Annotated in this window: 47 protein-coding genes, 1 tRNA gene and 1 pseudogene (2 of these 49 only partly in view); 27 read left to right on the forward strand and 22 right to left on the reverse strand. The window is 63.7% G+C overall.

What is annotated here, in order from left to right; all coding sequences use genetic code 11:
* Positions 1–503, reverse strand: partial view of an ROK family protein gene (locus CXY74_RS14530; protein WP_370446159.1) — the beginning only. The gene continues 541 nt to the left of window position 1, outside the view; 503 of the gene's 1044 nt are visible here — the first part of the coding sequence; the start codon lies at positions 501–503; its stop codon lies beyond the left edge, outside the window.
* Positions 504–752: 249 nt separating this feature from the next.
* On the opposite strand from CXY74_RS14530, the gene CXY74_RS14535 reads away from it, so the two are divergent.
* The 10 genes from CXY74_RS14535 (at position 753) to CXY74_RS14580 (ending at position 11266) form a co-directional block, all read left to right on the forward strand.
* Positions 753–1589, forward strand: a complete 837-nt coding sequence (locus CXY74_RS14535) for a sugar phosphate isomerase/epimerase (protein ID WP_104201068.1) — start codon at positions 753–755, stop codon at positions 1587–1589.
* A gap of 38 nt (positions 1590–1627) precedes the next feature.
* Positions 1628–2788 (forward strand): substrate-binding domain-containing protein, encoded by a 1161-nt coding sequence (locus tag CXY74_RS14540; protein ID WP_104201069.1) that lies wholly within the window; start codon positions 1628–1630, stop codon positions 2786–2788.
* A 109-nt stretch (positions 2789–2897) separates the two neighbouring features.
* Positions 2898–4088, forward strand: a complete 1191-nt coding sequence (locus CXY74_RS14545) for a Gfo/Idh/MocA family protein (protein ID WP_104201070.1) — start codon at positions 2898–2900, stop codon at positions 4086–4088.
* Entirely contained in the window at positions 4081–5601 is a 1521-nt protein-coding gene (locus tag CXY74_RS14550) for a sugar ABC transporter ATP-binding protein (protein ID WP_199183245.1), read from the forward strand. The genes CXY74_RS14545 and CXY74_RS14550 overlap by 8 nt, the downstream gene beginning before the upstream one ends.
* Positions 5598–6569, forward strand: a complete 972-nt coding sequence (locus CXY74_RS14555; protein WP_104201072.1) for an ABC transporter permease — start codon at positions 5598–5600, stop codon at positions 6567–6569. Before CXY74_RS14550 ends, CXY74_RS14555 begins: the two co-directional genes overlap by 4 nt.
* Complete coding sequence (locus tag CXY74_RS14560; protein WP_104201073.1) at positions 6566–7678, forward strand: Gfo/Idh/MocA family protein; 1113 nt, start codon at positions 6566–6568, stop codon at positions 7676–7678. Before CXY74_RS14555 ends, CXY74_RS14560 begins: the two co-directional genes overlap by 4 nt.
* Complete coding sequence (locus CXY74_RS14565) at positions 7675–8688, forward strand: sugar phosphate isomerase/epimerase (RefSeq protein WP_104201074.1); 1014 nt, start codon at positions 7675–7677, stop codon at positions 8686–8688. The genes CXY74_RS14560 and CXY74_RS14565 overlap by 4 nt, the downstream gene beginning before the upstream one ends.
* A complete protein-coding gene (locus CXY74_RS14570) occupies positions 8685–9041 on the forward strand; it encodes a putative quinol monooxygenase (protein ID WP_104201075.1) in 357 nt (118 codons plus the stop codon). The genes CXY74_RS14565 and CXY74_RS14570 overlap by 4 nt, the downstream gene beginning before the upstream one ends.
* A 151-nt stretch (positions 9042–9192) precedes the next feature.
* Complete coding sequence (locus tag CXY74_RS14575) at positions 9193–10077, forward strand: alpha/beta fold hydrolase (RefSeq protein ID WP_104201076.1); 885 nt, start codon at positions 9193–9195, stop codon at positions 10075–10077.
* A 166-nt stretch (positions 10078–10243) separates the two neighbouring features.
* Positions 10244–11266: an agarase gene (locus CXY74_RS14580; protein ID WP_233193422.1), complete on the forward strand. Its 1023-nt coding sequence runs from the start codon at positions 10244–10246 to the stop codon at positions 11264–11266.
* Between the two features lie 395 nt (positions 11267–11661).
* On the opposite strand, the gene CXY74_RS18450 is transcribed toward CXY74_RS14580, so the two are convergent.
* The 4 genes from CXY74_RS18450 to CXY74_RS14600 all read right to left on the reverse strand — a co-directional run bounded on the left by CXY74_RS18450 (position 11662) and on the right by CXY74_RS14600 (position 16570).
* The gene (locus CXY74_RS18450) at positions 11662–12009 is read right to left on the reverse strand and encodes a helix-turn-helix domain-containing protein (protein WP_199183246.1); all 348 of its coding nucleotides are present in this window, start codon (positions 12007–12009) and stop codon (positions 11662–11664) included.
* A 158-nt stretch (positions 12010–12167) separates the two neighbouring features.
* A tRNA-Met gene (locus CXY74_RS14590) sits at positions 12168–12241 on the reverse strand.
* Positions 12242–12409: 168 nt separating this feature from the next.
* Positions 12410–15334 (reverse strand): UPF0182 family protein, encoded by a 2925-nt coding sequence (locus tag CXY74_RS14595; RefSeq protein WP_233193423.1) that lies wholly within the window; start codon positions 15332–15334, stop codon positions 12410–12412.
* Positions 15335–15466: 132 nt separating this feature from the next.
* Positions 15467–16570 (reverse strand): PDZ domain-containing protein, encoded by a 1104-nt coding sequence (locus CXY74_RS14600; protein ID WP_104201078.1) that lies wholly within the window; start codon positions 16568–16570, stop codon positions 15467–15469.
* 225 nt (positions 16571–16795) lie between these two features.
* Here CXY74_RS14600 and CXY74_RS14605 point away from each other — a divergent pair, with 225 nt between their 5' ends.
* Both CXY74_RS14605 and CXY74_RS14610 read left to right on the forward strand, forming a co-directional pair.
* Positions 16796–18097 (forward strand): zinc-dependent metalloprotease, encoded by a 1302-nt coding sequence (locus CXY74_RS14605; RefSeq protein ID WP_104201173.1) that lies wholly within the window; start codon positions 16796–16798, stop codon positions 18095–18097.
* 130 nt (positions 18098–18227) lie between these two features.
* Entirely contained in the window at positions 18228–18848 is a 621-nt protein-coding gene (locus CXY74_RS14610; RefSeq protein ID WP_104201174.1) for an alcohol dehydrogenase catalytic domain-containing protein, read from the forward strand.
* A gap of 856 nt (positions 18849–19704) precedes the next feature.
* On the opposite strand, the gene CXY74_RS14615 is transcribed toward CXY74_RS14610, so the two are convergent.
* Positions 19705–21414, reverse strand: a complete 1710-nt coding sequence (locus tag CXY74_RS14615; RefSeq protein WP_104201079.1) for an ATP-dependent helicase — start codon at positions 21412–21414, stop codon at positions 19705–19707.
* A gap of 2 nt (positions 21415–21416) precedes the next feature.
* Positions 21417–22400 (reverse strand): NAD(+) diphosphatase, encoded by a 984-nt coding sequence (gene nudC / locus CXY74_RS14620; protein ID WP_104201080.1) that lies wholly within the window; start codon positions 22398–22400, stop codon positions 21417–21419.
* A gap of 84 nt (positions 22401–22484) precedes the next feature.
* Between nudC and CXY74_RS18455 the strand changes: the two genes are divergently transcribed.
* Positions 22485–23645 (forward strand): phosphotransferase, encoded by a 1161-nt coding sequence (locus tag CXY74_RS18455; protein WP_104201081.1) that lies wholly within the window; start codon positions 22485–22487, stop codon positions 23643–23645.
* Between the two features lie 11 nt (positions 23646–23656).
* Here CXY74_RS18455 and CXY74_RS14630 read toward each other — a convergent pair.
* Together CXY74_RS14630 and CXY74_RS14635 are read right to left on the reverse strand one after the other, a co-directional pair.
* A pseudogene (locus tag CXY74_RS14630) lies at positions 23657–26938 on the reverse strand (UvrD-helicase domain-containing protein); the annotation flags it as partial.
* Positions 26935–30111 (reverse strand): ATP-dependent DNA helicase, encoded by a 3177-nt coding sequence (locus CXY74_RS14635; protein WP_104201083.1) that lies wholly within the window; start codon positions 30109–30111, stop codon positions 26935–26937. The gene CXY74_RS14635 and the pseudogene CXY74_RS14630, both read right to left, overlap by 4 nt.
* A gap of 95 nt (positions 30112–30206) precedes the next feature.
* Between CXY74_RS14635 and CXY74_RS14640 the strand changes: the two genes are divergently transcribed.
* On the forward strand, positions 30207–30431 hold the full coding sequence (locus CXY74_RS14640; RefSeq protein ID WP_092108379.1) for a DUF3107 domain-containing protein: 225 nt from the start codon (positions 30207–30209) through the stop codon (positions 30429–30431).
* Positions 30432–30437: 6 nt separating this feature from the next.
* Positions 30438–30746 (forward strand): hypothetical protein, encoded by a 309-nt coding sequence (locus CXY74_RS14645; protein ID WP_104201084.1) that lies wholly within the window; start codon positions 30438–30440, stop codon positions 30744–30746.
* A 127-nt stretch (positions 30747–30873) separates the two neighbouring features.
* On the opposite strand, the gene CXY74_RS14650 is transcribed toward CXY74_RS14645, so the two are convergent.
* Positions 30874–31608, reverse strand: coding sequence for a ferritin-like fold-containing protein (locus CXY74_RS14650; protein WP_104201085.1), 735 nt, complete (start codon positions 31606–31608; stop codon positions 30874–30876).
* Positions 31609–31753: 145 nt separating this feature from the next.
* Between CXY74_RS14650 and CXY74_RS14655 the strand changes: the two genes are divergently transcribed.
* Positions 31754–33361, forward strand: a complete 1608-nt coding sequence (locus CXY74_RS14655) for a DEAD/DEAH box helicase (RefSeq protein WP_104201086.1) — start codon at positions 31754–31756, stop codon at positions 33359–33361.
* 108 nt (positions 33362–33469) lie between these two features.
* On the opposite strand, the gene CXY74_RS14660 is transcribed toward CXY74_RS14655, so the two are convergent.
* Positions 33470–34339 (reverse strand): PHP domain-containing protein, encoded by an 870-nt coding sequence (locus tag CXY74_RS14660; RefSeq protein ID WP_104201087.1) that lies wholly within the window; start codon positions 34337–34339, stop codon positions 33470–33472.
* Between the two features lie 86 nt (positions 34340–34425).
* Between CXY74_RS14660 and CXY74_RS14665 the strand changes: the two genes are divergently transcribed.
* Both CXY74_RS14665 and CXY74_RS14670 read left to right on the forward strand, forming a co-directional pair.
* Positions 34426–35478 (forward strand): endonuclease/exonuclease/phosphatase family protein, encoded by a 1053-nt coding sequence (locus tag CXY74_RS14665; RefSeq protein ID WP_104201088.1) that lies wholly within the window; start codon positions 34426–34428, stop codon positions 35476–35478.
* Positions 35479–35564: 86 nt separating this feature from the next.
* Positions 35565–37109, forward strand: a complete 1545-nt coding sequence (locus CXY74_RS14670; RefSeq protein ID WP_104201089.1) for an aminopeptidase P family protein — start codon at positions 35565–35567, stop codon at positions 37107–37109.
* A gap of 73 nt (positions 37110–37182) precedes the next feature.
* On the opposite strand, the gene CXY74_RS14675 is transcribed toward CXY74_RS14670, so the two are convergent.
* Positions 37183–37758 (reverse strand): general stress protein, encoded by a 576-nt coding sequence (locus tag CXY74_RS14675; RefSeq protein ID WP_104201090.1) that lies wholly within the window; start codon positions 37756–37758, stop codon positions 37183–37185.
* A 135-nt stretch (positions 37759–37893) separates the two neighbouring features.
* Here CXY74_RS14675 and CXY74_RS14680 point away from each other — a divergent pair, with 135 nt between their 5' ends.
* Genes CXY74_RS14680 through CXY74_RS14690 form a run of 3 tightly spaced genes read left to right on the forward strand, consistent with a single transcriptional unit; the run spans position 37894 to position 40935 of the window.
* Positions 37894–39225 (forward strand): magnesium transporter MgtE N-terminal domain-containing protein, encoded by a 1332-nt coding sequence (locus CXY74_RS14680; protein ID WP_104201091.1) that lies wholly within the window; start codon positions 37894–37896, stop codon positions 39223–39225.
* Positions 39212–39787, forward strand: a complete 576-nt coding sequence (locus tag CXY74_RS14685; RefSeq protein ID WP_104197538.1) for a DUF1003 domain-containing protein — start codon at positions 39212–39214, stop codon at positions 39785–39787. The genes CXY74_RS14680 and CXY74_RS14685 overlap by 14 nt, the downstream gene beginning before the upstream one ends.
* A complete protein-coding gene (locus CXY74_RS14690; RefSeq protein ID WP_104201092.1) occupies positions 39784–40935 on the forward strand; it encodes an Mrp/NBP35 family ATP-binding protein in 1152 nt (383 codons plus the stop codon). The genes CXY74_RS14685 and CXY74_RS14690 overlap by 4 nt, the downstream gene beginning before the upstream one ends.
* 3 nt (positions 40936–40938) lie before the next feature.
* Here CXY74_RS14690 and ppk2 read toward each other — a convergent pair whose 3' ends face one another.
* Both ppk2 and CXY74_RS14700 read right to left on the reverse strand, forming a co-directional pair.
* On the reverse strand, positions 40939–41760 hold the full coding sequence (ppk2, locus tag CXY74_RS14695; protein WP_104197536.1) for a polyphosphate kinase 2: 822 nt from the start codon (positions 41758–41760) through the stop codon (positions 40939–40941).
* Between the two features lie 43 nt (positions 41761–41803).
* A complete protein-coding gene (locus tag CXY74_RS14700; protein ID WP_104201093.1) occupies positions 41804–42193 on the reverse strand; it encodes a twin-arginine translocase TatA/TatE family subunit in 390 nt (129 codons plus the stop codon).
* Between the two features lie 86 nt (positions 42194–42279).
* Between CXY74_RS14700 and CXY74_RS14705 the strand changes: the two genes are divergently transcribed.
* Positions 42280–42912, forward strand: a complete 633-nt coding sequence (locus CXY74_RS14705) for an O-methyltransferase (protein ID WP_104192976.1) — start codon at positions 42280–42282, stop codon at positions 42910–42912.
* Between the two features lie 76 nt (positions 42913–42988).
* Here the strand turns inward: CXY74_RS14705 and CXY74_RS14710 are convergent, their stop codons facing one another.
* The 3 genes from CXY74_RS14710 to dapE all read right to left on the reverse strand — a co-directional run bounded on the left by CXY74_RS14710 (position 42989) and on the right by dapE (position 45667).
* On the reverse strand, positions 42989–43165 hold the full coding sequence (locus tag CXY74_RS14710) for a DUF3117 domain-containing protein (protein ID WP_092108645.1): 177 nt from the start codon (positions 43163–43165) through the stop codon (positions 42989–42991).
* A 105-nt stretch (positions 43166–43270) separates the two neighbouring features.
* A complete protein-coding gene (locus tag CXY74_RS14715; protein WP_233193424.1) occupies positions 43271–44518 on the reverse strand; it encodes a hypothetical protein in 1248 nt (415 codons plus the stop codon).
* A gap of 15 nt (positions 44519–44533) precedes the next feature.
* Positions 44534–45667, reverse strand: a complete 1134-nt coding sequence (gene dapE, locus CXY74_RS14720) for a succinyl-diaminopimelate desuccinylase (RefSeq protein ID WP_199183255.1) — start codon at positions 45665–45667, stop codon at positions 44534–44536.
* Between the two features lie 26 nt (positions 45668–45693).
* Between dapE and dapD the strand changes: the two genes are divergently transcribed.
* The 4 genes from dapD (at position 45694) to CXY74_RS14740 (ending at position 51032) form a co-directional block, all read left to right on the forward strand.
* Positions 45694–46677, forward strand: coding sequence for a 2,3,4,5-tetrahydropyridine-2,6-dicarboxylate N-succinyltransferase (gene dapD / locus CXY74_RS14725; RefSeq protein ID WP_104201094.1), 984 nt, complete (start codon positions 45694–45696; stop codon positions 46675–46677).
* Between the two features lie 94 nt (positions 46678–46771).
* Positions 46772–49480 carry a penicillin acylase family protein gene (locus CXY74_RS14730; RefSeq protein WP_104201095.1) on the forward strand — a complete coding sequence of 903 codons (2709 nt, stop codon included), beginning with the start codon at positions 46772–46774 and terminating at the stop codon, positions 49478–49480.
* Between the two features lie 89 nt (positions 49481–49569).
* The gene (locus CXY74_RS14735) at positions 49570–50178 is read left to right on the forward strand and encodes a hypothetical protein (protein ID WP_146070155.1); all 609 of its coding nucleotides are present in this window, start codon (positions 49570–49572) and stop codon (positions 50176–50178) included.
* Positions 50179–50423: 245 nt separating this feature from the next.
* Positions 50424–51032: a hypothetical protein gene (locus tag CXY74_RS14740; protein WP_146070156.1), complete on the forward strand. Its 609-nt coding sequence runs from the start codon at positions 50424–50426 to the stop codon at positions 51030–51032.
* A gap of 204 nt (positions 51033–51236) precedes the next feature.
* Here the strand turns inward: CXY74_RS14740 and CXY74_RS14745 are convergent, their stop codons facing one another.
* From CXY74_RS14745 to CXY74_RS14765, 5 genes are all read right to left on the reverse strand, one after another.
* Complete coding sequence (locus tag CXY74_RS14745; protein WP_370446160.1) at positions 51237–52724, reverse strand: nitronate monooxygenase; 1488 nt, start codon at positions 52722–52724, stop codon at positions 51237–51239.
* A 439-nt stretch (positions 52725–53163) separates the two neighbouring features.
* Positions 53164–54450: a citrate synthase gene (locus CXY74_RS14750; protein WP_104201178.1), complete on the reverse strand. Its 1287-nt coding sequence runs from the start codon at positions 54448–54450 to the stop codon at positions 53164–53166.
* Between the two features lie 232 nt (positions 54451–54682).
* Positions 54683–55783 (reverse strand): succinyldiaminopimelate transaminase, encoded by a 1101-nt coding sequence (gene dapC / locus CXY74_RS14755; RefSeq protein WP_304481671.1) that lies wholly within the window; start codon positions 55781–55783, stop codon positions 54683–54685.
* A 9-nt stretch (positions 55784–55792) separates the two neighbouring features.
* Entirely contained in the window at positions 55793–56116 is a 324-nt protein-coding gene (gene fdxA, locus CXY74_RS14760; RefSeq protein WP_104128115.1) for a ferredoxin, read from the reverse strand.
* Positions 56117–56197: 81 nt separating this feature from the next.
* On the reverse strand, positions 56198–57166 hold the full coding sequence (locus tag CXY74_RS14765) for a PIG-L deacetylase family protein (protein WP_146070157.1): 969 nt from the start codon (positions 57164–57166) through the stop codon (positions 56198–56200).
* A 160-nt stretch (positions 57167–57326) separates the two neighbouring features.
* Here CXY74_RS14765 and efeU point away from each other — a divergent pair, with 160 nt between their 5' ends.
* Positions 57327–57671, forward strand: the beginning of a protein-coding gene (gene efeU, locus CXY74_RS14770; RefSeq protein WP_104201100.1) for an iron uptake transporter permease EfeU. Its footprint extends 525 nt past the window's final position; only the first 345 of its 870 coding nucleotides appear in the window; the start codon lies at positions 57327–57329; its stop codon lies off the right edge, out of view.

Below are 57671 nucleotides of genomic sequence, written 5' to 3' on the forward strand. Positions count from 1 at the left end.
AAGTCATCGACTGCAGGCCACTGGGTGGCTCGCTCACCGAGGGCGAGCAGGTTTACATCGTTGTCGACCAGAACCGTGGCCATCAGACTCCGGCGCACAAAAGCAGGAATGTCGAACCCGTCCCAGCCCGGCATAATCGGGGGACGAATGGGGCGGCCGGTCGAATGCTCTACGGGGCCGGGCACTCCCACACCAATCCCCAACAGATCTCGCGGCTGACGACCGCTGGCGGCGAGTAAGCGCTCTGCCGTGGTGACGGCCCAGGTGAGAATTTCAGTCGGGCCGTTGGCGATATCAAGTACCCGGGTTTCCTGACAGAGCACTTCACCGGACAGATCAAGAACGCCCACGGTGCCGTGGGTGGCGCCCAGGTCGATTCCTATACAGACCCTCGAAACTTGATCAAACATCAGGCGCGCGGCGGGGCGGCCGCCGGACGCCGCTGCAGTTCCAGTCGGGGCCACCAAGCCGATCGCTGTGAGCGCGGCCAGTCTGTTCACCACGCTGGTTCTCGCTAACCCTGTCTCGTCAACAAGCTCGGATCGCGTGCGTGGCCGTCCATCACGGAGCAGCTGAAAGAGGTCGCCGGCACCGGATGAAAACATCTCTCGCATCCCAACTCATGAAGGGCCAATGGATAAAAAGAACACTACCGGATCGAACTCCGGCCTAAAAGATCTCTCTATTGACACTGTAATGTCATAAGTGCTACTTTCAACCCAGTACAGACAAAATACAAGGAGGTATAAGTGATGAAGTTCGCCTACGAGGCCAATGCATGGGGCGGTGTAGTGGGTACGCCCGGTGCAGTGACTGACCTCGGATCGGGTTTCTACGTAACGCCCGGAGACGTGCATCAGACCATCGAGGCGATCGCTGCCGCCGGCTACACCGGAATCGAGTTGTTCGACGGCAACCTCCTCCCCTTCGAAGAATCGATCGGCAACTTCGTATCTGCCGTGCACGCCAACGGCCTTGAGGTCGCTGGCGTCTACACCGGCGGACACTTCATCTACGCCGACGCCCAGGAGGACGAACTCGCTCGCTTTGATCGGTCCATTCGGTTAGCTGCATCGGCGGGTGCGCGCCACTACGTAATCGGCGGCGGCGCAGTGCGTTCCACCGGCCGTCGAGCACAGGACTACGAGACGGCCGGCGCTTTCCTCGACACCGTCGCCGAACGAGCACAGGCAGCTGGCCTCATTCCCAGTTACCACCCGCACCTGGGGAGCATTGCTCAAGCTCCGGATCACATTGACGCCCTTTTCGCCGCCACCTCAATCGGTCTCTGTGCCGACGTCGCACACATCGCCGCAGGCGGTGGCGATCCCGTAGCGGTCATTCGAAAATACGCCGACCGTCTGGCATACGTACACCTGAAAGACCTCAATCACCAGACCAACGCGTTCCTTCCTCTCGGGGCTGGCGACCTGGACCTGAATGCCATCATCTCTGAAGTCGTCGACGCGGGGTATCAGGACTGGATCACCGTCGAACTCGATGGATACGAGGGTGACGAAGATGAGGCCGCCAAGAGAAGTCTCACATTTCTGCAAAATAAAACGTTTACCGACCCAGCACGACCCTAAACACAATCACGATATTTCCGAGCAAAGGAGCATGGAGAATGAAAGTTACGTCAACGCTTGTCGCTGTAGTGGCGGCCGCCGGTCTATTTGCATTGACGGGGTGTACCCCGTCCGCGCAATCCACCGCGTCCGAGGTTTCACCTGAGGTCACCGCTCAGATAGATGCGGCCCTCGCGAACATCACCGGCAAAGTTTTCAGTACCGGTCCCAACGGCGAACAACCCGCCTCCGTCGACACCACGACAGTGACCGACGAACAGGCGACCGAGATCGCGAGCATGGGGCTAACTGCCGCGATCGTGATGCACTACGGCGGAAACGACTGGGCAAACGCCCAAATCGCCGGCCTGAACGCGGAGTTCGACCGCCTCGGCATCGAAGTCATCGCAACCACGGATGCTAACTTCAACCCGGCCACGCAAGTCGCCAACATCGAGACGGTTCTAGCTCAGAACCCCGATATCATCGTTTCCATTCCCACCGATCCTGTGGCAACGGCTAGCGCCTACCGGAAGGCCAGTGATCAGGGCGTCAAACTCGTCTTTATGGACAATGTGCCCCAGGGCTTCGTTGCCGGTCAGGATTACGTTTCGATGGTGTCGGCCGACAACTACGGGAACGGGGTCACCTCGGCCTATCTCCTCGCCCGCTCCCTCGGTGGCCAGGGAACGATCGGCGTGATCTATCACGAAGCCGACTTCTTTGTCACACAGCAGCGCTACGCGGGCTTCACGAAAACGATCGCCGACGAGTTCCCCGATATAAAAATCGTTCAGGAGCAGGGAATCGCCGGGCCTGACTTCGCGGGCGATGCCCAAGGCGTGGCCAACGCCATGCTCACCAAAAACCCAGACCTCGACGGCATCTGGGCTGTTTGGGACGTACCAGCGGAGGGCGTTATGGCCGCGGCCCGGGAGACCGGGCGCACCGATATCAAGATCGCCACTGAAGACCTCGGCACAAACGTTGCCATCGCGCTGGCCAAGAATCAGATGATCGTTGGCCTCGGAGCTCAGCTTCCCTATGACCAAGGCGTCGCCGAAGCCGACCTCGCCGCGCTCAGCATGCTCGGTCTGGAAGTACCGGCATACGTCGCTCTCAGCTCGCTGCCCGTCGACCACAAGAACGTGCTTGAGGCTTGGGAGACCGTGTATCACTCGGCTCCCCCAGCTGCCATCAAGGACGCCTACGTCGACTAATAGCCGATGATCGGCTCGTGGGGCGGCCGGAAACGGTCGCCCCACGAAAACTAGTGAAAATTGATGATCCACAGAATTGTCGAGCCCCGATGGCTCACGAAAGGTAGTCATGCAAGAGATTAATATCGCCATGATCGGTGGCGGATTCATGGGTAAAGCCCATTCCCTGGCCTATGCAGCGATGCCCATGTTCTTCTGGCCGTCTCCAGCGCGACCGATCAAGAAGATCATCGTCGATGTGACCGACGACCTGGCGCGCACTGCCGCCGAGCGATACTCGTGGGACGGTTATTCGTCATCGTGGCGCGACGTAGTCAACGATCCCTCGATCGATGTAATCGATATCGCCACGCCGAATAACCTGCACGCCGAGATCGCAATCGCCGCGGCCGAGGCCGGTAAACATATCATCTGTGAAAAGCCTCTGGCCCCGACCGCCAGCGAAGCCCGCCGCATGTACGAGGCAGCCCAGAAAGCCGGCGTGGTAACGGCAGTTGCCTTTAACTACCGCCGAACCCCGGCTGTAGCGCTCGCTAAGAAGTACATCGACGAGGGCGCTATCGGCACCATCCTGAACTTTCGCGGTACCTATTTGCAGGATTGGAGCGCCGATCCGAACTCGCCGCTCAGCTGGCGTTTCCAGAAAGACATCGCCGGCTCGGGCGCCGTTGGCGACATCGGCTCGCACGTGGTTGACTTGGCCCGCTATCTGGTCGGCGAGATTTCCGAAGTTACCTCGCTGGTCTCGAACTTTATCCCCGACCGTCCGCTCCAGTCCGGTGGTTTTGATGCACTCGGCGGTTCCTCCACGTCTGACGGCCCGCGTGGTGCGGTCGACGTCGACGACGAGGCGATGTCGTTGATCAAGTTCCGAAATGGCGCGGTCGGCTCCCTTGAGGCAACGCGCAATGCCTGGGGCCGCAACAACTACATCACCTTCGAAATCCATGGCACTGAAGGCTCTATTTTCTTCAATTACGAGAACCGTGACGAGCTCCAGGTAGCGTTCAAGAACGACCGCGCCGATCGTCGGGGCTTTCGCACGGTATATACCGGCCCGAACACGCCGTATGGTGAGTCGCTTTGGCCAATCCCGGCGCTGGGTATCGGCTACAGCGAAACGAAGATCATCGAAGCCCACGACTTCCTCAAGGCAGTCGCTGAAGGCGGAACTGTCGAACCCAACTTTGCCGACGGCTACCAAGCAGCGCTCGTTGACGACGCCATTCTTAAATCCGGCCGAACCGGTGAATGGGTGCGGGTTCCGGATGTGACCGACCCGAACGCCACCGATGACTGAGACTGCTGGCGCCCCTCCAGCGGTAAGAATGCGAGGCATCGTCAAGAGCTTCGGCTCCGTCGAGGTCCTGAAATCCGTCGACATGGACATCGTCGCCGGTGAGGTGCACGCTCTCGCCGGAGAGAATGGCGCGGGCAAGTCGACCCTGATGAAGGTCCTGCAAGGCGTTCATCCGATTACCTCTGGCACTATCGAGGTCGCGGGCCAGCCGGTCGTCATTCGAACCACCGCCGACGCCGAACGGGCCGGCATCGGCATGGTCTTTCAGGAGTTCAGTCTCATCCCCTCGATGACGGTGGCGCAGAACATTTTTCTCAATCGGGAGGTTCGCGGTAGGTCTGGACTGGTTGACGACCGCGCTGCGGAGAGGGCGGCGCGCGCGATCTTTGACGGCCTGGGTGTCACGATCGATCCCAGGGCGCGGGTGGAGACGCTCGGCACCGCCTACTGGCAGTTGGTGGAAATCGCTAAAGCTCTGGCCAAGAACGCTAGCGTGCTGGTGATGGACGAGCCCACGGCCAGCCTCGCCAAACACGAGGTCGAGAACCTCTTCGAACTTATTGACAAGCTTAAGAGCCGCGGCATTGCCATCGTCTATATCTCTCATCGAATGGACGAGATCCGTCGGGTCGCCGACCGCATCACGGTTCTGCGAGACGGCCGTGTCGTGCTCGCCGCCGGGGTCGCGCAACTGACCGCGGCTGAGATCATCGAAGCGATCATCGGCCGGAGGCTCGCCTCTGACCTGGTGTATCGCGACCGGCAGCTGGCGGCCGATGCTCCGATTTTGCTGGAAGCGACCAACATTGGGAGCGACCGCGTGCTCAAATCAGTCAGCCTCACGATTCGGGCCGGAGAGATCGTCGGTCTCGCCGGGCTGATGGGCAGCGGACGCACCGAGTTCGCTCGTGTGGTCGCCGGCATGGACCGTCCCACCCAGGGAACGCTGAGCATCGATGGCAAACCCGTTCGCTTTAGTACCCCGATCGCGGCTCAGCGGGCGGGTATCGCGCTCATTCCCGAGGACCGTCGCGATCAGGGGCTAGTGCTTGACCACTCCGTCTCCGACAATCTCGCTCTTCCCGTGCTTGACCGCGTGAAGTCAGGAGCCTTCCTGTCCATCAGTAAGTTGCGCGAGCTGACCAATCAGCTCGTCACCCGCTTCGACGTCAAAGTCGCCGACCCCTTTGCGCCGGTCAGCCGGCTGTCGGGCGGCAACCAGCAAAAGGTCGTCGTGGCGAAATGGATCAACACACGCCCCCGTTTATTGGTGATGGACGAGCCCACCTCCGGTGTCGACATTGGCACGAAGACGGAGATCCTCGACATCGTGCGTGCATTCGCCTCAGAGGGCAATGCTGTGCTGTTCATTTCATCCGAATTACCAGAACTCCTCGCGGTCGCCGACCGCATCATCGTATTCCGCGAAGGACGCTCCGACCGCGAACTTAATCGCGACGACGTCGCAAGTGAAGAACAGCTTCAACTCATAATCCAAGGAGAGGCAGCATGAGCAGCCCCACAACGGCCACTAGGCCATCCCTCATCTCCCCAGCTGTAACTCGATTTGACTGGCGTAGCAACGTCATCTACATCGCCTTCGTGGTCGTGTTCATCCTGTTCGCCATCTTCCTCAGCAGCGACGGATTCCTCTCCGCCAACAACATGCTCAACATCGTGCGGCAGACGGCAACAATTTCGATAATGGCTGTCGCGATGACCTTTGTGATCGCCACGGCCGAAATCGACCTCAGCGTCGGCTCGATCGCCGGCCTCGCCTCCGTCGTAACCGCCATGGCAACGACCCAATGGGGTCTCGTTCCCGGCATAATCGCCGGGTTACTCTCCGGTGCCGCTATCGGTGCCATTAACGGCGGACTCGTAGCCCTATTGAAGGTCCCATCCTTCCTGGTAACGCTGGGTATGCTCGGCCTCGCAGCGGGACTTGCTCAGTGGATCACCTCCTCGGCACCCCAGCCCATCGGCAACACGTTGTATGTGCAGATATTCGGCGGTGGCGACTTCGGGCCAATTCCCGGGCTCCTCGTCTGGACGGTCGTGGCCGTTGCGATCGGATGGATCGCGATGAACCGAACGAGTTTCGGACGCCGTGTGTTGGCGACCGGTGGAAATCCCACCGCGGCCGCCTACACCGGCATTAGTACGGCACGGATTAAATTCACCGTGCTGCTCCTCTCCGGTATCGCCGCCGCTATCGCCGGGATGCTCTACGCGGGTCGGCTTGAGTCAGGCCGGTTCCAGTGGGGACAGGGTGACGAGCTCACAGTCATCGCCGCGGTCATTCTCGGCGGTACAAGTCTCTTCGGAGGCCGAGGGGCGATCATCGGTACGCTCGTCGGCTCCCTGTTCATGGGCCTGATTAACAACGGTCTCATCCTCGCCGGGCTCGACGTCGCCCAGCAGTCGGTCGTGCGTGGCGCAATCATCATCGCAGCGGTCGCTCTGTCGAGGAAGAAGTGACGACCGGACCGCTCCGGAGCGGCATCATAGGTACCGGTTTTATGGGACGTGTGCACACACGCGCTGTGCGTTCAGTAGGCGGCGTCGTCGTCGCCTACGCCGGCCGCGATGCCGGCCGAACACGACTAGCCGCTGATGAAGAGAACGTGCCGTTGGCTCTCACGCCAGAAGAGTTACTCGCCCATCCGGATGTTGATCTGGTACACATTTGCACTCCGAACGCGCAACACGTTTCACTAGCCCTGGCCGCAATCGCCGCGGGCAAGCATGTTGTGTGCGAGAAACCACTAGCCCTCACCGCCGACGACGCCCTCTTACTCCAGCGCGCCGCTGATGATGCCGGAGTCGTAAACGCCGTGCCCTTCGTCTACCGCTTCTATCCGACGGTTCGCGAAGCAAAGGCCCGAATCGCCGATTCGGGTGAACGCATCTGGCTCGCGCACGGTCACTACCTACAGGACTGGCTTTCGGAGCAGTCGAGCTACAACTGGCGGGTGACGGACACGGGATCCCGTGCCTTCGCCGACATTGGTGTGCACTGGTGCGACCTCTTCGAATTCACTACCGGTCATCGCATAGAAAGATTGCTCGCGCAGAGCTCTCGGCTACATGACACTCGTCTCTCGGACGCGGGCGAGGTCCCCGTCTCCACGGAAGACGGTGTGACCATGATGTTCCATACAGATCGCGGTGCAACAGGCTCTGTCGTAATTTCCCAAGCCAGCCCCGGCCGCAAGAACGAGCTGTGGATGTCGCTCGATGGTGAACACCGCTCGTATGCCTTCGACCAAGAAAATCCAAACAGTTTGTGGATCGGGTCAACCGCAGGAATCTCCATCATTCCGAAGGGGCTCGAGACTGTGAACCACGCTGCCGCCGCTCCCTACGTCACCGTACCGTCCGGACATCCGCAGGGCTACCAAGATTGCTTCGGACTATTCATGCGGGATGTGCATTCTGTAATCAAGGGCAAGGTCGTCAATGGCCTTCCCACTTTTGCTGATGGTGTGCGCGCGGCCCAGCTGACCGACGCGGTAATCGAGTCTTCGAAATCGGGTCACTGGGTCGAGGTAGTACCAACTCGTCAGCCGACCTCGAGGGCCGCATGAGCCAGCTGGCGCACCCCGTCACGTTATTCACGGGCCAATGGGCAGACCTCCCCTTCGAGGAGGTCGCGCGGCTCGCTTCTTCGTGGGGCTATGACGGGCTCGAGATCGCCGCGTCGGGCGACCACCTAGACCTAAAGCGCGCCGATGAGGATGCCGCCTACCTCGCGTCCCGCCTTGAAATTCTCGACCGGTACGGCTTGAAGGTCTTTGCCATCTCGAATCATCTCGCCGGGCAGGCGGTCTGCGACGCACCCATCGACTTTAGGCATCAGGCGATCCTGCGCCCGTACGTGTGGGGAGACGGTGAGGCCGAGGGCGTGCGGCAACGGGCGGCCGACGATATGAAACGTGCTGCGCGCGTTGCCCGAAAGCTCGGCGTCGACACCGTTGTGGGATTCACCGGTTCGTCGATTTGGCCGTACGTCGCAATGTTTCCGCCGGTGCCAGCGGCGGTCATTGAAGCCGGTTACGACGACTTCGCCGCACGTTGGAATCCCATCCTCGATATCTTCGACGACGAGGGCGTTCGATTCGCGCACGAGGTGCATCCCGGCGAGATTGCATACGATTATTGGACGAGCGTGCGCACTCTTGAGGCAATCGGTCATCGCACGGCGTTCGGTTTCAACTGGGATCCGAGCCACATGATGTGGCAAAACATCGATCCTGTCGGATTCATCTGGGACTTCCGGGACCGCATTTACCATGTGGACTGCAAGGACACCCGCCTGCGCCCAGCCAACGGCCGGGCGGGCGTTCTAGGTTCCCACCTCGCCTGGGGCGACCCACGACGCGGCTGGGATTTCGTATCGACGGGACACGGCGATGTACCGTGGGAAGACGCATTCCGAGCCCTAGAATCGATCGGCTACGGCGGACCCATCTCGATCGAGTGGGAGGATGCGGGAATGGACCGGCTCCACGGGGCGGCTGAGGCAATCGAGTTCGTTCGTTCTAAGCTGTGGACACGGCCGACCGATTCATTCGACGCGGCGTTCACAAACCAATGACGACGCCAGCGGAGTCGGCGTTCGTGGTCATTGCCCAAATACGGGTGGGTGAAGCGAAGCGCGAAAGCTTTCTCACGCATATCCTGGAGCTTGCCGAGCGATCCCTCGCCGATGAGACAGGCTGTTTACAGTACGACGTGATCGAACTGGATCGCGGGACCCGGCTGTTTGGAGTCTATGAAGTTTACCGTGACGCCGCGGCTTACGACTCACACCAGGCCTCCCGTCACTTCCACGCGTGGAAGGTCGTGGCAGAGGTCGTCATAGAGGAAAAAGGCCTCGAGGTCCACACCGGTCGGCGGGTGCCTCAGTCCCCTGCCGAGCGAACTCGCCCGAGTCACCCACGTGACTGACTCCCGCATTTTCCACATCAGGTCAACTGCGAAGGCGCACGTTCGCCATCGATGTTCGCCAAGCACGGCACCCGATTGCAGCGGTTAATCCGTCGGCATCCTGTCACACGTGCGGGTACTGAAAAAAATACGAGAAAAAGGAGTATTGAACATGGATATCATTCAAGACCACCACGGTGTCCCAGCAACTCACGGACGAGCCCTCGTCAATGGCGTTCGGCTGCACTACGTCGTCGCGGGGCAGGGCGAGCCACTGTTTCTGCTGCACGGTGTACCAAAGACGTCGTACCACTGGCGTCGCGTAATTCCTCTTCTGACGCCCTACTACACCGTCATCGCCCCAGACCTGCGTGGTCTCGGTGACTCGGAACATCCCAAAGACGGTTTCGACATGAAGAACATGGCGGAGGACATCGCGCAGTTGGCTACCCACCTTGGATACGACACGTTCAACCTGGTTGGCGAGGACTGGGGGGCATCAACTGCCTACCAAGTTGCCGCTCAGTACCCCGACCGAGTCAAAAACCTCGTCTACCAGGAGATGATCCTGCCCGGGTTCGGCCTCGAAGACTACTCATTCCTGACCCGCGAGAATGTCAGCACCTATGTCTGGCTGTGGCATATCAATTTCTACAGCGTGCCGGACTTCCCCGAGTTTCTCATTACGGGCAGGGAGCGGGAGTACTTCAACTACTTCATCAAGCACGAGGCACACAACCCCCAGGCGATCACGCCCGATGCGCTTGACGAATATGTACGGTGCTACTCCTCGCCCGGTGGGCTCCGCAGTATGTTAGAAATCTACCGCGCGACACTCGACGACGCGGACCAGAACCACGAATCCGCCAAAACCAAACTTAAGATGCCCGTCCTCGCTGTCGGGAGTGAATATTTCATCGGTGAGGACACCGAACGCCAGATGCGTGCGGTGGCAGAGGACGTGCGGGGGGTCATCCTCCCATGGGGCCACCAACTCGCAGAAGAAGATCCAGAAGCACTGGCTGCTGCTTACCTGGACTTCTTCGGGAGATCCTGATCCCTGCCATATCGCTGAGTAAAAATCGAGCATAGCGTCGGAAAGGACAGATTAGATTATGGCCACACCAGAAAACCCAGGAACTCGTTTCTTCACCGTTGCGCAGAGCGCAACCGGATCATGGAGCTTCATCGATCCCGAGGGAAAGCCGTTCGTGTCCCTGGGCGTGAACCACATCGACGACTCAGATTTGCGATATCCCCACAACGTCGACGTCTGGAATGAAAGATATGGATCTCGGCAGAAATGGGAACAGGGCCTTGTCGCAGACTTGCAGTCGCTGAACTTCAACACCATCGGTTGGACAAGCCAGTACATCAGCGGAGGGTGGGGCGAGGCGCTCGACTGGTTCGGTGACCCCGTCGATCTTGGCCACTCGCATCCGTGGCCCGATCGCGACCTGCTGGAGGCGGGTATGCCCTATGTCGTACAGCTCCGGATGCAGGAAATCGAAGACTGGAATGGCCACCCCGCATACCGCGACGTGTACGGCGAAGACTTCGCCAAGTATGCGGATTGGCTCGCGCGACGAATGACTTCAGATCACAAAGACAGCTCGAACCTGATCGGATACTTTCTCGTCGACATCCCCGGGTGGATCCCCCACGCAGCGGGACGGTTCTGGCCAGGCTTCGACGGCCTATCCCCGGAAGAGCACGACGCCAAGTTGTTTGACGTCGCACAGCAGTACTACAAGACAATCACCGAGGCCATTCGTCGCTACGACCCTAACCACTTGATTTTGGGCGACCGCTACAACGGTAATAAGGGTATCCCCGAAGTCGTGCTCCGCGCGATGAGCGACTATGTTGACGTTCTTTCCGTGCAGTATTTCACCGGCAAATCCCCGGCAGAATACGCGACGATGATCGGCGATCTCCGCCATTGGCAGCACCTCACCGGCAAGCCCGTACTGATCGCCGATATCGGCAATTGGGTACCTACTGCGATGAATCCACACCGTACAAGCGATATGGAAACGCAAGAGGAGCGCGGAGAAGACTATTTGAACGGACTGGCAACGATCATGCAGGAGCCCTGGATTATCGGCTGGCATTGGTGTGGCTACATCGAAAACCTGGGTCGCGGCTGGGGAATCAAGGACCCCCAGGACAATTTCTACACGGATATGACAGACCCTATGCGCACAGCCAACGCCGCCGCGCAGACCACCATCGCCGACCGCTAAATCGAAACTTGGAGCGAAGGATAAGATTGCCACAGATGACTCTGTATACGAAAGGCATAGCCGGTTTGGGCGCGCTGCCAGGTTCGCCCTGGATCAAAGCCCACGGTTAGAAGACATCGACCTCGACACGGTCCGCGCTCTAGCCCTCATGGGCAGCAATCCCCCGCAGCCTGGACCGTGCCGCACCTACCAACTCCCATCGTGGACATTATCGACCTCACCGGGCATGACCTAGCCGCCCTGTCCAAAGCAGACGTCTACACCCTGCCCCAGCGATCCGAAACGACACCGACCGAAGCGCCAGACTGCGTGGCCAAGAGAACCGGCCGCGGACGCCGTCGTAGACGTGGTCATCGGCGATCACGATGAGGATTTTGTGCAGTCCATCACCGACTTCAGCGCCAGCAGTGCGAAGCCGAGGCTGGATCCTGGGCAGACTGTCGTTGAACCGAAGTCTGGAAGTGCGGGTACGGTCGGTTTTTGCAGGCTGTTGATCCCGCTAAATCTGCAAGCGGCGCGGCTTGGTCTTGGAACTCCAGAGTTTCGACCCAGTACTGCACCTCGGAGACTTGGTAGCGCATCTCGCGCCCGACTCGAAAGCCGCACGGGCCGCGACGGGCGTGGAGTAGATCACGCATGGTCTGGACCTTCACGCCGAGGTGAGCGGCGAGTTCGCTGGTCGTCAGGACCGCCTCGAGGCCCGGAATTGCGTGTGATGTCTCGGTCACACCAGACAGGTGCACGAAGCCGTCCGAGCGTTAACGAGGAGGCTCGAGGCGCACCTTCGGTAGAGGCAAAAAAAATCCGGCGTAGCCATGGGCTACGCCGGATTTGCGCCGTGTCAGTCATTTTTCACTCCCTGAAAAGGGACCTGAAACCTGTTCTCACCTGGACTTTTTCGTTGCGGGGGCAGGATTTGAACCTACGACCTCTGGGTTATGAGCCCAGCGAGCTACCGAACTGCTCCACCCCGCGCTACAAGTACAAATTTAGCACACCCAGAAAGCACGCCCGACCACTTTGGGTTGGTATCGCAAAAAACTACTCAAATTTCGCCTTTTCTGGTATCGAATACCATCGGCTCAACGAGCGCAAGCCCCCACCCGAGACGGGTGAGGGCTTGCGGCCGGTCTTGCGGTCGGACTATTCGCCAAGCAGAGCGAGCATGCTCGCGATCGTCTCCGCGAGCTTGGCGTCAGCGGTGCCGTAGTCGGCGAAGTTGCCGGCGGCGAGTGCGGTTGCCTTGTCGGCGAGCGCCGTCTTGGCGACGGCGAGAAGCGACTTGAGTTGGGCATCCGTTGCCGCATCGCCGGTCGACTCGGTCGGCACGTCCGCGCCGCCGGTAGCACCATCGGTCGTGCCACCCGTTGCGCCGTCCGTGGCAGCCGGGTCCGGCACGGCCGTATCACCGGCCGTCGCACCCGAATCGCCGCCGAACAGCACATCGAGAGCACCGTCGAGGGTGTCTTCGAACGCGATCTGGTCACCGAAGGCCACGAGCACCTTCTGCAGCAGCGGGTAGCTGGTCTCACCCGTGGACTGCACATAGACCGGCTGGACGTAGAGCAGTCCGCCACCGACCGGCAGGGTCAGCAGGTTTCCGTTCAGCACGGTCGAGGAACCCTGGCGCAGCAGGTTGAGTTCGGTCGACACGGCCGGATCGGCGTTGAAGACGTTCTGCACCTGGCCGGGGCCTGGGACAGTGCCGTCCTTGGGCAGATTCAGCAGTCTCAGCTGACCGTACCCCTCGGCGCGCACACCGTCTTCCGATCCGGCGTCGGCGTCAACGGCGAGATAGCCGTAGAGCACGTTTCGGCTGGATTCACCCGTTGCTTCCGGCTGAAAGGTCGTGTATAGCGAGAAGGACGGGGCATCCGCTCCCGGTACCTGCATGGTGAGGTAGTACGGCGGCTGCAAGGTGGGGTTCGTCGCCGGAGAGTCCGGGTCGTTCGGTGAGATCCACGCGTCGTCCTTGGAGTAGAACGATCCCGGGTCGGTCACGTGGTACTGCCCGAGGATCGAGCGCTGAACCTTGAACAGGTCGGCCGGGTAGCGAACGTGACTCATCAGGTCGCCGCTCATCTCGCTCATGGGCTTGAGCGTCGACGGGAAGATCTTTTGCCAGGTCTGCAGTAACGGCTCTTTGTCGTCCCAGGCGTAGAGGGTGACCTCGCCGCTGTAGGCGTCGACGGTGGCTTTGACCGAGTTTCGCATGTAATTGATGCTGTCGAGGGCGTACGGCTGCGGTGGTGTCTCGGTGTCGGCGATGGCATCGCTCAAGCTGACCGGAGTGGAGTACGGGTATTTCGCCGACGTCGTGTAGCCGTCGATGATCCACTTCACCCGACCATCGACGACCGAGGGGTAGGCATCGGAGTCGAGCGTGAGGTACGGCGCGACCTTCTGTACGCGGGTGACCGGGTCACGGTCGTAGAGAATCTCCGACTTGTCGTTGACCGAGGCCGCCAAAAAGATCTGCTCGGATTGGAACTTGAGCGCGTAGATGAGCTTCTTGAACGCGTTGTCCAGTTTGGGACCACCGTCTCCGGAGAAGGTCGTGTAGGTCTGGCCAGCACCCTCTTCGCCCGACGGATAGTCGAGTTCGATCGGGTTGGAACCCTCTTCGGCACCGACGATGGAGTACTCCGGCGAGGTCTCACCGAAGTAGATGCGCGGCTCGAAGTCACCGAGCGCACCGCTGGTGGGAATGCCTGATTCAAGGAACACCGGCTGCCCGTCGACCGAACGCTGGTTGCCGTAGGCGGCGACCACACCATAACCGTGGGTATAGACGGTCTTCGAGTTGACCCAGGTGTTACCGGTGTTCAGGCCGTCGATGTTGAGGTCACGCACGGCGACGACGGTGTCCTGAGAGGTACCGTCGATCATGTAGCGGTCAACGTCGAGGTTGCCGGGGAACTGGTAGTACTGGCGGAACTGCTCCAGCTGGGCGAACGAGTCGCTGACCAGCGCCGGGTCGAGAATACGAATGTTGGCGGTGGTTGCGGCGTCCGCGCGCAGGGCGCCGGGCTCGGCGGTAGTCTTCGCGTTGTAGGGAATCTCCTCGATGCCGGCGACGTTGTAGGCATCCCGGGTGAGATCGATGTTGCGCTCGATGTACTGTGCCTCAAGAGACTTAGCGCTCGGCTCCACCTGGAAGCGCTCCACGACCCAGGGGTAGAGCGATCCGATCAGGAGGCTCGACACGATCAGCAGGGCCGTGCCGATGACCGGCAGACGCCAGCGGCCGATGATGGCCGTGAGAATGAAGAGCAGGGCGACCACTGCAGCGATGCCGGCAAGGATGGCGCGGCCGGGGATGGTGGCGTTGACGTCGGTGTAGCCGGCGCCGGTGATGAGTGTGCCCTGGTTGGTCAGGGTGGAGTACTGGTCGAACCAGATACTCACGGCCTGTAGCAGCAGATACAGGGCCGCCGTGACGGCGATCTGTACGCGGGCCGCCTTGGAGATGAGCACCTCACGGCCGGACACCCGGATGGACCCGTACAGGTAGCTGGTAGCGACCGAGACCAGGGCCGAGATGAGCACGACGGCGGATGCGAAGGCGAGCACGGCCTGATACAACGGCAGATCCATCAGGTAGAAGGAAATGTCAAAGCCGAACTGCGGGTCAACGCGCCCAGTCTCGGTGCGGTTGAGCCACATGAGCACGGTCTGCCAGCGGGTGGCGGCGGCCACACCGGCGAACAGGCCTAGGAGCGCAGGGATGCCGAACATCGCGAGGCGACGCAGCGGCTCGATGACCTGCTGGTAGCGGTCAAGCTGCGAGTTGAGCTTCGCATACACCGGGCGCAGGCGGTAGGCCAGCTGAATGCTCACCCAGACGGGCACGGCCATGGCGACGAACCCGATCAGGAACAGCACGGTGCCGGCTATCCACTGGGTGGTCAGCACATTGAGGAATCCGAGTTGGTCGAACCACAAGACATCGGTATATAGTCCGGCGAAAATAAAGAACAGGATCACCAACCCCGCGATAATTGCTGCGGAAATTGCTAGCGGGGCTCGGCCGCGCCCGGGGGCGTTGTCGGCTGCTGATGAACTCACGAATTGGCCTCTTGCGCTCAGTCATTAGGTACAGGGTGATCATTAACCGCGTGATCAGGGTCACGTCTATCTTACTTAAGCACCCCTGAGAGAGTCACCATTGCCGAGCTGTCCTGAGTTTTTCCTGCGACGCTAGCTCGTTGGACAGGTCGGAACCCCGCTCGTGTCGCCGGTCTTGATCGCGTCCAGGGCCGCCAGCGCCTCATCGAGGGTAGCAACGGAGAACACGGTCAGACTGTCGGGGATATTGCCGGTCACCTCGTCGCAGTTACCTGCCGGAGCCAGAAACCAGCTCGCGTCATTCTCGACGGCGCCATACAGCTTCTGCTGGATGCCCCCGATCGGGCCGACCACACCGGACTGGTCAATCGTGCCGGTACCGGCCACATTCTCACCGCCTTGCAGCTCTCCGGGGGTGAGCTTGTCGATGATTCCGAGCGCGAACATCATGCCGGCGCTCGGGCCGCCGACCTTGTCGAGTTGAATCTGCACCTCGAACGGAAAGTCGTAAGCGACTGAGACGTTGACCCCGGCCACGACCGTGCCGGCGCTGTCGATCGGGGTGACCTCGACGGTGCGCGCTACGCCGCCTCGCACGATGTCGAGGCTGGCCGCCGTCTCGGCGCCGTTGGTCTGCAACGCGGCACGCAGCTCCGCGACGTTGACAACCGGCGTCCCGTTCACCGCAGAGATCTGATCCTCAGGTTCGATCACGCCCGCCGCCGGGGAGCCATCGGGCAAGCTGACCACCGTGACTGTCGTTGGGTAGTCGTAGCCGAGATGAGTGAGGGCCGCGGCGATGGCATCCTGTTGGGAATTGATCATGTCGGCGCTGGAGCGCGCATCACGTTGTTCGGTGCTGACATTGGCGGGAAACACCTGGTCGATGGGGAGGACGGCTTCACTCGGGTCAAGCCATGCTCCGGCGACACTGAGCCAGCTCGGGCGGTTCTCCCGGTTGCCGAGCAGGGACACCGTGAGCAGGTCGAGCGTGCCCTTGGTCGGGTAGACCGTCTCACCCGGAATGGTGATGAGGGCGGTCTCGACGTCGTTGGAATCGGTGGCGGAGCCGAGAGTGTTGTAGACCGGTCCGGGCTTTTCGATGACGTAGGGGGCCGGCATGACGCCGAGAATCACTCCGGCGACGAGGGCGATCAACAACGCCGTCCAGCCGATCGAGGGGCGTCGACGCCGTGCACCCTGGGGTGCCGGTGAGTCATCGGTGAAGAGAGCCACCGTGCTCCTTCCGTATTGGTTCCTGCCAGGTTCGGGGTCGTGTTCGCGACGGGCGCACTGCAAGCCCTTCAGCCTAGGATATTTCCCAGCCCCGAGCGGGCTACTCGCACTAGCGTAGAAGTATGCAACTGAGAGGGGCCTGAAGTGGCCGACGACTCCCTACCCCCGAACGACCAGAACCCGGGCGAGCCCGGCGATAAGAACCCCAGTGACGAGTTCCGTGACATGCTGCGCGACATTCTGAGCGGCAAGAGCGGTATCGACCCGGGCCAGCTCGCCAACGCGGCCGGCCTGCCCAATGACCCGGCCAGTGTGGCGGCTCTTATGCAACAGCTCCAGGGCGCTATGAACTCCCAAGGCACCGGTGTGGACTGGCAGATTGCGCTCACCCAGGGCCAGCAACGAGCGGCTAACGGCCAGCTCACGGCGACCGACGAGCAGCAGACCCAGCTGCGCCAGGCTTTTCACATCGCGGCCCTCTGGCTCGACGACGTCATCTCCGTGGCCGAACTGACCGTTGAACCCCGAATGATGACCCGTCGCGAGTGGGTTACTGCGACCATGCCGCTGTGGACCCAGCTGGCCGAACCCGTAGCAACGAGTATCTCCGATTCGCTCACCCGGGTCTTCGCCGAACAGGTGCCCGAAGAGATGCAGGGCATGGTGGCCAACGCGAGCCAGCTCGTACGCAGTATCGGCGGCACCCTCTTTGCAATGCAGCTGGGCCAGGTCGTCGGCCAGCTGGCCAGCGAGGTCGTCAGCGGCGGCGACGTCGGCATTCCGCTGCTCGGCGAGCAGCAGGCTGCCCTACTCCCCCAGAACGTTTCCGATTTCGGCGCCGGCCTCGACGTTCCCACCGACCAAGTGCAGATCTACCTGGCCGTGCGTGAGATTGCCCACGCCCGACTGTTTCGGCACGCCCGCTGGCTGCGCCTGCATCTGACCAGCGCGGTCACGGCGTATGCGCGCGGTATCAGCATCGACTCCAGCCGTCTTGAAGAACTCGCCGGAAGCTTCGACCCCTCCAACCCGGAAGACCTGCGTCAGGCCATGGTGGACGGTTCACTCATCCAACAGAAGTCCGAGTCGCAACTTCTAGCACTGTCGCGCCTCGAAACGATGCTCGCCCTGGTCGAAGGCTGGGTTGATGTCGTCACCGCCCGCGCCACGATCCGGCTGCCCAAAGCCGATGCCATCGCCGAGACTGTCAAACGCCGCCGGGCTTCCGGCGGTCCGGCCGAATCCGCTTTCGCGACCCTCGTCGGTCTCGAACTGCGCCCGCGCCGACTGCGGGAGGCCGCAGCGATGTGGCAAGCCGTGACGGATGCCGTTGGCAACGAAGCGCGCGACGCCCTCTGGTCGCACCCCGACCTGCTGCCCACCGAGCAGGACATCGACGATCCCCAGCAGTTGATCGCCCGCCTGACGAGCGCGGCACGCGGCGAGCCCGAGGTGCTCGACGACGTCGATCAGGCCCTCGAAGATCTGCTGCGCGATGACGGCGCCGAGCGCCCACACGAGGCATAAAGACGCGCAACATTGCCGCAACCTTTGCTGAAATACCGTCGTTTAACGGACGAAATGTCCCAAACGAAGGAGTTTGGCAATGACAGTGACCGAGAGCAGTACGAAGACATCCACCCGGGTGCCGACGAACATGCATGCGGCCGTCGTGCACGAGTTCGGCGAGAACCTCACAATCGATGAGGTTCCCGTACCGACACCCGGCCCGGGCCAGGCCCTGGTCAAGCTGATCCGCAGCGGCGTCTGCCACACCGACCTGCACGCCATGGAAGGCGACTGGCCGGTGAAGCCGAGCCCGCCGTTCATTCCAGGCCACGAGGGTGTCGGCGAGATCGTCGCCCTCGGCGCCGACGCCGATGACCTCGCCATCGGCGACCTCGTCGGAAACGCCTGGCTCTGGAGCACCTGCGGAAGCTGCCAATACTGCCGCACCGGCTGGGAAACCCTGTGCGAAGCGCAACAGAACGGCGGGTACAGCGTTGACGGTTCGTTCGGGCAGTACATGCTCGTCGACTCCCGCTTCGCTGTGCGCATTCCGTACGGAGCCGACCCGATCTTCGACATCGTGCTGAAGGGCCTCACCATCCGCGGCTCCATCGTGGGTACCCGTCAGGACATGGAAGAAGCCCTGCCGTTCTACGCTCGCGGCCAGATTCACCCCACGGTCTCCGAGCGTCGCCTCGACGAAGTCAATGAGGTGCTCGACGAGATGAAGCACGGCAACATTGACGGTCGCGTGGTCATCCGCTACTGATATCCGGTGCGGGTGGCGGTATCGTCGAATCCAATATTCGTGCGTGACCGCCCGCACCCCCTTGATAACCAGCCTGTGGAGAACTCATCCAGCCGGGGCCATGTGCGTCATCATGTCGGCATGGCCCTTCGACTGAATCCTCGATACCCCCTGGTGTGGCGCACACCGAATTGCGTACAACTCGGCATCGACCACGCCGTTGTGCGGATCGATGGGCTCACTACCGCCCACGAGGCCGTGCTGTCAGCCCTCGCCGCCGGGGTGCATCGATCAGGTGCGATGCTACTGGGAACGCTGGCTGGAGCATCCGCTGCCGAGGTGACGCATCTGCTCGAACTGCTCGAGCCGGCGCTGCTGTACATATCAGACGATGCGGAACCTCCGGTCACGCCGCTGCCCCGCACCGTGCTCGTTGATGGTATTGGAACGACCGCTTTTCGCGTGCGCACCCTGTTGGCCAACCTCGGAATCGAGGAGCCGCTACCCGGCACTGAACCAGAACTGGCAGTGTTGGTCGGACAGTACGTCTTCTCACCGGAGCGTCACGGGCGCTGGCTACGCCGCGACATTCCCCACCTGCCGGTGGTGTTCAGCGACAGCGCCGCCCGGGTCGGACCGCTGGTTGAACCGGGCTTTGGGCCCTGCCTGACCTGTCTCGAACTCGCGCACGTCGATGACGATCCCGCCTGGCCGGCCATGGCCTGCCAGCTGGCCCCCCGGCAGGCTCCGAGCGAAACACCCCGGCTGAGCTTTGAGGTCGCCGCCCGGGTAGCCGGGCTCGTACAGGATCGCCTCGAGACCGGACGGTCAGCGGTGTTCGCCCGGTCGTTGCGCATTGACGCCATCTCCGGCACCGTTACGCGGAGCGTGCACCGGCTCCACGAGCGATGCGGCTGTCAAGCTCTTGCAGAAAACGAGATCGTTCCCGAGGCGCACGAGCCTGCACTCCGGAGGACGACCAACTCAGCGCGAGCCGCCTACGGGCCCGCGTGATGCCAACGTAGAGCAGTCGGCGCTCCTCGTCTATCTGCTCGAAGGTACTTGCATAGCTGATCGGGACCAGTCCTTCACTCAAGCCGACCACGAACACGACATCCCACTCGAGACCCTTGGCCGAATGCATGGTGGCGAGTGTCACCGCCGAGACGGTCGGTTCGTGCTGGCCGGCCTGGCGTTCCATCAAGTCGTCGGTGAACTGGCGAAAGGTGGTACCGGCGGCGGCCTGGTCGACCAGACCCATCAGGGCATTGAGCGATTCCCACCGACCTTGAACTGCGCCGCGCGTCTCCGGGGCGGTCTGGCTCCAGCCGAGGGACCGCAGCACGTCGCTGACCGACTTGAACAGCGGTTCTCCGATGATCGAAACGGATGCCGCGCGCAGGCTCATCACGGCCTGCTTCACTTCGGGCAGGTCGAAGAACCGTTTGGCGCCGCGAATCTGGTAGCTCACCCCGACCTCGGTCAGCGCTGTTTCAAGCAGTGCCGCCTGCACGTTGACCCGAAACAATACGGCTATGTCTTCGGGTTTGGTACCGGTGCCGATGAGCTGCAGAATCTGCTCCGCGACACCGCGGGCCTCGGCCATATCCGAGGCGTAGCCGCGCACGTTCGGATCGGAGCCGGTCTCGGATTGTGCGGCGTGCAGGGTCAGTGCGCCGGAACGGCCGCGCATGAGCTGGTTCGCGGTAGCAACGATGGGCGCGGTCGACCGGTAGTTCTGCTCGAGCCGCACCACGGTGGCATCCTCGTAGTGTTTGGGAAAGTCGAGCAGGTAGTCGCTGCGGGCACCGGCGAAGGAGTAGATGGTCTGGCTGGCGTCGCCGACGACGCAGAGATCGCGGCGGTCGCCGAGCCACAGCGCGAGCAGGTCGTGCTGCAGTGGCGAGACGTCCTGATATTCGTCGACGACGAAGAACCGGTACTGCTCACGAACCTGCAGTGCCACCGACGGTTCGGCCTCGATCATGCCGGCCATGGCGAGCAGCACGTCTTCAAAGTCGATCTGCTTGCGTTCGTCTTTGAGCTTCTCGTAGGTCTGTTGCAGGGCGACGACCTGGTCGATGTCGAGCCGTCCTGGCAGGCTGCGGCGGGCGATACCGGCCGCGTATTGCTCGATGCTCAGGCCGCTGGTCTTGCGCCACTCCACCTCGGCCGCAAGGTCGCGCAGGGTGGCCGTATCAATTTTGAGGTGCAGGGCCTCGGCGGCGTGCCCGAGGATGCGACCCTTCCCGTCGAGGATGCGCGGTGCCTGCCCGCCGACCACGTGTGGCCAGAAGTAGTTCAGTTGAGATAACGCCGCAGCGTGGAACGTGCGGGCGGCCACTCCCCCGGCACCGAGCTGCCGCAAGCGCCCGCGCAGTTCCGCTGCCGACCGGCTCGTGAACGTGAGCGCCATGACCCGGTTGGGGGCGTATGCGCCGGTCAACACACCCAGGGCGATTCGATGGGTGATGGCGCGGGTCTTGCCGGTGCCGGCGCCGGCGAGCATGCAGACCGGGCCGATCAGCGCTTCGGCGGCAATGCGCTGTTGTTCATCGAGGCCCTTCAGCAGTGAGTCGGCGGTCACTGTCACGGGCGAATCAGTTCCGTCGAGGCCGGCAACGGGGCGCCGAGCCAGCGTTCGATCATGGCGTGCGCTATTGACGAGGGGCCGGGCAGCAGCATCCACTCGCCTGCATCGACCAGCTCTTGCCGGGTGAACCAGCGCAGCGCCAGAATCTCAGCACCGTCGGGCAGCAGATCACGGGCCCGCTGGCCGTCGGCGAGGCGAGCGGTGAACCCGCACATGACCGAGGCCGGGAACGGCCACGGCTGGGAGCCGATGTAGGCCGGATCGGTCACACGCAGGCCGGACTCTTCGAACATTTCGCGAATCACGGCCGCTTCGAGGCTTTCGCCGGGTTCGACGAATCCGGCAAGCAGCGAGTAGCGGTTGTTCTCCCACATAGCGTTGGAGCCGAGCAGGATGCGGTCGTCGGCGTCGGTGATGAGTACGATCACGGCGGGGTCGGTACGGGGGAACACCTGGCTGTTGTCCACCGGGCAGCGACGCACCCAACCGGCCTCCTCGACCACGGTTGCCGCGCCGCAGCGCGGGCAGTGCGCGTGCGAGGCGTGCCAGTTGAGCACACCGAGGGCCTCGGTGAACAGACCGGCGTCACGGTCATTGAGCACGGTTGCGACCATTCGAAGGTTCACCCACCGGCTCTCGTCGGGCTCCAGTCGGGCCGCAGCGTCGTCGTCGAGTTGCGCGGCGACAATGCGGGTGCCGGTCCGCTCGGGCAGGTCGGTCGGCAGGGACCGGCCGAGGTAGACGCGCAAGCCGGGATTCTCTCGACTCATCGCCACGCTCGTCGGAGGCAGCAGGGCGAGGTGTGCGGCGCTGGTCGAGTCGTTTGGTGCGAGCAGTATCTTGCCGTGCCAAACCGGCAGAACGCGGGTGGCGGCATCAGCCCAGAGCTGGTCGAACAGCGCGGGAATCGTGCGGCTCAGGTGGTCGCGGTCGACCGCATGGCGAGACAGCGGCAACCGCGTCGTGAAAGTGAACGACATGGTCAGCTCCGAGCTCTGCGAGAACGTGGGTGTGGAGGCGTGGCGAACAGCCACGCAACCGGAAGTCGATCTAACCTAGTAAGCATGGCCAGAACTCAACTCACTCTAGCCGCGTTAGCCACCTCCGCAGTTCCGGGGCTCGACGTGGCCTACGCCCGCAAGCACAGTGCCGGCGCGCACGGACTGTTCGACTCAGCGCTCGTTATCGACACAGACGGGCGGGCGCTGATTATTCGCGTTCCCACCAGCCAGTCGGCCGAAACCGAACAGTCCGCCGACCTCGTGGCGCTGCGTGCGCTCACCACCGGCAATCGCAGCCGGCTTCCGTTCGACGTGCCCGAATATGTCGGTCAAACGCCGATTCAGGGAACCCGCGCTGTCGTCTACGAGCTGCTGGCCGGTGACAGTTTCGATGCGGATGCCCTCACCGGACACGAGGGCGTCTCGGGGTCAATCGGCCGGGCCATCGCCGCGATCCACTCACTACCGAGCGCTTTCATCGGCACGGCCGGACTTTCCCAGCAGAGCGCCGAACAGTGCCGCAAAGATGCCATCGACCTAATCGACCGGGCCGCCAATACCGGCTACCTGCCCGCCGCACTGCTGCGCCGCTGGGAACAGGCCACCGACGACGATGCCCTGTGGCAGTTCGCGCCGGCGGTGGTGCACGGGTCGATGTCGTCCGATTCCATTTTGATCACCGACGACGCCGTATCGGGCATTCTCGGCTGGTCTGGCCTGGCCGTCGGAGACCCGGCCCGCGACCTCCACTGGTTGCTCGCCGCGCGCGGAGATGCCGCTGAACTGGCCATCACCACGTACTCGACCGCTCGTCAGGGCAGCGACAGCCATATCACCCAGCGTGCCATGCTCTACGCCGAGCTCGAACTGGCCCGCTGGTTGCTGCACGGCGTCAGCAGCCACGACCAGTCCATCGTCGATGACGCCGTCGCGATGCTCGACGGCCTTGTCGACACGGTGCACAGCCATACCCAGCAACCGCTCTCCCCCAAAACCGGCCCGATCATGACCGTTGGTGACGTGGAGAACATGCTCGACCATATGCCGCGCGCCGCCCGCGACTACGATCAGCATGCGGCCATGCACACCGACAGCTACAACTTCTCGGGTATCAGCATGGACTCGGACTCCGATAACAGGTCCACTGACGACCCTGTGTCCGGCGACTCGCGCACCGGGGTCATCGCCCCCGACCAGGCAGCAAGAAGGTCCGCCTCCGAGTAGAGGCGCTCGGGGGCGATGACAGTGTCGTCGGCGACGAAATAGAACACGGCGTCGACAATGCTCGGATCGATTCCCTTCCACCGGGCGTAGGCCAAACGGTAGAGCGCGAGTTGGGTTTGCTTCAGTTCCAGGTCAGCGGCATTCTTGGGAGCCCGCCCGGTTTTCCAGTCGACGACCTGATACCCCGCTTCGGTGCGATAGACGGCGTCGAGCTTGCAGACGAAAACTTGGCCCGCGAGCACGTGGTGAATTTCAATCTCGACGTCGACCGGCGCCCGGTCGGCCCATTCGGACCGTTCAAAGGTGGCCTGCAGAACCGCAAACTGTTCCTGCTCGGGCACGGCGAGGTCATTCAATGCGCCTGTACCGCCGTCGTCGCCCGCACCGTCGTCGCCCGTACCGTCATCGCCGAAGTCCAGTTCGTTCAGCGCGGCATCGACGCGATCGGTGCCGGTCGCGCCGCCGGCACGCCGCTCCACCCAGGAGTGAAACAGGGTGCCGAGCCGTGTGGCGCGGTAGGGGCGCTGCGGCATGGGGCGGCGCAGTTCGGCAGCGACTCCGGCAGGGTCGTCGACGTAGTCTTTGAACCGAGATGCGGGGATACGGGTGGGAACGGGGGTGACAGCCCCGCCGGCCAACCGCAGGGCCCGTTCTTCAAGCAGCAGGGTGACCGCATGGGACCAGCGGGTGGGAGCATCCGCAGTGCTGCTCAAAACGCGGGTCGCGGCGGCTTCGACGAGAGCGCGGCGGGTGCCAAGCGGGTCGAACGGCCACAGTTCCGTGCCGCTGGAGGCGGAACCAGGTTTGTCGGCCTCGGCGCTCGTATCGGGGATGGCCCGGATGAGCCCGGCTTCGACGAGTTCTACCAGGTAGCGGCTGGGCTTTCGAACCGTCAGTCCCGGGCCCCAGAAGGAGCCGGTCAGCAGGAGATCTTGCTTGGCACGGGTGATGGCCACATAGATGAGCCGGCGTTCTTCGTCGTCGTGCCGCGTCGCCAACTGCTCCTTGTAGGTCTGGAAAGCCAGGTCATAATCGAGCTGGGTGTCGTGACCGGCGACTTCGAGCTCGGGCAGCTCGGAGCGATCGCCCCGAAAGCCGTAGGGCAGCTCGCCGAAGCGCAGCCACCCGCTGGAATCGTGAGCTAACGCGGGCAGGCTTTTCTCGGTGAGGTTGGGAATGGCGACAAAATCCCATTCGAGGCCCTTGGCGCCGTGAATCGTCAGCAACTGCACGGTGCCCTGTTCCGACATTTCAGCGCGCGGGCCGAGGTCGTCTTGCAGCTCTGCCCGCTTCAGCCAGCGCAGAAAACTGGCCAGGGTGCCCTGCTCATCGCTGTCGAGGAATGCGGCCACCGTGTCGTGGAAGGAATACAGGTTGGCGAGTCCGAGGTCGTTGTCCTCGTTCGCGGTCAGTTCGATGTCGAGCCGAAATTCCTGTTCGATCAGCCGCACGAAGTCGAGCAGCGGCAGGCTGGCGCGGGAACGCAGCCACGCCAGTTGCCGGCCGGCCGACTGTACGCGGGCGCGCCCCAGCTCGCTGAACTCCGCGAATTGGCCGTGAGAGTCAGGGGCTGTGGCCAGAAAGTCGAGCGCATCAACCAGGGAGCTGCCCTCATCACCGGCCACGGATGCCCGCAGCTTGCCCCGCAGATCGGCCGAAATGACTTTCTGGGCCCAATCATGCCGGGCCAGCCAGCGTGCCACATTGGCGAGAGCCTGCAGGTCGCGTGCGCCGACGCGGTAGCGAGCGCCGCTGAGGAGGCGCACGAGCTCGCTGCCGGCAGCAGGATCGTGCACCACCCGCAGAACGCTTACGACGTCGGCGACCTCCGGTGTGGAAAGCAATCCGCCAAGGCCCAGCACGTGCGCGCGTACGCCATGGGAGCGCAGCACCTCGGCGAAGTAGTCCATCTCCCGGCGCGCCCGAAAAAGCATGGCACCGGTGTGATCACCAACGAGCCGGGCGGCGAACCAGTCGGCTACCGCATCGGCCTCATCGGCAATGGTCTCCGCCATGAGCGCGTCAATGCCACCGGCCCTAGTGCCGGCTGGCACCTTGAGTGTTTCGACCTGGATTCCGCCGGGTTGGGCGCGCAGCGTCTGACTCAGCGGATCGACGACGGCATTCGCAGCGTCGAGAACGAGGGAGGGGTTCCGCCAGGTGAAGGACAGCGACATGGTCGGCGCTGCGGCGGCCGGACTGGCGTCGCCGGTGTTGAAGTCTCGCTCGAAGCCGAGCAAATTTGCCGAGCTGGCGCCGCGCCATCCGTAAATCGACTGGTGCGGGTCACCGACGGCCATTACCGGGTGGTTGTGAAAGAGCGTATGCAACAGCTCGGTCTGCAGTACGGAGGTGTCCTGGTATTCGTCGAGCAGTACGACACGGTACTGCTCGCGATAACGGTCGACGACCGTATCGACTTTCTGGCAGACCTGAAGCGCGAGGGCCACTTGGTCGGAGAATTCGATGAGGCCGAGGCGGCGCTTCTCACTGCTGTACTGCGCAGCGAGTTCGGCGAGCACCGGCAATGGCGCTACTGCGGCCAAGGCATCGATCACCGAGTCATACGGCTTTTTCTTACGCGGGTTACCGTAGGGCAAATCACCCAGGTAAACGAAACTTTCGGCCAGGCCGGCAAGGTCGTGCGGGGTTCCCGGTGCGCCGTCGTGCCAAGGCGGCGGGTTCTCAGCGACGGCACGACTGAGTTGCAGCACGGCGTCGGTGACCTGGTCGACGCTCTTGCCGTAGGGCACCAGGCGACCGTCGCCGTGATCGATGACCACGCGCCGAGCGAGCAGCCAAGCGCTCGTTTCACTGAGCAGGACAGATTCCGGCTCCCGGCCGAGCAGCAGGGCATTGTCGGTGAACAACCGACTGGCAAAAGAGTTGTACGTGGAGACGCTCGGCGTGTTGAAGAGGTCGGAAGACTCAGCCGCCGACCCGGCGCCTGAGCTGGCGTCTGAGTGGGCGATGATCGGCATCAGTCCGGCGGCATCGAGGTCGGCGATGCGCTTATTGATGCGATCGCTCAGCTCGCCGGCGGCCTTGCGGGTGAAGGTGAGGCCGAGAATCTGGTCGGGGCGGGCGTGGCCGTTGGCCAGTAGCCACAGCACCCGGTTGGCCATCGTCTCGGTCTTGCCACTCCCGGCGCCGGCGACCACCAGGGTCGGCCTGAGCGGCGCCTCGATGACCTCCTGCTGCTCATCGGTGGGCGGAGGAAGCCTGAGCTCCGAGGCAATGTCGAGGGCGGAGACCGTGGTGACTGATGTGGTGACCGTTGTCGTGAGACTCATGAGCTGACCTGCTTGATGATGTGGATGCGGCAGGACCCGTGACTTCGCGGGTCGAGGCAGTGCGCGGTTATTTCGGCGATGAAAGTGCTGCCGCCCATGCCTGCCGCGTCGTCGCTTACCCGGGTGCGAAAAGCATCGAGCTGCTCCGGGGTGAAGGTGGGCTGGGTGGGATTGCGGTAGTTCTGTTTGACCGTGCCGGAGGAGATGATGACCAGGCGGGCACCAGCCAGCGCCATGTCGCCGGAAACGCCGTCGATGACGCCCTCCTGAAACGCCAGCTGGTAGGCGCCGAGCTGGGGATGCTCCGCGACGCCTACATCGCTTGTCGCGTCGCCCTTGCCGGTTTTCAGGTCGACGATCACGGCCCGTCCGTCGGCCTGGCGTTCCACGCGGTCGATGGTGCCCGACAGCACTGCGCCGCTCACGTCCAGTTGAAAAGTCCCCTCGGCGCTCAGCAGCTCACCGCCCCCGTTCTCGAAATCGAGCAGGTACGAGGCGAGCCGGTCGGTGAGCGCTCTGGCGGCGACTTTCTGCACGCGTGACTGCCAGTCGGCGTCGAAGTCGAGTTCGTTCCAGCGGGACTCCACGCCCTGCCAGAGCGCCTCTGGCCGACGGTCGACGCAGTCTTCCATGACCTTGTGAATGATCGTGCCGAGGTTGGCGGCGGTATTCGAGCTGCCGCCGCCGACCTGCCCGATCAGCCAGTGCAACGGACAGGTTTCGAAGGCGGCCATTCGCGACGGCGAGACACGCACCGGATCATCACCGGCCGCGGAGTCGTTGAGCGGGCGTACGGTACTCGGGTCGGCCAGGCCGTACCACTGATCCGGTGCGGCGCCGGGCACGTTTTCACTGGCCAGGCGGGACAAAGTGGCCGCGGCATCCGCTGCGCGAGCGGCCGTCTCGGAGTCGATGCGGGCCGGTAAGCGGATCGCCCGGGTCAGGTCACGACGCATCCGCCCGGCCAGGCCGCGCAACGACAGGGGGTAACGGGCAAAATCGTCAACAGCTCGCTCAGGCTCAGGGTCTGGCAGCAGACGAAGAAAGACCGACGGCTCGTTTTCTTCATTGCTCACGGCGGTGACGAGCAGTTCAGTCGTGGCACGACTGACGGCCTGGGCGAACATGCGCAATTCGTCATGGAGAACCGCGGTGCGCGCGTCGGTACCGGCAGCGTCGTGCCCGGTGCCGTCCTGGCCCGTGGCGACCACGGCCAGGTCGCCAGCGCCGAGCAGGGAGCCACGGATGCGCAGGTCGGGCCAGACATTGGCCTGCACGCCGGCCACCACGACAATGTCGAAATCGCGCCCGATGGTGCCGCTTGGGGTAGACACGGTGACGGCCGCGCCCAAAGCACGCGGCGCGAGGGTATCTTCGGGCACATCGGTGTCGACGAGGTGTTCCAGGAAAAGTACCGGCGGGGCCGACGGGGTGCGTTCGACGTAGCGCTGCGCCGCCGAGAACAAGGCGACGACGGCGTCAAGGTTGTGATTAGCTTCGTCGGCGACGATTCCGGTGCCGGTGGACTGCTCTTTCCACTCGCGATCAAGTCCGCTGCGCTGCCAGAGACCCCAGAGCAGTTCCTCGATGGTGGCACCGGCTTCGTATTCGATTTTCGCGTCGCGCAGGCTCGCTCCGCAGCCGGCGGCGCGGCGAGCGGTGCGGTTATCGATGGTGGCGAGCAGGTCGGGGGTCTGCAGTGCGACGACGAGCAGCTCGTCAGCGCTGCGCGGTGTGGGGGTGTCAGTGGCCAGCTCGTGCTGGCGTAACGCAGCACGAAGCCGGCGCAGGGTGATCGGGTCGAGCCCACCGAGCGGGCCGCGCAGCAACTGGATCGCCGCCTCGGGGTCGAGCGGTTTGCGCCCCAGGGTCACCTCGAGCGCCAAAATGAACGCCCTCACCGCGTATTCGTCACGCAGGGCTGTGCTCGCGGTAGAGATCTGCGTCGGTACCTCGAGTGCGGCGAGCCCCTTGGAAATCGACGGCACGAGCGCTCCGGTGCGCACGATCACGGCCATACGCGACCAGGGAATTGCATCGATCACGTGGCGTTCGCGCAGCAGCCGGGCGATCACCGCGAGCTGATCGGCCGGGCTGGTCGCAACCACGGTCTGCACTGAACGCTCAGTCGCTTCTGTCGAATCGTGACCGGCCGCAGCACGCTGGGTGCCAGCCGCGGCGGCACCGATCCGGCCGGTGACCTGCGCAACGACTCGACGGATGTTCGCGCCGTGCCGATACACCGTCTGCAGCACGATCGGCGCGGCCACACGGCCTTCGGGTACGGCCCGGCCCTCGCTGAGATACGAGCCGAGGCGACCGAGGGCATCCGGATGCGCACCGTGAAACGAGCCGGTGCTGATGTCGGGGTCTCCGACGGCGATGATCGCCACCCCGCGCGTCTGAAACTGGGCCAACAGCGTGATCGTGGCCTGCGTGACTTCCTGGGCATCGTCAAGCACTATCAGGCGCAGGTGGGCGAGGGAGCCGAGCGTTGCAACGCCGGCCGGTCCGGACTGGGCGCCCGCGACGACAGCGGCAGCATAGCGAGCCAGCTCGGTCGAGTCGTATTGGCCGGGGCGGGCCTGGTCTTTGGCCTCTTCATAACCGCGAATGAACTCGGCCGCCGCCACCCACTCCGCACGTCCGAGTGCGAAACCCTCGAGCTGCCCCGGCGAGACACCGTATTCGACCGCGCGCATCATGAGATCGCGAAGTTCGGTGCGAAAGCCCCGCAAGCGGCGCACATCGGGACCGAGGGTAGTCGGCCAGGCCGGGCCGGTCTCATCGTCAATGTGGCCCTGCAACAGCTCGGCAATGATCTGGTCTTGCTCACCACCGGTGAGCAGCGTGGGAGTCGGACCGCCCGCCTGCGCGACGGCCGAACGCACAATCTGGAAGGCCACCGAGTTGGCGCTGCGAGCCAGCGGGCCGTTCGTCGGCACGCCAAGGCGCAGCGCGAGCCGGTCGCGCAGCTCCGTGGCTCCGGCGCGGGTCGGTACCAGTACCAATACCTCGCTCGGAGAATACCCCCGGTTGAGTACCCTGTCGGCGACGAGTTCGACGAGCGTGGTCGTCTTGCCCGAGCCGGGCGCGCCGATCACCGCAGCACTGACCCCGTCGGGGAGGTCGAGAACGGCCGTCTGGGCGGAATCAAGGGTGTGGTTTGTCACATTTCAACGGTAACGGGTTGCGCCGACAGTGAACTCTGTCCGGGCGGTGGCGCGTTCTGTCGTACTCTGGGCGCAAGGCTACGAAAGGCAGTTCTATGGACATTCGCATTGGTATTTTCAACTCCCCCCGGGAGATCGGTTTCGAGACATCGCAGCCAGCGACCGAGATTGAGGAGACCGTTGCGGCGGCTCTTTCCGGTCAGACCGGCTATCTGAAGCTCAGCGACAGCAAGGGTCGCGTCTATATCGTTCCGACCGTCGGCCTGGCCTACGTCGAACTCGGCAGCGAAGAATCGCGTCGCGTCGGTTTCGTCGCCTAAAGCGCCATGGAACTCCTGTTCGTCGCACTGTTCGGAGCTCTCATCGGTCTCGGCGCGCGGTACTTTCTGCCCGGTCGGTCGACGCAGGGTTCGGTGCTGGTTCCAGCGATCGGAACGGCTGCGGCATCTACTGTCTGGGTCGCGCTGACCTGGCTCGGCTGGAACTGGGCCGGTGGCTGGATCTGGTGGATATCCCTTGGCGCCGCCGCCGTGTCATCCGTCGTGTTGAATCTGGTGATCAGTCGGCGACGCATTCACGCCGACCATCGGCTGCTGCAACGCCTCGCCAACACCGGGTCCGCTGCCACCGCGTAATTTTGTCGCGCCTCCTCTGGTCATTTGGCACACCTTGAAGTACGAGGGGACATGATGATTGGTCGTACGGAGGTATCGAAAAAACTGGTTGGCCGCCTACTCAAGCGACTGACCGATACCCCAGGTGTCAGGCCGTCAGGCCGAGGCCGTCCATGCGGCGGGTGTGCGCGGCAATGAGTTCGGTGAAGACCGGTTCGATTCGCGCCTCGGCGCCAGGGCCAGCGGCCGAGTCGGTGCCTGGGTCCGTTGCCGGCATCGCCGAGCGAGCCACAAGCAGGGTATCGCCGACGAGCCGACGGCCCCACATAGCCAGCCGGGAGCCGAGCTCAACGTCGTTTTCAATGGCGGTCTGCAGTTCGTGCACGAGCACGTCGGTGCCGGAATTTTCGCCAAGGAGCTGCGCCACCCTCGGTCCGATATCGCGCGGCAGGCCGTCCGACAGCCGGATGAAGAAGTCCTCGAGGAGGCCGCCCGCGAGATAGCAGCTCAGGAGCAGTTCATGCCAGTCGGCGCCGCTGGTGTTGCGACGAAACTCGTCGAGACTCGCGACAAACGGGGCCATCTCGGTGGCCGGATCGTGCCCGCGGCGTCGAATCTCGGTGACCAGACCGTGATGCTTGCTCAAGGTTCGACCTGCGGCGGCGCTGAGGCCTTCCTTCACGGCAAGATTCGGCGCGGTGGCCACGGCGCGGGCCAGACTCTCGAACTCTCCGAGCTCGCAATAGGCGGCTTGTCCGAGAAAATGCTGCACGCCGGGGGCCAGCGAACTGATGTCCACTTTTTCGGTCGGCTGGAGCGCCCCGCGGGCGGAAAGCCGCGGGGCTTCATTGCGCTGCGGGCGCCGACCGAACCACGTGACCACTGGCTCAGCTTAGGACAGCGCGCCTGTGGCCGCGGTACAGACGGGGCAGTAAGCTGGAATTACGTCGTCGACAAGGATCGACGGCCGCTGCCCGAGACGCAAAAACGGGCGCACTTCGCTTCCAGTTAATGACAGGCAAACATTCGTGACTTTCTCCGAACTTAATATTGACCAGGACATGGTCGACTCCCTTGCCGCCAAGGGCATCCTCGAACCGTTCCCCATCCAGACCCAGACCATTCCGCTCGCGCTTGCCGGCCAGGACATCATCGGCCAGGCCAAGACCGGCACCGGCAAAACCTTCGGCTTCGGCCTTCCGGTCATTCAGCGCCTCGGCCTCGATCCCGAGTCCGGCGTGCAGGCCCTCATCGTCGTTCCGACACGTGAACTATGCGTGCAGGTCTCGGAAGATCTCGAGCTCGCCGCAGCCGGCCGCAACACCAAGATCGTCTCCATTTATGGCGGCAAGGCCTATGAAGGTCAGATCGAACAGCTCAAGGCCGGCGCACAGATCGTGGTCGGAACCCCCGGCCGCCTGCTCGACCTGGCCAGCCAGCGCCTGCTCACTCTCGCCAACGTGCGCGAAATGGTGCTCGACGAAGCCGACAAGATGCTCGACCTCGGTTTTCTCTCCGACATCGAGAAGCTGTTCGCCCAGACCCCGTCGACCCGCCACACCATGCTGTTCTCGGCGACAATGCCCGGTCCGATCGTGGCCCTGGCCCGGCGCTTCATGAACCGCCCGATTCACATTCGCGCGACCGACCCCGATGAGGGCCTGATGCAGACCAACATCGAGCACCTCGTCTACCGTGCGCACAACATGGACAAGGACGAGGTCATCGGCCGCATCCTCATGGCGGAGGGCCGCGGCAAGACCATCATCTTCACCCGCACCAAGCGCGCCGCCGCGAAGCTCGTTGAAGAACTCGGCGACCGCGGCTTCAACGCCACGGCCGTGCACGGCGACCTGAACCAGGAACAGCGCGAACGCGCCATGGCCAGCTTTAAAAGCGGCAAGAAAGAGATCCTGATCGCAACGGATGTCGCTGCTCGCGGCATCGACGTTGAAGACGTCACGCACGTCATCAACCACACCATTCCCGAAGACGAGAAGGCGTACCTGCACCGCGTGGGTCGCACCGGCCGCGCCGGTAAAACCGGTATCGCGGTGACCTTCGTCGACTGGGATGACCTGCACAAGTGGTCCCTCATCAACAAGGCACTGGACTTCGGCCAGCCGGAACCGATGGAAACCTACTCGTCGTCGCCGCACCTCTATACCGACCTCAATATTCCGGCCGGATCCAAAGGACGCCTGCGCGCGACTCCGGTGAAGGACGTCGCTGCTGGCGATGCTCGCACCGGCGGCGCCGGTCGCTCCGGAGGTGCCCGCTCCGGAGCCGGCAGCCGATCAGACACTGGTCGCTCCGGTGCGGTACGCGGCCGCTCTGCAGGCGGTCGCTCTGAAGGGGCTCGCTCCGAAGGTGCTCATAGCGACCGGCGTGGCGATTCACCGCGTGGCTCCGACCGGCCGGCAACGAGCCCGGTACGCGACGGTGGGGACGACACGGGTCGACCGACGCGGTCACGTACCCGCGTAGGTTCCAGTACCAACCCCGACGCCCCGGCCGCAACCCCAGCAGCCGGCACACACGACGGAGGCGGAACCGAGCATCACGACGGCAACAACGCACCGCTGCGCCGCAGCCGCACGCGTCGTCGCTCGCCGCGGACCGGCAGCGCCATCTAGTCCCTGATCAGCTCTGTCAACGCCCGGCATGCGGGCTGCCACCGTTTCGGCCGTGGCAGCTTTCGTGCCGGGCTGTATCGAGCACGGCCACGGCACTCGCTGAGAAGGTCAGCCGTAGACGGGCGCGGAGCCGTGGCCCTCAGCGATGATGCGGTCGAGTACCTCGGGGGCGGTCGTGTTCTCGCCGAACCGATTGGGTTTGCCGGTGCCGTGGTAGTCACTCGAACCGGTGACATACAGCCCGAATTTGGTGGCGAGTTCGTACAGGCGCGCTGTGGGTTCCGGGTTGTTCTCGCGATGCTCGAGTTCGAGGCCGAACAGCCCCGCTCCCACCATCGTCTTCAGCCGAGATTCCGAGACCACGTCGGCGATACCCCGCGTGGCGGGATGGGCGATAACCGGCACTCCCCCAGCGGCACGCACGAGTTCGATCGCGCGTAACGGATCTGGCGCGTAGTGCGGTTGAAAATAGCCGGCCTTCCAATGCAAAATGTCGGCGAAAGCCGCGCTGCGGTTGAGCGCGTGACCGCGCGCGACGAGCGCGTCGGCGATGTGCGGCCGGCCGACAGTAGCACCGGGCGTAGTCTGGGCGAGTACATCGTCCCAGCTGAGGTCGTAGTCCATACCGATGCGGGCCACCATCTGCTCCGCCCGGCTCAGGCGAGCGGCCCGCACCCGCGTCACTTCGGCCAGTAGTGCAGAATCGGCCGGATCGAAAAGATATGCCAAAAGATGAACACTGGCGTACTGCACCCGCGTACTGAATTCCATTCCGGGAATAAGCGTGATCCCCGCGGTGCGCGCGGCAGTGGATGCCGCGGCCCAGCCCGCCGTAGAGTCGTGGTCGGTCAAGGCAACCGTTCCGAGCCCGGCACCGGCCGCCGCACGAACCAGTTCGGCCGGCGTTTCGGTGCCGTCTGACACGCTCGAGTGCGCGTGCAGATCAATCGGACCCTGAAATTGCCGCACGACTGCCATAACCCCATGCTAGTTGGACGCCCCCGCCTCTTCCCCGCGGTGCAACGCTGGGGATTCCCCAGAATTCTGATCTATGGTTCAGAATAATGTTCACGCGACTCCTCCGGGCACTGATTCTCCTTGCCGCCGCCTTTTTTCTGCTGGTCCTGACCTGGCCGCAGGCATTCGGCCTGCACACCGCCTGGGTCGTTGCGCATCTCGTCTCATTTCGTGCGATCGCCGTCATCGGCGCGATCGTTGGCCTCATTGTGCTTGGATTGCTCCGATTCATGCGGCCACTGCGCCCAATCCTCAGCATGGCCATGGTGCTGCTGATGTTATTCGCCGTGGCTAATGCCGGCATTCTTGCATCTCGCGGTTTCACCGCGATTACCGCCCGGGAAAACACGGGTCCAGCCGACGCCAAAACGGATGCCGACACCGTCACGGTGCTCAGTTGGAACACGCTCGGCGATGCTCCCGGCGCTGCGGTCATCGCAGAGCTAGCCCTCGCCCAGAACGCCGACGTCCTGACCCTGCCCGAGACAACGGAGGCGACCGGGGTTCAGATCGCCGAAATGATGCGCGAGGCCGGCCGCCCCATGTGGGTGCACACGCTCTCGTTCGATCTGATCTCCAAGGCTCGGTCAACGACGCTGCTGATCAGCCCCGACCTCGGTGACTATGCCGTGACCAACGCTGCGGGTTCCGGCCCGCCCGGCAACACCAACGTACTGCCCACCGTCGTGGCCGAACCGGTCGACGGGGGCGGGCCGACCATTGTTGCCGTGCACGCCGTCGCTCCGATTCAGTACGAGATGTCGAACTGGCGCAGCGACCTCGACTGGCTCGCCACCCAGTGCCAGGGCGACAACGTGATCCTGGCGGGCGATTTCAACTCAACGCTTGACCACATGGCCGGCCGGGCCAACGATGGCGTGACTGCTGTTCTCGGCAACTGCGCGGATTCCGCACTTTCGGCCGGTGCGGCAGCCGTCGGCACCTGGCCCACAAGCATTCCGGCGCTCCTCGGCAGCCCGATCGATCATGTGATGGCGACAGTGAACTGGCAGGTGACCACGCTGCAGGTTATCGAGTCGCTCGACGACGCCGGCAGCGACCACCGTCCGATCGTCGCCACTCTCACACCGGCCAGATAGTTTCTGCCGGATCCCGCATCCGCTTGGCGCAGCATCCGCACCAATATGATCGGCCACCGCCCAGAGTCCGGTGCCAGACTGGGGAGATGGCTGATACCACTGCTCTTCCTGTAATTCCCGCTGCGCGCTCGAACGAGAACCGTTCGACGACTCCCGGATCCACCGGTTTCAAATCGTTCATCGCGAGCGGCTGGGCTGAGCGCACGGATGCGCTGCCGGGTGCCCGCGAGCAGGCATCCTTCGCCGCCGCGCGCCGCGCACGCCTCTCGGCTCAGTACCCGGGGCAGCGCCTGATCATTCCGGCTGGCCGATTGAAACCGCGCTCCAACGACACCGACTACGCGTACCGCGCGCATTCAGCCTTTGCCTACCTGACCGGTTGGGGCAGTGACAGTGAACCCGGCGCTGTACTCGTGCTCGAACCGACAGCGGCCGGCGGCCACGACGCGACCCTGTACTTTCGAGAACGAGCCGGCCGCGACTCCGACGAGTTCTACGCCAATCCCGACATCGGTGAATTCTGGATCGGTCCGCGCCCATCGGTCACCCAGGTCGCGAGCGACCTCGCCCTCCACGTGCGTGGCATTGCCGAGCTCACTGGCGTGCTGAGCGCCGTCGACAGTGGAACGCTCGTACTTCGCGCGGCAGACCCGACCTTCACCGAGCAGGTCGACGAAGCCCGCCTGCGTTTTGCCGCCGAGCGCGTACTCGGGAGCAACGCCACTGACTCACCGTTCAGCATCGAAATAAACGCCGAGCACGAGCCTGACGCCGGTCTCACCCGCGACCTCTCCGAGCTGCGCCTGGTGAAGGACGCCTATGAAATCGCGCAGATGCGCCTCGCCGTCGCTGCAACAGCCCGCGGCTTCGACGATGTCATCGCCGATCTGCCCCGGTCAAGCCAGCACGCCCGCGGCGAGCGGCTGGTGGAGGGCGTCTTCAATACCCGCGCCCGCACCGACGGCAACACGGTCGGCTATGATACCATCGCAGCCTCCGGACCGCACGCGTGCATCCTGCACTGGACCCGCAACGACGGCGTCGTCGCCCCCGGCGATCTCATCCTGATCGATGCTGGCGTTGAACTCGACAGCTACTACACCGCCGACATCACCCGCACCCTGCCGGTCAACGGCGTGTACACCGACGTGCAGCGACTGGTGTACGAGACCGTGCGTGAGGCAGCGGATGCCGCCTTCGCCGTCGTTCGCCCCGGCGCTGTCTTTCGTGACGTACACGCCGCGGCGATGGCCGTGATCGCCCGGCGCACCGCCGAGTGGGGCATACTGCCGGTCACCGCCGATGAAGCCCTGCAGCCGGAGAACGGCCACCACCGCCGTTACATGGTGCACGGCACCAGCCACCACCTCGGCATCGACGTGCACGACTGCGCGCAGGCGCGCCGCGACATGTACCTGGATGGCGTGCTCGAACCGGGCATGGTCTTCACCATCGAACCCGGCCTGTACTTTCAGCCAGACGACCTCACCGTTCCGCCGGAGTTCCGGGGCATCGGCGTGCGGATCGAAGACGATATCCTGGTGACTCCCACCGGTGCCGAGAACCTCTCAGCCGCCATCCCCCGCACCGCTACAGAGGTCGAGGCCTGGATCGCCGCCGCTCAGCGCTAACACCATCACGGAAGCGAAAAGAGCACTCGTTCAGCGCGGCTGGCCCTGTGCTCTTTCGCTTTATCGCGAATTTTTACTCGTGCTCCACAGGGGCTGCTGGGTCAACAGGGGCGTCCGGGTCAACAGGGGCGGCCGGGCGTGCCGCAGCTGCCGATTCGTGTGAACTGCCACCCAGCAGGTTTCGCGCCCGGTTGATCAATTCGACGTCGACGATAATCTGATAGCTGGTCGCAATGACCTGCATGGTCGAGGTGAAGTCGCGTCGACGTCGGTTGATGGCATAGCTCGCAATACCCAGCAGCATGCCAAAACCGGCACCCATGATGAGAGCGGCGAAAACGAACGGCAGGCTCGACCCGGTGGGCGAGAACAGAAAGAACAGAATGCCGAAAAAGATTCCGAGCCAGGCACCGGATGCCGCCCCCGCGAGCGCGACCCGGCCATAGGTGAGTTTGCCGGTCACCCGCTCGACACTCTTGAGGTCGTTGCCCACGATCGAAAGCTGTTTCACCGGAAAGTCGGCCTTTGCGAGCGTATCGACCGCGGCTTGCGCATCGGCATAGGTGCCGTAGGTGGATAGCACCTCCCCGCGGGGCAACACGGGAGGAAGCACCGGGCGGCGTCGGGAGAAAAGGCTCTGGTTGGTCATCAGGCCATTCTTCCACGCCGTGCTGATCGTGAAATGTGCCTGATCAGCGATGTTCGATGTCGGATCGCACTCTGACATTTTCGCTGGGCCACTGAGAGTGGCCGTATTACCGCGCGGGTGGCCTAGATTTGTCATGTGAGTGCCACCAGAGTTTTTGTTGCCCGACTGGCCGGGTGCACCGTTTTCGACCCCGCGGGCGACCGCGTGGGCAAGGTGCGCGATGTTCTCGTGGTGTATCGAAAAAACGACCCGCCCAGCGTCGTCGGCCTGATCGTGGAGATCCCCGGCAAACGGCGCGTGTTCGTGTCGATCAATCGGGTCACCAGCATCGGCAGCGGCCAGATCATCACGACCGGCCTGATCAACGTGCGCCGCTACGAGCAGCGTGGCGGCGAAGTGCGCGTTATCGCCGAATTGCTCGGGCGCAAAGTGCTCTTCACCGACGGTTCCGGCGAAGCGACCATTGAAGACGTCGCGATCAAAGAAGGCACGGAGGCCGACTGGGCCATCAGCCAACTGTTCGTGCGCCGCCCCAAGACCAGCGCCTCGCCTTTCGTCAAGGGCGTCACGTCATTCGCGACCTGGGCCGAAGTGCGCGAAAAAGAGACCAAGGGCCAGGCGCAATCCGCCGAGCACCTCATCGCGACCTACTCCGATCTCAAGCCCGCCGACCTGGCCAATACCCTGCTGGACCTGCCGCGGGAGCGCATGTTCGAGGTGGCGGGCGAACTACCCGACGATCGCCTCGCCGATGTACTCGAGGAGATGCCCGAAACCGACCAGGTCGGAATTCTGACCAGCCTCGGCGATGCGCGCGCCGCCGATGTGCTCGACCAGATGCAGCCAGACGACGCGGCCGACCTCATCGCCCAGCTGCCGGAAGAGCGCGGCGAGCAGTTACTCGACCTGATGGAACCCGAAGAAGCCGAAGATGTACGTTTTCTGCTCTCCTACGCCCCCGACACCGCCGGTGGGCTCATGACGACCGAGCCGATCATCGTCTCGGCGGACGCCACCGTCGCCGAAGGGCTCGCCCGCATCCGTCGTCACGACCTGGCCCCAGCACTCGGCGCGGCGATCTGCGTGACCCTGCCCCCCTACGAAGCTCCTACCGGTCGTTTTCTGGGCATGGTGCATTTTCAGCGGATGCTGCGCTACCCGCCCCACGAACGCCTCGGCACGTTGCTCGACGCCGGCCTCGACCCGGTGACCGCCGACACCTCGGCCGCTGAAGTCAGCCGAATTCTCGCGAGCTATGACCTGGTTTCGGTGCCGGTGGTGGATGAGAATTACCGACTGGTCGGGGTGGTGACGATTGATGACGTGCTCGACTATCTGCTGCCCGACGACTGGCGCAGCCACGACGGCAACGACGATGTGCGCCGCCGGGCCGCTGCCCGCAGCGAATTGAGAACCGGCAGCATTCCGTTGCCCGGAGCGCAGAGGACATCTCGTGGCCCGCAATAACCGCGCCGACCTGCGCCTGGATGCGCCCAAGGGCCTGCGCACCGGCAACCTCGTAGGTCTTGGCCGCACTGGTCACAGCCGGGACAGCTTCGGCCGCTTCACCGAGGCCATCGCCCGCGGCATGGGGACCCCCTGGTTTTTGCTCGGGCTCACCCTGTTCGCCGTCGCCTGGATCTCCTGGAACACCCTCGCCCCGGAGGCGTGGCGGTTCGACTCGGTTGCGCTCGGGTTCATCGCGCTGACTCTCGTCTTGTCGATGCAGGCCTCCTATGCTGCTCCGATGATTTTGCTCGCCCAGAACCGGCAGGACGATCGCGACCGGGTGCAGTTCGAACAGGACCGGCAGCGCGCAGAACGCACCCTCGCCGATACCGAATACCTGGCTCGGGAGGTCGTGGCCCTGCGCATCGCGATCAAGGACATGGCCTCGAAGGATTTCATTCGCGCGGAACTGCGCACATTGCTCGAGCACCTGGATGAGCGCAGTCGCGCGGACGAGCGCAATCCCGTGGATGAACCTCCTGCCCCAAACAGCACCACGGAAAGCCGCCCGACCGCATGAATTCTGCCCCCGACACCATCCGCTCCCGTGTTTTCACCGCCCTGGCCGGGGTGACCGACCCGGAGATTCGCAAGCCCATCACCGATCTCGACATGGTATCGGGGGTGACGGTGAGCGACACTGGGCGGGTGAGCGTCGGCATCCGCTTGACCATTGCCGGTTGTCCGGCCGCTGCACGCATCGAGAGCGACGTTCTCGCCGCCGCTGAGTCGGTGTCCGGGCCAGGCCGCGCGAGCGTCGAGGTCGCCGTCATGACCCGCGAGCAACGCACCGCGCTCACCGAGAAACTGCGCGGCGGCCAGGCGGAACGCAGCGTGCAGTTCGGCCCGGAGTCACTCACCCGGGTCTACGCGATCACGAGTGGCAAGGGCGGCGTCGGCAAATCCACCGTCACGGCCAACCTGGCCGTGGCCCTGGCCGGGGAGGGACTGCGGGTGGGTATCGTCGACGCCGATGTGCACGGCTTCAGCATTCCCGGCCTGCTCGGTCTCGTGCATGACGGTCTCGCGGTCAAACCGACCCAGGTGGGCGACATGATCCTGCCGCCGATCGCGCACAACGTGAAGGTCATCTCGATCGGCATGTTCATCGACGATGCGTCGGCGGCGGTCGCTTGGCGCGGCCCGATGCTGCACCGCACGATCAAACAGTTTCTGACCGACGTGTATTTCGGCGATCTCGATGTGCTGCTGCTCGACCTGCCTCCCGGTACCGGAGACGTCGCCATCACGGTGGGCCAGCTTTTGCCACACGCCGAGGTCATCGTCGTGACCACCCCTCAGGCCGCGGCGGCCGATGTGGCCGAGCGGAGCGGAATCGTGGCCCGGCAGACCGGACAAAGCGTGTACGGCGTGATCGAGAACATGTCGGCGATGGTGCAGCCCGACGGTAGCTTGCTCGAACTGTTCGGTTCGGGCGGGGGCGCCGAAGTGGCCAGGCGACTCTCCGCCGGCCAGACAGCACCGGTTCCGGTGCTCGCGCAGGTTCCGCTGAGTCTGGCGCTGCGCACCGGCGGGGATGCCGGCCTGCCGGTCGTACTCGGCGCACCGGATGACCCCTCGGCCCGCGCTATTCTTGCGCTCGCCCACACTATGAAGACGCGCACTCGAAGCCTGGCTGGGCTCAGCCTGAAGCTCACGCCCCGCTGACGCCTACTCCTCGGGCTTGACCAGCGTCGCCGCGTGGTCGGGAACCTGGTGGTTGCTCTCGCGCGGCGGCCTCTCATAGTCGGAAGCCGGCGGGCGCGGCGGAATGTGCACCTTGGGTGGGTCGGTCTTCTCGTAGGGCACGAGGGAGAGCAGATGGCTGATCGCGTTCAGCCGGCTAGCTCGCTTGTCTTCACTCTCCACCACCCACCAGGGCGCTTCGGCAATGTCGGTGTGCACGAACATCTCGTCTTTCGCCTTGGAGTAATCCACCCACTTGGTAATCGACAGCACATCGGTCTCGGACAGCTTCCACCGACGCATGGGATCTTTCAGACGCGAACGAAACCGTCGTTCCTGCTCCAGGTCAGACACCGAAAACCAATACTTGACCAGCAAAATTCCATCTTCGACCAGCATCCGTTCGAACAGGGGGGCCTGATGCAGAAACCGACGGTATTCATCACTGGTGCAATAGCCCATGACCCGCTCGACACCGGCCCGGTTGTACCACGAGCGGTCCATCAGCACGATCTCACCGGTCGACGGCAGGTGCTCGATGTAGCGCTGAAAATACCACTGGCCGCGCTGGCGTTCGGTGGGCATCGGCAGGGCTACTACGCGCGCAACACGCGGATTGAGATACTGGGTGATGCGCTTGATCGCCGACCCCTTGCCAGCGGCGTCGCGGCCCTCGAAGATCACCACGACCCGCGCACCGGATGACTTCACCCATTGCTGCATCGTGACTAATTCGGCCTGCAGGCGGGCGAGCTCGGCCTCATAGACGGTCTTTGTGACGCGTTTGGGTTTCTTGACAGCAGACATCAACCTCTCTTTCCGCTCCGCACTACTCTTAAACGCATGCGATCTACGTGGATTCAGAATCGAACGGGGCCGGCCCGAGGGCGGTTTGGGCAGCTTCTCTGGCACGCTTACGTTTCAGGTAAGCGCCTCCAGGGTTGGGCTCGGCGCGAGAAATCGTCGCAGACTGGTCCTTGAACGGGTCTTCGTCGGCGAGGGCTTCCCGGATGATGCGGCGCGGGTCATACTGGCGCGGGTCCAGTTTTTTCCAGTCCAGATCGTCGAACTCCGGGCCCATCTCATCGCGCATACGATCTTTGGCACCGTTGGCCATGTCGCGCAGCTGCCGCACGAGACGACCCAGTTGGGCGGCATAGTGCGGTAACTTATCGGGGCCAAGCAAGAAGACAGCGATGATCCCGATCAGCAGAATCTTTTCGAACGTCAGCCCAAACATGTCCTTAGAGTAGCGCCCGGCGAGGCATCCACAGACCACACGCGCCACGGCCCTAGTCTTGACCTAATCATCTACTGGAGTTATTTGTGTCTGACATTGAACTGAACTGGAAATTTTCCGACGACTGTGTCGTGGAATCCGAAGCCATCATTCGAGCGCGCCAGCAATCCCTCGAGCTGGGAATCGACGCGATAACGCCCGCGGTCGGGGCGCAATCGGCCGTTCTGGCTGCTGCGACCGGGGCGCGCAGTATCCTCGAGGTCGGCACGGGGGCCGGAGTTTCGGGCATCTGGCTGCTGACTGGGGCTCCTGGCGCCACTCTCACGTCGATCGACACCGAGGTCGACCATCTGCAGCACGCCAAGGCGAATTTCGCCGAGGCGAAGGTTCCCGCCAACCGGGTGCGCCTGATCACGGGCAAGGCCAGCGAAGTCCTTCCGCGCATGAACGAGAATTCTTACGACATTGTGTTCATTGACGCCGACCCTCAGTCGGTCATCGAATACGTCGAACACGGACTGCGTCTGGCTCGTCCGGGTGGCACCGTGCTCGTCGCGCACGCTCTCTGGCGCGGCCGGGTGGCCGACCCAGCCCAGCGCGACGACGTCGCGACCGGCTTTCGCACATTGCTGACCGAGATTGCCGCGTCGAGCGCTGTCATCAGTGCGCTCTCCCCCGTCGGCGACGGCCTGCTGCAGATCACCAAGCTGCGCGCCTGACGCGCCCCCAGAACACCAGAACGGCCGCGCAGTTACTGCGCGGCCGTTCTGGTGTGTTACCTACAGGAACACGAGGTTACTTCGCCGCTGCGACAACCCCGGCGAGTGCATCGTGAAGTTCCTTGGCCTCGGCGTCGTTGACTGACACGACGAGCCGGCCCCCACCTTCGAGCGGTACACGCACGATGATCAGGCGTCCCTCTTTTACAGCCTCCATTGGCCCGTCTCCGGTCCGTGGCTTCATGGCCGCCATGAACTCCCCTTCCATTCGTCTGTGTACCACCATTATCGACTATCTCAGCCCGAGACGTAAATTCGGGTCGGACGCAGTGTCAGATTCGAGGGATGCACCCGCCCGTTAGGGCGGTGTCCAGTCGTACCCGTCGACGCCCCAGCAAATCAGCAGCCACCCCCACTGGCCGGCCACGAACAATACGACCATGGCCACGCGGTAGACCCGGCTGCCCGGCAACGCGGCCGCCCCAAGTAGGGGAAGCATCGGCATGAGCAGCCGAAACGTGCTCGACTGCGGAAAGAACACCGCGAGCAGGTAGAGACCGTAACTGGCCAGCCAGAGCCTCAAATCCACGCCAAGACGCCGGACGGCGGGAGTGAACAGCAACACGGTGAAGGTCAGAATAAGGGCGGTCACCACGACAATGCCCCAGGGGTTGCCGAGCCACCAGATCCCGCTCTGGAACCACGCGGTGAACGGGACCAGCTCCACATAGCCGATGTACGGCGCTCGCCAGGCCAGTTCAGTGTCGGTGTAGGCCATCAGGTCGCCGGTGGCTGCCCAAGCTGCGATCGGCCAGGCCACTCCCATCAGCGCGCTGAACAGGGCCACGGATGCCGCCAATATCCGCTCGTGACGGGGGAACGGGTCGCGGGCTCGGGTGACGAAGCGGTAGATGACATGCAGGCCGAGGGCGAGGGCGAATGCGAGCCCGCTGGGCCGGGTCAGGGCCATGACCGCGATGACGGGGTAGAGCAACCAGTAGCGGCGCTCCAGGAGTAGGTAGAGGGCGAGGGTCAGAAAAAACAGGTACATCGACTCGGCGTAGGCAAACTGCAGAATCGGCGATAGCGGGGCGGCGCAGAACAGCACGACCGCGAACAGTGCCGTGTTCGACGGCTGCACCCGCGCCATCAGGCGGTAGAACAGCAGGGCGGTCCCCAGGCTGAACACCACCGACACGAACACGGCCACGGGCGCCCACGGAAAGTTAGTCAGCTCCATGAGCAGCCGGGCCACGACCGGATAGCCAGGCATGAATGCCCAGGCATTTTCGCCCACCTGGCCGGTGTCGGTGATCGGCAGCACGCTCGGGTAGCCGAGCATCGCGACGATGTTGTACCAGCGCCCGTCCCACATGGTCGCGAAATCGGTGTATTTCGGGCTGGCACCGGTCCAGGCGTTGGGGCCCTGAACGCTCGCCAGCACGAGTATGAGGCTCGTTGTGACCAGTCGCGATAGCGCCCAAACCACGAACACTTTGCCCCACCACGGGGTCAGCCGGTAGCGGACGTGCCAGACGGTTGGCAGCCGGCGGGCGCGCTGACTATGGGCGATCGTGCGGCGGGGGCCGAGCATCCGCTCAGTCATTGTGCTGTCGCTGCGCTACCGAACGGATGCGCTCAGCCAGTCGCGCAGACCCTTCTCGCAGGCCGTGATCTCGGCCACGGCGACGCGTTCGTCGTCGGCATGAGCCTTGAGCGGGTCACCGGGCCCGTAGTTGACGGCCGGAACTCCGAGAGCCGAGAAGCGAGCGACATCGGTCCAGCCATATTTCGGGGTGGCCACGCCGCCGACGGCGGCGAGGAATTCGCGAGCGAGCGGGGCATCGAGACCGGGACGGGCACCCTCGGCCCGGTCGACGACGGTGAGATCGTAGCCGGCGAAGAGCTCGCGCAGATGGGCGACGGCTTCGTCGCCGCTGCGGCTCGGCGCAAAGCGATAGTTGACATGCACCATGCACTCGTCGGGGATGATATTGCCGGCGACGCCGCCGGTGATGCCGACCGCGTTGAGGCCTTCGCGGTAGACGAGGCCCTCGACCTCGACCTCGCGGGCCTCGTACCCGGCCAGAATGTTGAGAATAGGAGCGGCTTTGTGGATGGCGTTTTCGCCGACCCAGCTGCGCGCTGAGTGCGAGCGCAGCCCGAAGGTGCGAATCTCCACGCGCAGGTTGCCGTTGCAGCCGCCCTCGACCTGGCTCCGGGTCGGTTCCCCGAGAATGGCGAAGTCGCCCGCGAACAGGTCGGGACGATTGCGCGCGAGGCGTCCGAGGCCGTTGAGGTCGTCGGAGACCTCTTCGTGGTCGTACCACATCCAGGTCACGTCGACCCCGGGGTCGGTCAGTTCAGCGGCGAGCTTGAGCTGCACGGCCACGCCGGCCTTCATGTCGACGGTGCCTCGACCCCAGAGATACTCGGTGCCGTCGATGGTCTCGTAACGGGTGGGCAGGTTGTCGTTGAGCGGAACCGTATCGATATGGCCGGCGATGACGACGCGCTGGGCACGGCCGAGGTTGGTGCGGGCGACGACGGTGTCGCCGTCGCGAATGATCTCGAGGTGATCAAGACCGGCGAGGGCAGCCACGATCGCGTCAGCGAGGGCGGTCTCGTTGCCCGACACCGACTCCATATCGCAGATTTGCCTGGTCAGGTCGATCGAGGTCGCCGTTAGGTCGAGCACGGTGAGCTGTGCCGGCCTTGCGGCGGCGCTGGCGGGAGCGGCCGGGGCAGGAGTCAAAGAAGTCACTCTACTAATCTAGAGGTATGCCCTCTGTTGTTACCGAAAACGCCACATCCGCACCGACTCAGGCCTGGGGGTATGGTCTCGCCACCGTCGCCTCGGATGGCACCGTGCTCGACACCTGGTTTCCGTCCCCGGCACTCGGAGCATTGCCGACCGGCCGCGACCGCTGGATCGTTTCGGCCGAACTGTGCGAAGCAGCCGGTGACGACGCTCGCCGCGCGGTGCGTCTCGAGGCCATCACGGTGGAAATCACTCTCGATGCGGCGCCGGCAAGCACCTCGGATGCCTATCTGCGGCTGCACCTACTCTCGCACCTGCTCGTCAGGCCGAACACCATCAACCTCGACGGCATCTTCGCGCACCTGCCCACGGTGGTCTGGACCAATGCCGGCCCGATGCTGCCGGCCGACTTCGCCCGGCTACGCCCTACCCTGCAACGCGCCGGCATCCAGGCCAGCGGCGTCGACAAATTTCCGCCGCTGCTCGACTACGTCGTGCCGGTCGGCGTGAGAATAGCGGATGCCTCCCGCGTGCGGCTCGGCGCCCACCTCGCCCCCGGCACGACCGTGATGCACGAGGGCTTTGTGAATTTCAATGCCGGAACCCTCGGCTCCTCCATGGTCGAGGGCCGTATCTCGCAGGGTGTCGTGGTCGGTGACGGCGCCGACATCGGTGGCGGGGCATCCATTATGGGAACTCTGTCCGGCGGTGGAACGCAGCGCATCTCGATCGGCGCCCGCGCCCTGCTCGGTGCTAACTCCGGCGTCGGTATCGCCATCGGCGACGACACCGTTGTGGAGGCCGGGCTCTACGTCACGGCCGGTACCAAGGTTGTCTTGGTGGGAGAAGCAGTCACAGCCAACGGCGCCCCGTCCACGGTGAAAGCGGTCGAGCTTTCCGGCGTTCCGAACCTGCTGTTTCGCCGTAACTCCATCTCGGGTGCCGTCGAGGTGCTCGCTCGCAGTGGCAGCGGCATCACGCTGAACGCCGCGCTGCACGCCTAGACGGCGGCCGCCAAGCGGATGTCGGCGGGTTCCGCTAGCATCCGGGTAGCGGCATCCGTTCGGGTGGGGATCGCGCGATTCGCGAGGGAGTGATGTGGGCACCGACGCACCGCGCAGCAGGGGGCACCGTCGCGTTCGGCGGGTGTTGATCGCGCTCGGTATCGTGGTCAGCCTGGTTGTGGTCACCGCGGGTCTCGGGGTCTGGACGGTCACGCGGTCGTTTCCAACACTGGCCGGCACCATCGACATTCCGGGGCTCACCGACACGGTCACGGTCACCCGCGATGACGCCGGAATTCCCCAGATCACCGCGAAGACCGCTGCCGACCTGTTTCTCGCCGAGGGCTACGTGCATGCGCAGGACCGGTTTTGGGAGATGGACTTTCGCCGGCACATCACGAGCGGGCGACTGTCGGAACTGTTCGGAGAAAGCCAGGTCGGCACCGACACATTCGTGCGCACGCTCGGCTGGCGAGCCGTCGCCGAGCAGGAGGTTGCCCTTCTCGACCCGGTCAACCTCGGTTACTACCAGGCCTACGCCGATGGCGTGAATGCCTACCTGAGCACCCACCACGGAGCCGATCTGTCGCTCGAGTATGCCGTCTTGGGCCTCCAGAACCCCGGATACGAGGTGGAACCGTGGACCCCGGCCGACTCCGTCGCGTGGCTGAAAGCCATGGCCTGGGACCTGCGTTCCAACCTCGACGACGAGATCGACCGCGCCCTGCTGTCAACCACGCTCACCCCCACCGAGGTGAGCCAACTGCACCCGAACTTTCCGTCCGACCAGCACCCCACCATCACCGGCAGCCAGGCCATCACCAAGCCGTCACCCGGGGCGCTGGCCGCTCGGCCGAACGTTGATTCAACGGATATCCCCGCCGCCGACCACAGCGCCACCCCGGGCACCGAGTCCAACGCACCCGGTTCCAGTTCCGGTTCCGGTTCCGGTTCCGGTTCCGTCGATTCGTACGCGCGGGCTCTCACCGAGTTGCGCTCGCACCTCGGGTCGGTGCCTGAATTACTCGGACCGGCCGGCGGGGAGATCGGTTCCAATTCCTGGGTCGTCGCCGGGGCCCTCACCGACACCGGCAAACCCCTGCTCGCCAACGATCCGCACCTCGGCCCGGCGCTGCCCGCGGTCTGGTACCAGGTGGGGTTACGCTGCCAGTCGATCACAGTCGACTGCCCGTTCGACGTTGCCGGGTACAGCTTTTCGGGACTACCCGGCGTGATCATCGGGCACAATGAGCGCATCGCCTGGGGGTTCACCAACCTCGGCCCTGACGTCGCTGATCTCTATATCGAGAAAATCACCGGCGACAGCTACGAGTTGGACGGCGTTCTCAGGCCCCTGCTGCTGCGCGACGAAAAGATCTCCGTCGCCGGCGGTGACGACGTCAAGCTCGAGATTCGCTCGACCGAACACGGTCCGCTGCTGAGCGGTTTCGAGGGCACCGCCTACCCCCAGATCGCCAGTGACTTTCCGGAGGCGGCAGGCCTGCCTCCAACTCCGACCGCCGAGGCGGGTGCTGACCCGACCGGCACTGACCCAACTAGCACTGAGCCAACCACGTATGAGCTGTCGTTACAGTGGACGGCGCTCACGCCGGGGCATACAGCATCCGCTATTTTCGCCCTGAACCAGGCGACCGACTGGACCAGTTTTCGTGCCGCGGCCGCCCTGTTCGAGGTGCCGGCGCAGAACCTGACCTATGCCGACGTCGACGGAAATATCGGCTATCAAGCGCCCGGACTTATCCCCATTCGGGCCAGCGGCGACGGTACCCTGCCGGTGCCGGGCTATACCAGCCAGTATGGCTGGACCGGATACATCCCCTTTGACGCCCTGCCCAGCACGTTCAATCCGCCGAGCGGATACATCGTCACGGCCAATAACGCGGCCACCGACCAGACCTACCCCTACCTACTGACCGCCGATTGGGACCTGGGTTATCGGGCAAACCAGATCACGGCTCGGCTGCAGGAACTCATTGCCGCGAAGACCCCGCTGACCGCAGAGCTGATGAGCGAGATTCAGGGCGACAACTACAGCGCCATCGCGGCGGCACTGGTGCCGGCCCTACAGCAGGTGCGGCTCACCGGCGACGCCACCGAAGCACAGAAGTTGCTCGACGGCTGGGACTACCAAATGGACGCCGACAGTGCCGCCGCCGCGTATTTCAACGTGATCTGGCGCACGCTTGTGCACGATATATTTACCGGCAAGATTGACGCGGGCGCTGCCCTCACCGGCGGTGATCGCGCCTTCTCCGTGATCACGAGCCTCCTCGCCGAGCCGAACTCCCCGTGGTGGTCCAACGCTGCCTACGGAACCGTCGGGCAGAACAGCATGCTGCGCCGAGTAATGACGGATGCCGCGGTCGAGGCTGCCGACCTCATGGGATCGAACCCGACGGACTGGCAGTGGGGCAGCATCCACACCCTTGAGCTCACCAACCAGAGCTTCGGCAAGTCCGGGATTGCCCCGCTGGAATGGTTGTTCAACCGCGGTCCGTACGAGCTCGCCGGAAGTTCAGCCGTCGTCAACGCGGTCGGCTGGGATGCCACCTCGGGCTACCAAGTGGACTGGGTACCGTCGATGCGACAAGTCGTCAGCCTGGAGAACTTCGACGACTCCAGCTGGATCAACCTCACCGGGGCATCCGGGCACGCTTTCCACCCCAACTACACCGACCAGGCGCCGCTCTGGCGCGACCACGAAACCCGCCCCTGGCTGTTCACCCCCGCTGCCATCAACGGCAATGCGGCCAACACCCTGACCCTCGAGCCGGCGTCGTAGGGAGAAGCTCCCCTAGCCTCATTTAGAACGGGACACCAGCCTGTGGATAAGTTAAATGGGATCGTAGTAATCCGGTCTATGGTGACCGCATGCGAAATCCACCACGTCGCCGCCGCGTGCACAGAGTTGTGCTCGCTGCTGGTAGCTTAACGCTCGCCGTCGCGACGTTGAGCGGATGCTCCGCCGCTCCCGTACCCACCGAAACAGCAGTGCCGGTCCCGTCAGAAACCGCCAAGCCCACCGATTCGCCCCCGGTCTTTGCCTCCAACGACGAGGCCCTGGCTGCCGCCAAGGCCGCGTATACGAAATACCTCTCCCTCGGCGATTCTGCCGGTGCAACAGATTCTGATTCTTGGAAGGAATACTTGGCCCTCACGACAGGAACGGAACACGATGGTGCAGCGCAAGCGGGCAAGCTGATGAAGGAAAAAGGCTGGTCCTTTACCGGAGTCACCCTGTTTGATTCGATGACCATTCAGTCGTCACGAGCCTTGCCAGATTCTACTTGGGAGATACGCACTTATTTGTGCCTAGACCTGAGCGCCTCCGACACTGTCAACGAATCCGGTGACTCTGTAGTCAAACACGACGAGCCCCGCTCGCCGATGATCGTTGTCTTCGTTACACCCGATAAAAATTCGCGACAATTGCTGATTTCGGAGTCCCCCATATGGTCCGGTTCAAACTTCTGCTCGTAATCACAGCCCTGGCAACGATGACTCTCACCCTTGCAACTTCAACGCCCTCCCACGCGGATCTTACTGACTGCACCTTTTCCCAGAAGAAAGCGGGACTCTGCCCGGATGGTCCGGAAACGGGCGGGAAGGCTATCGGCGGCGGCGTTGATCTGACGGCAGATACCACCACGGGCTCAAGCGGTACCGGAACCTCAAGTCACCCACGACGAGGACTCGGGGGAACAAACACCCTGGCGCCGCCGAGAGTGTGCGCAAACGGCGACCCGGCGAAGCCCGGCATCAACACCATCCCCTGCGGCAACGGCTCCTTCCTACCCTTCGCCCGCCCCAACACCCCCACAACCCCCTGCACCGTATGCTCCCCCTCAACCATCGTGAGCGTCACCGACCTGCAAAACTTCCCCGCCTACGCAGCCCCCACAAACATGGAACCCAACGGCTGGACCATCGTCGGACTGCCCACAAATTTCTGGGCCGACGCATCCGCGCAAATCCAAGAAGGACTACTCCTCGGCGAACCCGCCCAAGTCATGTTCACCCCGACAAGCTACCGCTGGGACTACGGAGACAGCAACACCGCCTCAACCCCAACAGGCGGCTCGAACTGGACAACACTCAACCTCACCGAATTCTCCAACACCACCACCAGCCACACCTACACCACCAAAGGCACCTACACGGTCATCCTCACCGTCGACTACCGCGCCGACTACAGCTTCGGCGACCAAGGCTGGCGGCCCGTCGAAGGCGTCGTCACCGTGCCATCAGCCCCCTTCACCGTTATAGCCGCCAAAGAATCCACCGTGCTCGTCGCCGAAGACTGCAACACCAACCCCCGCGGACCCGGCTGCTGAACCGACACAACCACCACACGCCCGACATCGACACGTTCACCACAACGCCGTGTTCGCGTTGGTCATAGCGACGGCGTCCCAACCTCGAATCACCGCTACTGCTACCTCGCCCGTAACCCGAGCGATAAGACTCTCCCCTACCGTGCTGTCTGGGTGTACCCACAAGGTTGAAACCCGCACTGCACCGCTTCAATCCGTGGGCTGCTATCGGGATTTAGACTCGAGGTAGGTTACAGCCTCGGTTGCGGACCAGCCCTGGGGGTGCGCGGCACGCAAGGCGGTGACCCCGTCGAGGTCAGTACCGAGAGTGACCAGCGGCAACTCCTCGTATCCATCTCGCCGGGTCTGGCTGAGTCCGACGTTGGCCGTGAGGGCGTTGCACAAGCATTTGCGGCCGGCGGCCTCCCCGCTGGAACCGCCCTTGCGCACAAACGTCGCAACCGGTTCGGCTGGGCACCGGTAGCCAAGCACTCCGGGGGCGCGTTCGTACGGCACCCGGAGATAACCGAGATCGCACAGGCGCGGGCGCTCTTCATACAGGGTGGCGTCCGACAGGGTTCCCGGCAGCGTCGCGACTTTGAACGGGAATCCTGTCGAGGAGGCCAGCGGATCGGTACGAATCTCCAGCCCCTGGCTGTCGATTTGGCGGAGCAGCTGCTCCCGCAGGGTCTCGTCGAGGCCGGATTCGGCCGCGAGGGCGAACAGCGTCCCCACCTGAACGCCAGCAGCACCATTCGCGAGGGCTTCGCTGACCCGCTCGGGGGTGCCGTAACCACCGGCGACCCAGAACGGCAGGCCGACCGCTGCGACCTTCGCCAGATCGGCATCATCCCGGGGGCCGTAGACGGGTTGGCCGTCGTCATCGAGGGAACCGCGTCCGCGCGGAGGCGCATTGTGCCCGCCGGCCCGCGGCCCTTCGATGATGAAGCCGTCGGGACGCGTGGACTCCTCCCGGGTCAGGTACACAGCGAGCACATGGGCAGCGACGATCGCCAGAAAACGGGGGCGGTGTAACGGCGGCAGTCCTCCACCGGTCAGGGCTTCCGGATCGAACTCGACGGAGTATCTGGTGGTGGAGTTCTCGACGTGCAGGTCGAGCGCCCGGGTCTCGTGCCGGGCCAGCCCGGTGAGCAGCGCAGGTATCTCGGCCGGGATTCCAGCTCCCATCAACACATAGTCGACGCCAGCCAACATTGCTCCATAGGCCGCGCTCGGCGTGGCCAATTGCACCTTCTCCAAAAAATTGATGCCGACCAGACCATCGTGTCCCTCCTTGGCCAGCCAGACTTCGACGAAGTTCGCGACAACACTCAACTCAAGCGATTTCACGAGCGGATGCTGGCTGACCTTCGCGATGGGAAGGTATGGAATTCCAGAGCGACGGCCACCGTCCCGAAAGTATTTCCGCAGTACGCGGTCGGCCAGGGCCGGCACCGGGAAGTGAGCCAACGCGCGGCGCACGTGGCCACCCGCGTCGCCGTCCTGCAAGCGCCTTGCGATGACCGTGTCGAGAGCGGTACCGCTGACGACACCGAGCTGCCCCGCCTTGGACACCGCGCGGGCGAGTTGCCACGATGACACGGCAACGCCCATGCCGCCCTGAATGATGGTCGGCAGCGCCTGCGTTGGGCGCGGAGTCGTGGGAGTGGCCGTCGCAAGTATCACGGACGCAGTCATCTGGAGCAGAGTCATGGGCGAACCTTTCAGTGACGGACACCACGGCTGGGCGCCCTTTCACAGACTATTCCCGTGCATATTCCGCCCCACGAATACGTTCCGCAGGTCCATGCCAGCTCTGGTCAAAAGCAAAAAGCTGAAAGCGGAAGGCAGACGGCGGACGGCGCACTCAACGAGGGACAGCCGACGCCCGGGCGATGCTGGGCGTCGGTCCGCACGCTCGTCCGTGCGGAAGTACCCACAAATAATCACTGCGCCGTCGCTCGAAGCAGGCCACCACGTCAGCGCCCCTCACGCCAGACGACAGTCACCAGAGCACATCACAGCGATTGCTCTTCAGGCATCCACCCGTTGCCAGCGCGACCGCGCTAGCAACCCGTGGTTGCGCCCCTGTTCGTAGTGAGCGGGGTCTTCACCCCTGGGTCATTTGCGCAGGAAGAGTGCAGGAGCGATGCTATTTGCGGGGGTAGTCGCGGGCCGGGGAACCCACGTAGAGCTGCTGCGGGCGGCCGATCTTGGTGGCCGGATCCTCGTTCATCTCACGCCAGTGCGCAACCCAGCCGGGCAGACGACCGATCGCGAAGAGCACGGTGAACATGCGCGTCGGAAAGCCCATCGCCTTGTAGATGACGCCGGTGTAGAAGTCGACATTGGGGTACAGGCGACGTTCCTTGAAGTAATCGTCATTGAGCGCAATGTGCTCAAGTTCCTGCGCAATGTCGAGCAGGTCGTCCTGCACGCCCAGAGCGGCCAACACCTCATGGGCGCTCTCCTTGACCAGGGTGGCGCGCGGGTCGTAGTTCTTGTAAACCCGGTGCCCGAAGCCCATGAGCTTCACGCCCTGCTCTTTATTCTTGACGCGTTCGACGTACTTTTCGACGCCCTGGCCAGATGCCTGGATCTCACCGAGCATCGATAATACGGCTTCATTGGCTCCGCCGTGCAGCGGTCCGAACAGCGCGTTGATGCCAGAGGAGACCGACGCGAATAGGTTGGCCTCCGTCGAGCCGACCAGGCGCACCGTCGAGGTCGACGCGTTCTGCTCGTGATCTTCGTGCAGCATGAGTAGGCGTTCAAGGGCCTTACTGACGACCGGGTTGATCTCGTAGGGCTCGGCCATGTTGCCGAAGTTGAGCTTGAGAAAGTTGTCGACGAAGCTCAGGGAGTTGTCGGGGTAGAGAAAGGCCTGACCGACGCTCTTCTTGTGCGCGTAGGCGGCCATGACCGGCAGCTTGGCCAGAAGGCGAATGGTCGAAATCTCGACCTGTTCCGGGTCCCTCGGGTCGAGCGAGTCCTGGTAAAAAGTGGACAGTGCCGAGACGCCCGAGGCGAGCACACTCATCGGGTGCGCCTTGTGCGGCAGGGAATCAAAGAACCGACGCATGTCTTCGTGCAAGAGCGTGTGATGGCGGATGCGATCGTCAAAGTTAGCCAGTTCACTCGCGCTGGGCAGATCACCATAGATCAACAGCCAGGCCGTCTCGAGAAAGTTCGAGTTCTGAGCGATCTGTTCGATCGGATACCCGCGATAGCGCAGGATACCGGCGTCACCGTCGATGTAGGTGATCGCGGAGCGAGTTGCCGCAGTATTCACGAAACCGTAGTCCAGCGTGGTGAGGCCGGTTTTCTTGGTCAGGGTGGAGATGTCGATGCTCGACACGCCGTCCACACTGGTCAGGATTGGGAACTCTGCACTCCCGCCGGGAAAAGTAATGGTGACCTTATTCGGGTCAGCGCTCATCGGTTCGCCGGATGTTGTGTGCTGCGCGACGTCGGTCACGGAGCCTCCTCGGGTATCACTGCCGGATGAAATGTGACGACGCGTCACTGAATCGGCCAGTGTTCAAGCTGCTGTGGTCGACTCCGTCGCGACTACAGCCTAATCGGCCTGACCACCCGCTGTTGCATCAGCTAAGAGTTCGGTCGATTCGTTGGCAGATGTCCACAAGCCCCAAGCCCAGACAAACGCTGCTTCAGACCGACAGGCGTGCTGCTGCTGCGGCAATACGCTCGTCGGTCGCGGTGAGCGAAAATCGCACGTGCTCAGGGTAGACATCACCATAGAACGGACCGGGACCAGCCAGAATGCCGAGGGCAGCCATCCGTTCGATGGATTGCCATGCGGGTCGTCCCTCGGTCGCCCACAGGTAGAGCCCCGCCTCGCTGCGATCGATGCGAAAGCCGGCCTCCTCCAGCGCGGGACGCAGCACAGCGCGGCGTGCACGATAGCGCTCCTTCTGAACGCTCACGTGCTCGTCGTCGCCGAGAGCGGCGATCATTGCCGCCTGCAGCGGCGCCGGAAGCATGAGGCCGGCGTGTTTGCGCACGGTCAGCACGCGGTCGAGTACGCCGCTGCAGCCGGCCGCGAAGGCCGCCCGATAGCCCGCCATATTGGACTGCTTGCTGAGTGAGTAGATCGCGACGATTTTGCGTCGGTCGCCGTCAATAACTCGGGGGTCAAGGATGCTCGGGATCGCCTCGGCATTCCACGGGGCGTCCCAGCCAAGCTCGGCATAACACTCGTCGCTCACGATCACGGCGTCGAGTTCGCGGGCGCGCGCAACGGCAGCACGCAGGTCGTCGACCGACAATACTCGGCCGTCCGGGTTTCCGGGGCTGTTCAACCAGATCAGCTTGGTCGATTCGGGCCACTCGGCCGGATCATCAGAGGCCACGGCCACAGCACCGGCCATAGCGGCACCGATCGCGTAGGTCGGGTAGGCCGCCCGCGGGTGCACGATCGTGTCGCCATCGCCGAGGCCGAACATGAACGGCATGAGCGCCACGAGCTCCTTGGAACCGATCGTGGGCAACACGTTCTTGGGATCCAGCCCAGTGACACCGCGGCGCCGGGCATACCAGGCGATGATCGCCTGCTGCAGGGCGGGCGTACCGACGGTTTGCGGATAAGCGTGGGCATCCGTTGCCGTGCGCAGCGCCTGCTGCACGACGTCGGGCGTGGCATCGACCGGTGAACCGATCGACAGGTCGACGATCCCGCCTGGATGCTGCCGAGCCTGTTCGGCGAACGGAACCATCTGGTCCCAAGGGTAGTCCGGAAGCGGCTTCAGCACGAAAATCGCTTAGTGCTGAACCTGCGGTGGCAGTGCGGAGATGACGGGGTGGTCCTTGGCGAGAACACCGATTTTGGCGGCTCCTCCGGGGGAGCCGATATCGTCGAAGAATTCGACGTTGGCTTTGTAGTAATCGGACCACTGTTCGGGCAGGTCATCTTCGTAGTAAATGGCCTCGACCGGGCAGACCGGTTCGCAGGCGCCGCAGTCGACGCACTCGTCCGGATGAATATAGAGGGAGCGTTCGCCCTCATAAATGCAGTCCACCGGACATTCATCGATGCAGGCACGATCTTTCACATCGACGCACGGAAGAGCGATCACATACGTCACAGGCTGGGGGTTCCCTTCAAGAGCGGACACTTGATTGTACGCCCCCTCGGTCAGGCCACTTTTCGTATTACGCGGCGCTGGCTAGCGTCGGCGCGGCGGCAGTTTCGGCCAGGCCAGCACGAAAGCCGCGATCAGCGCCGGAACAACAGTCCACAGGGTCCCGGGCAGGCCAGCCGGTACAAGCACCGACCCTCCGGAACCGCGTAGCGACAGCACAAAAATGGTCAGGAGTAATCCCGTCGCAGCGAGGCCGACCACGAACCTGTCCCCCACGACAAGGCGCAGCCCGAGCAGCAGCGCTCCGATGCCGACGAACGCGATTGTCAGGCCAATCGGCAGCGCCACCCCGAACAGCGTCAGGGTGGCCTGGTGAGCGATGGTTCCCAGCACACCGAAGAGGATACCCAGAAGCAGTCCGCCGAGACCGCCCAGCGAACGGTTCGCCATGGTCGGGCGGGCGGGCCGTCGGGTGGGCACGGGCAGCGCTGTGCGCGGGGCATCCGCTCTCAGGAACGTTTCGGTGTCGGTGATGACATCGATGGCCCCGTCCGCCAGGACGCGGGTGTGCTCGGTCAGCGTCCAGCGCGCAGGGAAGTGCGAGAGTGCGCGCAGTTTCTGGTCGAGGTGAGCGCCGACGTCGATGGCGATGAGACGCTGGCCGGCTGCCTGCCGCACCGTGCAGGCCAGAAACACGGGCAGGCCGGCCTCGTGCGCGGCGGTCGTCGCTCCCACACGCAGACCGTCATCGACGGCGCCGACGACCACTGCGGTTGCCCCGAGTGCGTCAATGGCCTCTCGAAATGTCGAGACGAATTCGAGCGCGGAAACCTGGGGCAAGCGGTGCCAGCTGCGCGCCCCCAGCTCGGCCAACGCCGCAAAGATCGCGTTGTCTGCTTCGATGCGAGCACCGGCGTAGAGCACAACCACCCGGGACCCATCGGCACGCAACCGGGCAATCGTGCCGCCGGTAAGTGCGGATTCGTCGCCGGGCCGGGCATGCACGAACAGGATTCGCTCGCCGCTGCCGGACATGACCATGGGCGTACGCACCGTTTCTGTTTTGCTGGCTATTCATCTTGCTGGGTAACACCCGTGTCCGAGTCAAATTATAACTAGACACGCTCGCGCCGTACCAACTAGAGTCGATTCGGTAAGGATAGCCTTACCAAAGCTGTAACCCGAAACTTGCCCGAACTATTCGAGGGACCCTGTGTTCGCAAACTACCTGATCGGCCTGCGCGAAGGCCTTGAGGCCGCGCTGATCGTGACGATCCTCATCGCCTACATCGTGAAAATCAACCGTCGTGACGTGCTGCCGCGCATCTGGATCGGCGTGAGCTTGGCCGTGCTCCTCGCCCTCGGCATCGGCGCCCTGCTCACCTATGGCACCTATGGGCTCTCGTTCACCGCACAGGAGACCATCGGGGGCGTGCTGTCGATCGTCGCGACCGGCCTGGTGACCTGGATGGTGTTCTGGATGCTGCGCACCGCACGCGACCTCAAGGGGCACCTGCAGGGCAACATCGACAAGCACCTTGTCGGCACCGGCCTCGGC

It is taken from the genome of Cryobacterium sp. Y29, assembly GCF_002929825.1.
GTDB lineage: Bacteria > Actinomycetota > Actinomycetes > Actinomycetales > Microbacteriaceae > Cryobacterium.

Coding starts and splice junctions, on each gene's coding strand:
- CXY74_RS14535 (WP_104201068.1), top strand. CDS start 753: ATGAAGTTCGCCTACGAGGCCAATGCATGGGGCGGTGTAGTGGGTACG.
- CXY74_RS14540 (WP_104201069.1), top strand. CDS start 1,628: ATGAAAGTTACGTCAACGCTTGTCGCTGTAGTGGCGGCCGCCGGTCTA.
- CXY74_RS14545 (WP_104201070.1), top strand. CDS start 2,898: ATGCAAGAGATTAATATCGCCATGATCGGTGGCGGATTCATGGGTAAA.
- CXY74_RS14550 (WP_199183245.1), top strand. CDS start 4,081: ATGACTGAGACTGCTGGCGCCCCTCCAGCGGTAAGAATGCGAGGCATC.
- CXY74_RS14555 (WP_104201072.1), top strand. CDS start 5,598: ATGAGCAGCCCCACAACGGCCACTAGGCCATCCCTCATCTCCCCAGCT.
- CXY74_RS14565 (WP_104201074.1), top strand. CDS start 7,675: ATGAGCCAGCTGGCGCACCCCGTCACGTTATTCACGGGCCAATGGGCA.
- CXY74_RS14570 (WP_104201075.1), top strand. CDS start 8,685: ATGACGACGCCAGCGGAGTCGGCGTTCGTGGTCATTGCCCAAATACGG.
- CXY74_RS14575 (WP_104201076.1), top strand. CDS start 9,193: ATGGATATCATTCAAGACCACCACGGTGTCCCAGCAACTCACGGACGA.
- CXY74_RS14605 (WP_104201173.1), top strand. CDS start 16,796: ATGCTGCGCGACATTCTGAGCGGCAAGAGCGGTATCGACCCGGGCCAG.
- CXY74_RS14610 (WP_104201174.1), top strand. CDS start 18,228: ATGCATGCGGCCGTCGTGCACGAGTTCGGCGAGAACCTCACAATCGAT.
- nudC (WP_104201080.1), bottom strand. CDS start 22,400: ATGTCGTTCACTTTCACGACGCGGTTGCCGCTGTCTCGCCATGCGGTC.
- CXY74_RS18455 (WP_104201081.1), top strand. CDS start 22,485: ATGGCCAGAACTCAACTCACTCTAGCCGCGTTAGCCACCTCCGCAGTT.
- CXY74_RS14640 (WP_092108379.1), top strand. CDS start 30,207: ATGGACATTCGCATTGGTATTTTCAACTCCCCCCGGGAGATCGGTTTC.
- CXY74_RS14645 (WP_104201084.1), top strand. CDS start 30,438: ATGGAACTCCTGTTCGTCGCACTGTTCGGAGCTCTCATCGGTCTCGGC.
- CXY74_RS14660 (WP_104201087.1), bottom strand. CDS start 34,339: ATGGCAGTCGTGCGGCAATTTCAGGGTCCGATTGATCTGCACGCGCAC.
- CXY74_RS14665 (WP_104201088.1), top strand. CDS start 34,426: ATGTTCACGCGACTCCTCCGGGCACTGATTCTCCTTGCCGCCGCCTTT.
- CXY74_RS14670 (WP_104201089.1), top strand. CDS start 35,565: ATGGCTGATACCACTGCTCTTCCTGTAATTCCCGCTGCGCGCTCGAAC.
- CXY74_RS14675 (WP_104201090.1), bottom strand. CDS start 37,758: ATGACCAACCAGAGCCTTTTCTCCCGACGCCGCCCGGTGCTTCCTCCC.
- CXY74_RS14690 (WP_104201092.1), top strand. CDS start 39,784: ATGAATTCTGCCCCCGACACCATCCGCTCCCGTGTTTTCACCGCCCTG.
- ppk2 (WP_104197536.1), bottom strand. CDS start 41,760: ATGTCTGCTGTCAAGAAACCCAAACGCGTCACAAAGACCGTCTATGAG.
- CXY74_RS14700 (WP_104201093.1), bottom strand. CDS start 42,193: ATGTTTGGGCTGACGTTCGAAAAGATTCTGCTGATCGGGATCATCGCT.
- CXY74_RS14710 (WP_092108645.1), bottom strand. CDS start 43,165: ATGGCGGCCATGAAGCCACGGACCGGAGACGGGCCAATGGAGGCTGTA.
- CXY74_RS14715 (WP_233193424.1), bottom strand. CDS start 44,518: ATGACTGAGCGGATGCTCGGCCCCCGCCGCACGATCGCCCATAGTCAG.
- dapD (WP_104201094.1), top strand. CDS start 45,694: ATGCCCTCTGTTGTTACCGAAAACGCCACATCCGCACCGACTCAGGCC.
- CXY74_RS14735 (WP_146070155.1), top strand. CDS start 49,570: ATGCGAAATCCACCACGTCGCCGCCGCGTGCACAGAGTTGTGCTCGCT.
- CXY74_RS14745 (WP_370446160.1), bottom strand. CDS start 52,724: ATGACTCTGCTCCAGATGACTGCGTCCGTGATACTTGCGACGGCCACT.
- CXY74_RS14750 (WP_104201178.1), bottom strand. CDS start 54,450: ATGAGCGCTGACCCGAATAAGGTCACCATTACTTTTCCCGGCGGGAGT.